We start from the raw sequence: 57,671 nt of genomic DNA, 5'->3' as shown, positions 1-57,671 counted from the left end.
ATGTTGAACAGCTACAAGATGACAAAAAACTTGTTTTAAAACATGACTGGGTACCCATTGAAGCTATTTCAAAAAATTTACAATTAGCTGTTATTTGTAGTGAAGACCAAAATTTTTTGACTCATAATGGATTTGATATGGAAGCCATTGAAAAGGCTGTCGAGCACAATAAAAAGGGTAAAAGGATTAGAGGCGCAAGCTCTATTAGCCAGCAAACGGCTAAAAATGTCTTTTTGTGGCCGCAACGAAGTTGGTTTAGAAAAGGTTTAGAAACGTATTTTACGTTTCTTATAGAATTGTTTTGGTCTAAAGAACGCATCATGGAAGTGTATTTAAATAGTATTGAAATGGGCAATGGGGTATATGGTGCCGAGTCTGCTTCCCAATTCTGGTTTAAAAAGCCTGCTATTAAATTGAATAGAAACGAAGCTGCTGCAATAGCAGCGATTCTTCCAAATCCCAGACGTTATAGAGCTAATCCAGCAACAAATTATATACAAGGCAGAAAAAACTGGATTGTACGTCAAATGAATTTCTTTGGACCATTAGACTACAATCAAAAGAATGAAAAGTAAATTTGAGCTTAAAAAGCAACTATTTAATCAATGTTCTGATTTTATAGAACACCGGTTATTGGCCATAAAAAACACCATAACTGATATTCAAGAGTCTTTAGATTCTGAAACAAAAAGCAGTGCAGGTGATAAACACGAAACTGGGCGGGCCATGCTTCAATTAGAAAGAGAAAAACTGGGTCAGCAGTTAGCAGAGATACAAAAATTAAAACAAGAGCTTCTAAAAGTTAATATTGAAACTGTTTCTAAAAAAATATTTTTAGGGAGTTTGGTCTATACCTCAAAGCATAATTATTTTATGGCCATTAGCGCTGGAGAGTTGACTTATAAAAGCGAGAAATTTTACGCTATTTCTTTTTCAACGCCTATTGCAAAAGTGTTGTTAACTAAAGAAGTTGGAGACCATATTGAATTTGGAAACAGTACTTTTGCAATAACAAAAATTGTGTAATAAATAGTTCCTTTCTCGGAGAATTTTCATGAAGCAAATAGAGCGGATTATAAAGCATATTATTAAGTATAGAATTGCTATAATTGCTACTCTGGCTGTTTTAATGAGTGTTTCAGGGTATCAAACACTTAAAAAACTCAAAATAGACAATTCATTGACTATCTGGTTTTTGGAAGATGACCCTAGTTATAAGGCCTACATTGAGTTTCAAGAAAAATTTGGTTCTGATGAAATATTTATTGCCATGTTTCCGGTTGAGAATGCTCTTGACGAAAATGAAATTAATCAGTTATCCAGACTTCATGAGGCAATAGATTCACTGTCATATGTAAAAACCTCATTTAGCCTCGCCAAAGCCAAATATCCTATTTATGCTAATCAAAAAATTATTTTTGACGATTTATATAACTCGAAGAGAAGTGAAAATGGATTAAAAAACCTATTTTCAAAATTACCGAATATAACATCTCAACTAGTATCTAAGGATTATAAAAATCTATTTTTCTATGTTCAACTTAATCCAACACCAACGATTGAACAAAAACGGCAATTAATATTAGGAGAGCTTACAAGTATTATTGAAAAGCATTTTGATAATTATCATTTAACGGGTCCACCAGTTTTAAATGAAGCATATAGTAAAGGAATTTATAAGGAAAGCCTGATTTTTGGGGTTTTAACGGTATTAGTCATTACGTTAATGTTGTTGTTTTTACTGCCAAACAGGCGTTATTTAATGGTTTCACTATTAGCCGTTGCTGTTCCAGTAACACTTTTGTTTGGGATCATTACCTCTTTAGGTTTTGCATTGAATATGATTTCAATGCTTATTCCAACCATTCTTATGGTGTATAGTGTAAGTGATGCGGTACATATTATTAATATTTATCATAAAGAAGGCGTAGTCAATAAGAAGTTCAATAAAATTGAGTTATTGACACTAACTGTTCGTAAGAGTTTCACGCCATGTTTCTATACAACCTTAACAACATTTGTGGGATATTTTGCTTTATACTTATCGCCGTTGCCAGCTTTTAAAAACATGGGGATATTTACATGTATAGGTTTAATATTGAGCTTTCTTTTGGTTTATGTTATAACCATTATAGGTTTTAGTTTTATGAGCTCCAATTTTGAAACATCTAAACCTGTTTTTTCAATTAAAAATATCGGCCAAACTAATTTTATAGTATGGCTCAATAGAGTTACATCACAGTATAAAACAAGTATTGTCGTAGTATTTACCCTTGTTTTAATTTATGGAATATATGCGGTGTTTCAGGTTAAAATAGACACAAACTCTCTTGATTTATTGGCTGAAGGAAAAGCAAAACAAGACTTAAGAGCAGTTGAAAGTCAGTTGTCCGGAAGCTCAAGACTGCAATTAAATATTACGGCACTCAAGGAAGAAACTATTTTAAATAAAGAGGCCATAACATTATTGGAAAACTTTCAGACAAAACTTGAAAATAACCCATTAATTTCTGCTCCAGTTTCAATGGTTAATATAAAATCGTTTTTAGAAAAGCGATCTAAATTAGCTTCTTTCAGTAATGTGTCGCAGGAAAAAATAGAGGGTACATTATCTGGAATTGACAATGCCGATAATAGTTTTTTTAAATTATTTTCAGAAGATTTTAAATCGGCTGGTATTACCCTAAGTTTTAAAGAGATAAATACCGCTCAGCTGGAACAACTCATCCTTGATATTCAGAATGATTTTGATGATACTTTTAATACAGAAGATTATCAACTTAAAATAAATGGTTTCGCGGTGGTTTTTGCTAAACTTAACAATTTTATTTTAGAAACACAGTTGAAGTCTTTTTTTGCGGCTTTCTTTATAGCTTTTCTATGTTTATGGTTTTTTATAAAAAGTATAAAAACAACCGTGTTAGTGTTAATTCCTAATATATTGCCATTAGCTATTTTGGCTATTTTTATGAGTCTTTTAAAGATTCCCTTGGATGTTACTACGGCCATGATTACGCCTATAATGTTAGGCATTGCGATGGATGATACCATTCATTTAGTATATAAGTACAGACGAAGTAAAACTGTTTCTGGTTCACCTGAAAAAAGAATGAATAATGCCATGCACTATACAGGAAGTGCTTTATTTTCAACGACTATAGCTTTAGTGGCAGGGTTTTTAATAATAAGTTCAAGCGCGGTGCCATCTGTTAGAGATTTTGGACTACTATGCGCTATAACCGTCGCAATAGCTTTAATTACTGACATTTTTTATTTGCCCGCCTTATTAAAATCATTTGACAAATAAACTAGTTCAATATTTTAAAAAAGACAGTGGTATTTTCTTTTAATTGAGAATGGTGTTTAATAAAAACGGTTTTAGAATGATATTCCACTTCTATTAGCCATGAGTTTCCAATAAAATAAGAGGTTTTTACGCGTCCTTCTAAATCTGATTGGTGAACAATTTTAAGTTGATGCGCATACTTAATACCTTGAAGTTCAAAATCATTAAATTCATCAAAAAAAGAAGCTATAAGAGACAGTTTTGGGTCTTTATAAAGCTTTTGAGGCGTATCATTAGCAATAATTTTAGCCTCATGCAGAACAATCATAGTGTCTGAATAAGATAATACGTCCTCTTTGTCATGAGTCGCTACAATACAGGTTATTTCTTTTTCTTTCAAGTATTTAAAAAGGCTCCTTCTTAAGGATTGCTTTTTAAAATTATCAATGTGACTGAAGGGTTCATCGAGTAATAGTAATTGAGGTTGTTTGGCTAATGCCCTGGCCAAGGCTACGCGTTGTTTTTGGCCGCCACTTAATTCTTTCACTTTTGTTTTGGCGAAGGGTTCTAATTCAACAACTTCTATAAGTTCAGCAATCCTTTTTTGTTTTTCTTCCGGAAAAAAATTAGAAAGAAATTCACCAATGTTTTCTGAAACGGTTGTAAATGGCATTAAATCAAATTCTTGGGCCACATACTTGATGAATTCCGGACCAATTATGAGGTTATATTTTGGTCCTAAAATCTTAGTATCATTCCAGAAAATTTGTCCTTCATTTAAATCATAAGTTCCATATATTAATTTCAAAAGGGTGCTTTTCCCTGAGCCACTTTCTCCTATTAAAGATAGGTGTTCGCCTTTCTTAACATTAAAACTAATGTTCTCCAGTACTAGGGCGTTTTTATAACCAAATGAGATGTTTTTGATTTGTAGCATAGTACAAAAATAGTATAAAAAAATCGCCTGGATTCCAAGCGATTTTTACTTTTTAAAAGTTTCTATTTATCCTTTTATTTTTTCTTTTATTTTGCTCGGCAGGACTTTAAAACCCATATTATATAAGGTAAAACCAAAAATATCTGCATATTGTTCAATGGTTTTACTAACCGGAGTTCCGGCACCATGCCCCGCATCAGTTTCTATTCGTATTAAGGTTGGGTTTGAACCCGTTTGTTTACGCTGTAATTCAGCCGCAAATTTAAAACTATGCGCAGGTACCACACGATCATCATGATCGCCTGTAGTCACTAAAGTTGCAGGATATTCCACCCCTTCTTTTACATTATGAACAGGAGAATAAGCTTTTAAATATTCAAACATGTCTTTACTTTCTTCAGAAGTACCATAATCATAAGCCCATCCAGCTCCAGAAGTAAAGGTGTGATAGCGCAACATATCTAAAACACCAACGGCGGGTAATGCCACTTTAGCTAGATCAGGGCGTTGTGTCATCACCGCACCAACTAATAGACCACCATTGGAGCCACCTCTAATGGCTAAATAATCATGGGAAGTATATTTGTTTGCGATTAAATAGTCTCCTGCTGCGATGAAATCATCAAACACATTTTGTTTTTTTTGAAGTATGCCGGCATCATGCCATTTCCGTCCATATTCACCACCACCACGTAAATTTGGCACTGCTAATATGCCTCCTTGTTCCATCCAAACAGCATTAGCAATACTGAATGAAGGCGTTAAACTGATATTGAATCCACCATAACCATATAAAATGGTTGGGTTATTCCCGTTTAACTCAAGTCCTTTTTTATAAGTAATCAGCATGGGAATCTTTGTGCCATCTTTTGAAGTATAAAACACCTGATTACTTTCATAATCATTACTATTAAAATCTATTGCTGGCTTCCAATATAGCGCGGTTTTACCTGTTGTTGGATTTAATTCATAAATGCTTGAGGGCGTATTATAATTAGTAAAGGAATAGTATAAAGTAGGGTCTTCCTTTTTTCCTGAAAAACCTCCTGCAGAACCAGGACCGGGCAACTCAATATCTCTGATAAACGTGCCTTTAAAATCATACTGTTTTATTTTTGAAAGCGCATCTACCATATATTCAGCAAACAAATAACCACTTCCTTTTGAAATGTTCAATACATTTTCGGTTTCAGGAATGACATCCACCCAGTTCTCAGGTGTAGGATTCGATGCATCAACACTAACTACTCGTTTGTTAGGGGCATCAAGATTAGTTACAAGGAATAATGTACTGCCTTCATTTTCTATAACATTAGTTTCGCTTTCAGTGTGGTCTAAAATGGTGATTAGTTTACTATTTGGTATTGATAAATCTTTAATATAAAGTTTGTTGCCAGAGGTGGAAATTCTTGGTGTGATCACTAAGTACCTGTCATCTTCAGTAACAGTGCCATATATGTAGCGATGTTTTTCTTCCGGTTTTCCACCAAAAATTAATAGATCTTCTTTTTGTGGAGTTCCAAGTTTATGGTAATATACTTTATGTTGGTCTGTTTTAGCAGATAGTTGACTGCCATTTGGTTTATCGTAACTTGAGTAATAAAAACCTTCGTTTTTATACCAGGAAATGCCACTAAACTTAACATCAACTAAGGTGTCTTCTACAATGTTTTTAGTTTCAGCATCCAAGACAATTACTTTGCGCCAATCACTTCCTCCTTCAGAAATAGCATATGCTAGTATTTTTCCGTTTTTCGAAAAACTCATACCTCCAAGCGACACAGTCCCATCTTTAGAAAAGGTATTTGGGTCTAAAAAAACTTCAGCTTTACCTTCGCCTTTTTTTCTGTAATATACATTTTGATTTTGAAGACCCTCATTTTTTGAAAAATAGGTATAATCGCCTTCAACAAAAGGAGCGCTTAGTTTTTCGTAATTCCATAATTTTGAAAGACGTTCTTTAAGTTTATCTCGAAAAGGAATTTTTTCTAAATAATCAAAAGTAGTTTTGTTTTGAGATTTCACCCATGCCTCAGTTTCATTACTAGTATCATCTTCCAGCCAACGAAAAGGGTCTTTTACCTCAACACCAAAATAAGTGTCAGCACTATCAACAGTTTTAGTTTCGGGATACTTCACGGTTACTACATTTTTTTCAGAAAGCTCTTTTTTACAAGCAATTAACAAAACAAGCAAAAACAAGTTTAATATTAATTTTTTCATGACAAAAGATTTATTAACAAAAATAAACAATAAATAGGCTTTTATATAGAAATGTAAAGGCTTAATAGTATTTTAAAACAAGCATGTTTTATAAAATGCCTCATTTATTTAATTTTAAAAACACTACTAGAATTAGTAAGAAAGTACTAAAGATTTTTATAGTGCTATCGAAATACCTGATACATTCAATAAAATACAATGAAAAATTATTTTATTATATTTGGTACAAATCGACCGACTCCTATGAAAAATAAAATAAAAACACTTTTTCTAATTATTGTTTTTTCAACAGTTTTCTCTTGTAGTGGTGATAAACAAGAGGATATTATCATCTTAGATTCTAGAACGCTTGAAGATGTAAACGAAGATTTTAAAAACTTAGACATTCAACCTGGAATAAATGATGTTTCACTTGAATCGTTAGTTGCTGGCGTATATTGGAATTTTAGAATAATAGTTCCATCTGATGCTTCTGAAACAAATAAAAGACCCTTGGTTATGGCGTTACACGGGGCGTCGGGAGGAAGTACCACAGCTCATCAAACAACGGGTTGCTATATAGAGCCTGGACTGGAGGCGTTAAACGCCTTTATTATTAGCCCCAATGCTGGAACAGAGCAGTGGTATAGTATATCTAACCAAATTCAAGTTATAAATTTATTAACCTTGGCTAAATCAAATTTCAATATAGATGATTCAAAAGTTTTGGTTACAGGCTATAGTAATGGAGGTAATGCAAGTTGGTTATATGCAGATTTTTTTCCTCAGTATTTTACGGCAGCAATTGCAATGGCGAGTTCATACAACCCAAGAAGAGCTGATGGGTCTATTTCTAAGATAAACATTCCTTTGTATGTTATTCATAGTAATGCAGATGAATTATTTCCCATTGGAATTACAGAAGGGTTTGTTAATGACTCTAGAGGTGCTGGAAGTGATATTGAATTTGTTATAGCTGATGGATTGTCTCACTATGCTCCGTGTGATTATGTTTCTTATTTACAAGATGCCGTTACCTGGCTTCAAAATCAAATTTGGATCTAAGTTTAAACTATAATACCAAACTAAAGTGCCCTTTATAGGTTTTAATGTTGTTACTGAGATCAATAATATCGACAAAAAACCAATAATCTGAAGCGGGTAATTTTTTGCCATTGTAAGTCCCATCCCATTTAGAATCAGGAGACAATTCTTTTAAAAGTTTTCCATATCTATTGAAGATTTTAATATTTGAAATAGAATATTTATCTAATTCTAAACCTTTAATCTCCCAAAAATCATTGTTTGAATCGTTATTAGGGGTGAAAAACTTAGGAAAACCTAAAACAAAAATTTCTCGACTTGTAATATTACATTCATTTTCATTTTTCACATAAACGTTATGTATGCCTGGAGAAACATTGTAAAAAATATTTTCTATTTGATAGAAACCATTCGGATCATCGAGCGCATATGAATTCTCTAAATTTTCGGTAGTTAGGATTGTTACTTTTCCGTTGTTAATATTAATCTCTACACCTGATATTACTGGCGAAAATGATTGTATAACTTTAAAGGTTTTTACAGCTTCACATAGTGAGTTCTTATCTGTAACCTTAACAGACACAGTTTGATCGAAATATATCATAATTGAACTACTAATTTCTCCTGAGCTCCATAAAAAATCATAGTTTAAAACTAATTCTGAGTCAATTGAAGAATCTAAAATAAGAGGAAATTGATTGTAACATACCACTAATGTTTCTTCTTCAGTATTAATTGGAGGAAGTGGATTAACAATTAAATTAAACGAGCCAGAACCGTAACATTGGCCATTATCCGTGGCATAAAAATATATTGTCTTATTTGAAGACTCAAAGTTATTGTCTAATGGACTTTCAATATTAACGGCATTTTCAATTGTTTCAAAAAATTGAATATCAATTGTGCTGGACAAACCATTTAAAATAATAATACTATTTTGTTGTTCATCTAAATCAAAGATATAGTTGGCATTGTTATTAATATCGCAACCAGCCATGGCAATGGCATTAAGAGTTATGGAAGGGCTAGTAAATAATTGTAGTTTCCCTAAACTATAACATTTAGAGTTTTTTACAAAAATTTTAGTTGAAATAATTTGGTTTTGATTAGTATTTCTATAGAATTGGGGCAAACTGTTTTGGTTGTATAAATCAGTTTCAGCGTCTACATCGTTTAAATAAAAATAAACATCATAATTATCTGGATTTCCGTACGTAATGTCAGTAAGGCTATTTTCAAGATTAAATGTTGTTAAACCATCATTAGAATTATCGTCAAATAGGTCACAACTATTAAGAGACGCAAAAGGGTTTATGACGGGGGGGGTTGTGAAACTAACATTGGCCTCTCCAGTTAATAATGAATTGCATTCATCATTTGTGATGACATGTAGAGTATATAGTCCAGAAATATTGTCCCCAATAGTATTGATGTTTAATTGATTTGCAGGGCTTGGAGTAGGTAAATCAACTGTTAGTTTTCCATTATTGAATGACCATTGATATTCAGCCCCAATAATATTTTCTGCCATTAATGTATAACTCTCACCCAAACAAAGTTCTAATTCACGACTCTCAACAGTAACGGGTTCAAAAGGGTTTACAATGTTAATTTCACCTTCATAAAAAAAGGATTGAATAAATGGAGGCAACCCTTGCATAACAACATTATCGGCTCCTAAAAAGATATAATCAGTAATAAAATTACATGCTGACCCTTTTAATTCAGGAAAAAGAATGACATCTAAATAAGGAGATCCAATAGTATAGGTTTCGGGGATAGTTGCATAAATTTTTAAGTCAGGCCCTAATTGTAATCCCCCTCTGTATGCGGGTTGCTCTTCATGTATTAAAACAGCAGAATTTTTAATATTAGAACTGGATAAATCGAATTGAAATAATTTATATTCATCATCATTTATAGTAGAAGCATAAAGTTTGGTTGATTTTGGTGAAAATTCTACACCATAGGTTTGTATAGATTTATCGAATAGAGTAATACCATCGTTTATTACTTTTCCATTGCTATTATCAAAGCTATATAAATATAATCCATGATCACTGCCATATTTACCTTGATGAGCTGAAGCCAATTTTTTACCATTGGGTGAAACCTTTAAATATCCTCGAGATAATGGACTTGAAATAAAATTAACTTGAGATATTACCGGCGTGGGATTTACCCCATTTTCATCTACTTTATAAACATAGTATAAATTACTAACTAATGAAATAACCCAGACAACATTACATTCATCTCCATTTACTGCGGTGATTTTTTCAGACCAATCATAGCCATCGCTATCACCGGACAGGTCGACTGCTGAACCAATAACATCCCCCATTCCATTATTTTTATTCATATCGATAGTGTAATAATGATATCCTGAAGGGACCTGAGTAGAGCCAACAGTGAATAAATAGTATATATTAGTCAAGGTTGGATGTGGAACAATAAGTGCAGACTGAGTACTAGATTCGTCACCGAGTAAATTAATTCCTCGAGGCATTATTTTGTGATCTCTAGACCAAACAGTAGAACCATCAGAATAAAATAAAAGATTTCCACTGCCATCTGATATAGAGGCACAACCTTCAAAGGTTCTTAAACTTCCATATTGAGGAAAAGGTTTTGATGTGCCATTAAATTTTAATCCTGAACCGCTCCCAAAAAACCAACTATCGGCTTCACTTTGTGCTTGAGAAACCGAAATAAAAATTATTAATAAAAATGAAAAATATAATTTCATGTTTTGTTAATTACATGCAGTAATTTACAAAAAAATATATATAGACAAAATCAATGTAATTTTTTGAATAAAAAACTTTTACATTTTTATGTAAAAGCTTAATAGTATTTCAAAACATGAATGTTTTATAAAAGACCTCTTTCAATTAATGCTTCACCAATCTGAATAGCATTAGTTGCAGCACCTTTTCGTAAATTATCAGCAACAATCCACATATTTAAAGTGTTTGGTTGCGTTTCATCTCTTCTTAATCGCCCTACAAAAACCTCATCTTTATCATGTGCAAAGATGGGCATAGGGTATAAGTTAGTTGCCGTATCATCTTGTAAAACTACACCAGGCGTTTCACCTAGTAGTTGACGAACTTCTAATAAATCAAAATCATTTATAAACTCAACATTGACAGATTCAGAATGACCTCCAGAAGTTGGAATTCTAACGGCTGTAGCAGTAACTGAAAAAGATTTATCATTAAATATTTTCTGAGGCTCTCTGGCTAATTTCATTTCTTCCTTAGTATAGCCATTTGCTTCAAATACGTCACAATGAGGCAGTGCATTTCTTCCTATTGGGTAAGGATAAGCCATCTCTCCTTGAATGCCGGCAATTTCATTTTCTAATTGCTTAACAGCTTTTACGCCCGTACCCGAAACGGATTGATATGTTGAAACGACGACACGTTTCATTTTATATTTTTTATGAAGTGGTGCCAAAGCCATGACCATTTGAATGGTTGAACAGTTGGGGTTTGCAATAATTTTATCGTCTTTTGTTAATTCATGGGCATTGATTTCTGGAACCACCAATTTTTTAGTAGGATCCATTCTCCAGGCAGATGAATTATCAATGACCGTGGTGCCTGCGGCGGCAAATTTTGGAGCCCATTCAAGAGACGTGCCTCCACCAGCTGAAAAAATAGCAACATGTGGTTTAGCAGCAACTGCTTCTTCTAAACCAATAACCGTATATTCTTTGTTTTTATAAATCAATTGTTTGCCAACAGAACGTTCTGAAGCTACTAAAAATAATTCTGTAATAGGGAAATTTCTTTCTGCAAGAACTTTTAACATGACTTCGCCAACCATACCTGTGGCACCAACAACAGCAACTTTCATATGTTTTATTTTAAAAAAAATTAATAAGATTTGGTGAGCAAAATTAGGTATTAATTACGTTGTAAAAATGAAAAAAAGACCTCAATTTTTTAAAAGAAGGCCTTTTTAACAACAAATAACACATTGTTATTTATTTAACATATTGTTATTTTTTAAGCAAATCTCTGATTTCTTTTAGTAAATCATTATCAGAAGGTCCTGATGGCGCTGGTGCTGGTGCCGGTTTTTTCATTTTTCCGTAGGCTTTTATAATGATAAACATCACTAAACCAACAATAACTAAATTAACTAGTGTATTTATCCAGGCACCATATCTGATAGCATTTTCTGCAATAGCAGCGGCATCGCCATTGGCAGGAACCGCTTCAGTAAGGACTATTTTTAAATTGGCAAAATCAACGCCACCAGTAAAATGTCCTACAAAAGGCATTACAATGTCATTTACAAAACCATTTACAACCAGACCAACGGCCCCGGCCATAATCACAGCAACTGCAAATTCAATGACGTTACCCGTCATTATAAAATTTTTGAATTCTTTTAACATGATTATAATTTTTAGTTAGTGAACTACTAAAATAATCAAAAAAGTGAAAACATTAACATTTGTTAATCTCCTTATTTTATGTAAACCCGTTTTACGCGTTTTGAAATAGCCGTAATAAGTTCATAAGAAATAGTATGTACCGTTTCAGCTAATAATTCTGCAGTTTGCTCAGGGCCAAACACAATCACTTCATCACCTTCTTTGCAATCAATGTGTGTAATGTTTACCATAATCATATCCATACAAACATTACCAATAATGGGCGCAGGCTTACCATGAATGTGCACAAATCCTTTACCATTGCCATATTGTCTTCCAATACCATCGGCATGACCAATGGGCAACGTAGCTGTTTTCATGAAACCGTCACTTTTATAAGCTCTATTATATCCAACAGATTTCCCTTTTTCAATAGCGTGTATTTGGGAAATAATTGTTTTTAAAGTGCTTATTGGTTTGAAGTGAACATTTTCTTTTTTAGAATTTCCAAAGCCATATAGACCAATACCGGTGCGAACCATATCAAAATGGGCTTCAGGATAATTTAATATACCAGAAGTATTACAAATATGAAGCATGGGCTTATACCCTAATTTAATAATAAAATTTTCAGAAATATTTTTAAAAGAACTTATTTGATTTAGCGTAAAATCTTTTTCATTTAAATCTTCGCTAGCGGCTAAATGAGAAAATAGTGATTTGACCTTTATACAGTTATTCTCTTTGAGCTTTGAAATCAAATAATTAACATCATTTTCGGAAAATCCAAGGCGATTTAAGCCTGTATTGAATTTGATGTGAACAGGATAATGAGTTTGATCTTCTTGAGAGGCTATCGCTATAAATTCATTAAAAATTTTGGCATTATATAGGCTCGGCTCCAAACAATGATCAATTAATAGTTTAAAGTTAATTGCTTGAGGATGCAGAACCAAAATAGGTTTGGTGACACCTGCATTTCGTAATGCAATACCTTCATGTGCATGAGCTACTGCAAAATAATCAATATTTAAATCTTGAAGAAAAAGCGAAATTTCATTAGCATCACTTCCGTAAGCAAATGCCTTAACAACACCCATCATTTGTGTGCCTTGTTGAACTCTTGATTTTAAATACTCAAAATTATGTTTGAGTGCCTGTAAATCAATTTCAAGGATGGTTTCTTGCGCTTTAGGCATCTGTGTTTTTTGGTTTTGAAGTCACTTCTTCTGCATCATTGACCTTCATGTTACGCACTTTATCTCGCATCATGGCTTTATAAAAGGCAGCCCTGCTTAAAGGCTCATATTCTTCAACTTCTCCTAAAAGTACTAAGTTGTCATTTTTAGATTTCCGGTAGCTATATTGTGCTAAATTACCTGTTCTGGTACAAACAGCATGCACTTTGGTTACATACTCAGCAGTTGCCATTAAATTAGGCATGGGGCCAAAAGGATTCCCTTTAAAATCCATATCCAGGCCAGCAACAATGACGCGTACACCTTTATTTGCTAAATCATTACAAACACGTATAATTTCGTCATCAAAAAACTGAGCTTCATCAATACCAACCACATCACAGCCATCGGCTAAAATAGGAATATTAGCGGCGGCTGGAACTGGTGTTGAACGTATTTCATTGGCATCATGAGAGACTACCATGGTTTCATTATAGCGCACATCAATAGCAGGTTTAAAAATCTCTACTTTTTGTCTTGCAAATTGGGCACGCTTAAGCCTGCGGATTAATTCTTCTGTTTTTCCAGAAAACATAGAGCCACAGATCACTTCAATCCACCCAAATTGTTCTTTCTGATTTACGGTATTTTCGAGAAACATTTTGTAATTTTAACACTAAAACAAACCAAATATTCGTTTGCATAAAGGTGGCGTAAATTTATTAAAAATAAAAGCCTAAATAATAGAAATCTAAAAAATTAAAAATAATGAAGAAGAAGCTAGAATCTGACCTAATGAGTATAGCACACAGAATTCTAAAACTAAAAGGAAAGGAAGATGTCATAAAAATGCATATAGAAGTTCAAGCTCTTTATGAAAAGCTGGCGGTATTAAAGTTTGCTCATGAAAATTTTGAAGATGACATTCCAACTCTTGGAAATGATTCCTCTTTCTTTGATATGCTGGATACCGCATTTAATAACACTATAAGTGATACCATTGAGGTTGAAGATAAAATTTATATCAATCTTGATGAAACAGACCAAGAGTCAATTATGGAACCTGGGATGAAAACCATTAAAGATATGGTAGCTCATATGCCTTTGGAAACCAAGAATGAAGATGAGGTATTAGACCAAGTTTTATCCAAAAAACGGATTGATAAAGATGATTTAGAAAGCTTAACCGCCGATTTTAAAAATATGCCTGTTTTTGACGCCATTTCTAAAAATATCAATGGATTGACTGAGGAAAAAAAATCTTTAAATGATAGGCTAAAAGCGAATACTTTAAATATCGGATTAAATGATAAATTGGCCTTTATAAAACATTTGTTTGAAGGAAAAGCTGAAGACTATGAGCGCGTATTATCTCAGGTGAATACTGCCAGCAGTTTTATAGAAGCGAGTAAACTTATCAAAAGTATTGTAAAGCCAGACTATAATAATTGGATAGGCAAAGAAGTTTATGAAGAACGTTTTATGGAAATTATAGAAAGTAAATTTAATTAATGAGTAAACTCTATATTGTTCCAACGCCTATTGGGAATTTAAAAGACATGACTTTTAGAGCCGTGGAGGTTTTAAATGAAGTCGATTTAATTCTTGCCGAAGATACCCGTACCTCAGGAAAACTATTAAAGCATTATGAGATTACAACACATATGCAATCACACCACATGCATAATGAACATAAAACCGTTGAAAATCTCATTCAAAAATTAAAAAGCGGAATGAGTGTGGCTTTAATTAGCGATGCTGGGACGCCGGCTATTTCAGACCCCGGTTTTTTAATAACAAGAGCTTGTATTGAAAATAATATAGAAGTAGATTGTTTACCAGGCGCAACTGCTTTTGTGCCCGCATTGGTGAATTCCGGGTTGCCAAATGACAAATTTGTATTTGAAGGTTTTTTGCCAGTAAAAAAAGGAAGACAAACTCGCTTATTGTTCTTAGCTGAAGAAACCAGAACCATTATTTTTTATGAAAGCCCGCATAAACTTTTAAAAACCTTAGCCAATTTTTGCGAGTATTTTGGTGAAGACCGGCAAGTCTCTGTTTCCAGAGAACTCACCAAATTATATGAAGAAACCATTCGTGGAACCGCCAAAGAGGTTTTAGTCTATTATACGAACAAACCACCAAAAGGTGAGATTGTGATTTGTGTTGGTGGGAAAACTCATAAATAAGATTTTATAAGTCAACAAAAAACTCCTTGTATTTTATAAACTCTTGAGGATTTGCTTTTATATCTATTCTTTTTATTTCCTCACCATTCCCATCAAGTTCTACTAAATAATGATTGTCTCCTTGATCTAACATGCGCAAATAGACCTTTAAACTGCCGTCTTCATTATAAAATTTTATAGCTTCAAAATTATCATAATTAGACGATATGTGTTCTGAAAACATTTTCCCATTTTTAATATTTTGAGTTATGGTTTTCCCATCTTTAATAAACATTTGAGAGAGGATGTTTCCAATGATATCATATGAAATAGATTCTACTGCTTTTTCATTTTCAATTCTTGATTCATTTTGAATTTGGCCACTTTCAAAATATGAAATGCTTTTACCATAACGATTACCATTTTTGTAGGTTTTTACATTTTTCAATGCCCCTGATAGATAAAAAGTTTTGTCATCTCCATTAAGTTTACCATTTAAATAACTTGAGCAAGAAAATTTTTCTCCGTTATCATGAAACACAATGTAATCACCATTTAATATGCCTTCATTTAATTTAAATTCCTCCCATTTCTTTAACTTATTGCCTACCAAAAAATGACCAGTCATTGGCTTTCGTGTAGTGTTATCGCGGTAAACGCTAATTCCATTATATGAATCCATGAAGTATGAATTTCTCTCAATGAGTTTAAATGTCAATTCAGTTTTTTCTTCTTTACAACTAAAAGAAAGACTTAAAGACAAAAGGACGACTATTGTGGATGCTCCTTTAAAAAAAGATTTCATTGGCTATAATTTTAAATGTGCTTCCCTTTTTCCCATCCATGCTTCCCTAAGTATTGGTTACCACTTTCAACCGCACCATCTTCAATACTGGTTCCCATACTGTCATTCCATCTATTCAGATAGCCAAACAATGCTATCACACCAAGCATTTCTACAATCTCACCTTCATCCCAAAATTTATACAATCGTTTTTTTATAGACTCATCAACTGCGTTAGGCACCTGAGAAGCCGCTAAACTAAAATCTAAAGCAGCGCGTTCTGCCTCATTAAAAGCGCGATGCGTTCTGTATTCCCAAATATTATCTAACTGTTCTTGTTCGGCACCATAGCGTTCCGCAGCTCTTATGGCATGTGCCTGACAATACCGGCAACCTGTGGCATTACTACTGACCCAGGCTATCATACGTTTTAAAGCAGAAGTCACTCTGCCTTCATTAGCCATAACCGCTTTATTCAAATTAATAAACGCTTTACTGATGGCCGGACGGCGTTGCATGGTTAATACGGAGTTAGGACAAAAGCCTAAAGTCTCATTAAAAAATTCTGCAAGGTTTTTGGTTTCTAAATCGTGGTCTGCAGAGAGCGGTGTAACTAATGGCATAGGATGTTTTTTTTAGTAATTTTATATGTATTTTTGATATATACAAGTAACAAAAAATAATACAGAAATGACGAATCATATTACAACAACCTGGAAAGGAAATATGAAGTTTGAAAGTACCAATCCATCTGGACATAATTTGTTTATTGATGCAGGTCCTGAAAATGACGGAAAAGGAGAAGGCTATAGACCTAAAGCATTGATGTTGTCTGCGTTGGCTGGTTGTTCGGGCTTGGATGTAGCCTCATTAATAAAAAAAATGAAGCTAAAGGTTACCGATTTTAAAATTGAAATAGAGGCTAATCTCACAGAAGAACATCCAAAATATTATGATAAAGTCACTGTGGAATTTCATTTTTTTGGAAATGAACTCAATGAAAGCAAACTTCAAAAGGCCGTTGATTTATCCATTGAAAAATATTGTGGTGTTATGGAAATGTTTCGTCAATTTTCAGAGTTAAAAATAGAAACTCATTTCCATAATCAATAGCCTGTAGAATCAGCCTTTAACCTTGATATAAAAATGCGGTGGACACTAAAACCTAAACCGGAATCCTCTAAAATTGAAGCATTACAAAAAGCACTTCAAGTAGATCCTATTATTGCAACTCTGCTATTAGAAAGAGAAATTGAAACCTTTGAGGAGGCAAAAAAGTTTTTCAGGCCAAGTCTGAGTGATTTACATAATCCATTCTTAATGAAAGATATGGATAAAGCCGTTACCAGAATAGAAAAAGCCATTACAAACAAGGAGAATATTTTAGTTTATGGTGATTATGATGTTGATGGGACCACGTCAGTTGCATTAATGTCTTCTTATTTAAAAACCAGACATGAGCTTGTTCTGACTTATATTCCAAACCGCTATGATGAAGGTTATGGTATTTCTTATAAGGGAATCAATTTTGCTGTAGAAAATGATTTCACACTTATTATTGCTCTAGATTGCGGAATAAAAGCGGTAGAAAAGGTAGCTTATGCCAAAGAATTAGGGATTGATTTTATTATTTGTGATCATCACAGACCCGGAGATGATATTCCAGACGCGGTGGCTGTTTTAGACCCAAAACAAGACGATTGTAATTATCCTTATAAAGAATTGTGTGGTTGTGGCGTAGGTTTTAAATTGATTCAAGCCTTAAATTCAAAAGAGGGAAAAGGCGTTAAAGATCTTGTTGAATATCTTGACTTAGTGGCCACTGCCATTGGCGCAGACATCGTTCCCATTACGGGAGAAAATAGAGTATTAGCCTATTTTGGATTGCAGGTAATAAATACTTTTCCGAGACCAGGTATAAAAGCATTGCTAGAACAAGTTAATAAGACGGAATTGACTATTACAGATGTTGTATTTGTAGTAGCACCAAGAATTAATGCTGCAGGAAGAATGAAACACGGCAATTATGCCGTGACATTATTAGTGGAAACGGAATATGAGAAAGCGCTGCAGTTTGCGGCAGAGATTGAGGAATATAATTCCGATAGAAGAGAAGAAGATAAACGTATTACCGAAGAGGCTCTTATTCAAATAGAACAGTTAGGCGAGCAAAATAATTTAACAACGGTGGTATATCAGGAAGATTGGCACAAAGGGGTTATTGGTATCGTGGCTTCCAGGTTAACAGAAACCTATTACAGACCAACCTTGGTGTTTACCAGAAGCGGGGACAAACTGGCTGCATCGGCGCGCTCAGTCAGAGATTTTGATATTTATAATGTTATTGAAGCATGCAGTGAATTTATTGAACAATTTGGTGGACATAAATATGCCGCAGGATTAACAATGAAAGAAGAAAACTATCAGGCATTTAAACAGGCTTTTGAAGATGAGGTTTCAAAAACAATCGATAGATCCTTATTGATTCCTGAAATTAAAATTGATGCGAAAATTGATTTAAAAGATATTAGCCCCAAATTTTATAGAATTATTAAACAGTTTGCTCCTTATGGACCAGAAAATATGACTCCGGTTTTTATGACAGAAGACTTAAAAGATACGGGGTATGGAAAATGCGTTGGAGCAGACAAAACACATTTAAGAATGACTGTTGTTCAACCTGGTTCTAACGCTTTGGTAGCTATTGGTTTTGGTATGGGAGATAAAGTCGATCTAATTACTGATAATAAACTTTTTAAAGTGGTTTACTCGGTTGATGAGAATGAATGGAATGGCAATGTTAGTCTGCAACTCAAATTAAGAGACGTGAAAGCGAATGATTCAGAATAAATGAATAAGAATGACCCATATGCAGCCTTGAGAATTAAGGAATTCAATATTTTTTTATTACTCAGATTGGTGTTAGTCTTTGGTTGGTCCATGCAATTTATAGTTATAGAATGGCAGGTCTACAGTCTTACAAAAGATCCGTTGTCACTTGGACTTATTGGGTTGATGGAAATCGTTCCGGCATTTACTATGGCTTTGTTTGCCGGACATATAGTAGATCAAAGAGAGAAGAGAAATCTTTTAGCTACAATTATAGCAGCCTTTTCACTCATTAGTTTAGGCCTATTTTTACTTACCTGGCCCGTAGTTGTTTCATCATGGTCTACACATACTATTTTATATTGTATTTATGCTTTAGTGTTTTTTGGAGGGTTTTTGCGCTCCTTTTTTGGCCCAACCATTTTTTCGTTAATCGCATTAATAGTGCCTAAAAAATTATATGCCAACGCAGCTACCTGGAGCAGTTCAACCTGGCAAATGGCATCTGTTTTGGGCCCTGCTTTTGCTGGCTTTTCTATTGGCTGGATTGGTGTTCATTGGTCCCTTTGCATCATTTTCGGATTGATTATTTTGTCATTGTTTATTGTTTTTAGAATTAAGAAAAAGCCTATTTTAAATCCAAAAATTGGAGAGCCAGTAATTAAAAGTTTAAAAGAAGGCGTTCAGTTTGTTTTTAAAACAAAGGCTATTTTAGGAGCCATAACTTTAGATATGGTAGCCGTTTTATTTGGTGGAGCGGTTGCCTTATTACCCATATTTGCGCAAGATATTTTAAAGGTAGGTTCAGAAGGTTTTGGGGTTTTAAGAGCGGCACCTGCTGTAGGGGCTTTTTTAACCATGTTAATTACGGCCTATTTACCTATTAGTAAAAATGCCGGTTTAAAACTATTGGGGGCTATTTTTGGATTTGGTGTATGTATCATTGTTTTTGGCCTTTCGTCAATATTTTGGGTTTCTGTTCTGGCCCTATTTTTTAGTGGTGTTACCGACGGGGTTTCTATGGTGATAAGACAAACTATTTTACAAATAAAAACACCTGATCATATGCGTGGAAGAGTAGCGTCTGTGAACTCTATGTTTGTGGGCTCTTCAAATGAGCTGGGAGCTTTTGAAAGTGGTTTAACGGCTAAACTTATGGGAACCGTAACAGCTGTTGTGTTTGGAGGCACTATGACCTTAATTACGGTTGTAACTACTGGTATTGTGTCTCCGTCATTTAGAAAATTAGACCTTAGAAAGGATATTGAAGATCACGAAAAGGATTAATATTTTTTTAATTCCATTTTGTCACCATCAAAAACACCATAGGTGTAATATCCAATCCAGTCGCCCAGATTGATATATTTTGAAGAGGGGTTAAGTTGAATTTCTAATGGCAAATGTCTGTGGCCAAATATAAAAAAGTCCCTGTGTTTTTCTTCTAATTTTTTTTGACTGTATTGCGCCAGCCATTCATTTTCCTCACCAAGAAACTGAGCATCATCATCACCAGAAATCAATTTGTTTTTTACTGATAGATATTGTGCAATGCGCATACCAACATCAGGATGAACCCATCTGAATACCCATTTAAAAAAAGGATTAGTAAACACTTTTTTCATACGTTTATAACCTTTGTCAGCAGGGCCCAACCCATCGCCATGACCAATAAAAAAGATTTTATTATTGAGCACAAACTCTTCTGCTTGGTGATAAACAGGAATGTTTAATTCAGTTTTAAAATAGTCATCCATCCATAAATCATGATTACCAACAAAGAAATAAACAGGGATTCCAGAATCACTTATTTCAGCTAGTTTTCCCAAAGTTCTGGTAAAGCCTTTGGGAATAACGGTTTTATATTCAAACCAAAAATCAAATAAATCACCTAAAAGAAAAATAGCTGCCGCATCCTGTTTAATGTCATCTAACCAAGCTACAAATTTCTTTTCTCTTGGGGCCGAAGCATCTTTAGTTGGAGCTCCAAGATGATTATCTGAAGCGAAATATATTTTTTTACCTTTCGGAAAAGTTATAAAATTATTTCCCATTATCGCTAGCGTACCACTCCGCAAAGGAAGTGTCAGTTTCTTGAAGTTTTAAAGAATGTAATTCAATATGATCTGGTAATCTGCTTTTAATTTTTTTAGAGAAATCAATAACCATCATTTCACTTGTTGGCTGGTAATCTACCAATAATACGTTATGACCACGATCGGCCAGTTCTTTGGCCAACTCCACGTGTGGTGTATTTTTATTAAAAACGGTGGCATGATCAAATACATTTACAATTTCTTCTTTAACAATGCGTTTTAAATCGCCAAAATCAATAACCATCCCAAATTTTACATGTGTATTGTCTTTAATAGGCTTACCAATAACGGTGACAGAAAGTTTGTAACTATGTCCGTGTACATTTTTACATTTACCATCATAGCCATAAAGGGCATGGCCTGTTTCAAAAGAGAATTGTTTTGTAATGCGAATATTACCCATTTATAATAAATTAAAGCACAAAGATATTCATTTTGTAAAAGCTATTGGGCTTTAAGTTTTATTTGATTGTAATATTCCAATAATTTAAAACCAAATACCTAGCTAAAATTAATGGCTAACGTTTTTTAACTCTGTTAACCACATAAACAACTATGAGCACTAGAGCCAGGATTAAAAACAATCCATTACCACTTAAAAAATTTATAAAATCCATTAGTCTTTATTTATTCTGTTTTTATTGTATCTGTAAATCATATAAGCTATGGCCACTAAAATCACAAAAGGAAGCATAGAGCCTATAAAAACACCTATTTCATAATTTGAATCAGGAGCGCTTTTTAATTTATCTTCAATATTAATGTCTTGAGCAAGAGTTATTAATAACATTTAAGGCAAAATTAGTATTCAAAGTTAGTTGTTTTATACAAGTGGCAAAAACAGTTGCCTAAATTTTATTATTAGTGGAATACCTCTTGCGATTATCCAGATGGTTAGTGCTATAAATATGGCATAAAGTTTAAAATCAAGAGAGTCTAACCAAAATAAAATGGGCACAAAAACGAGAAAAGTTGCAAAAAGTAAAACGTTTCTGAGATATTTCATTTTACCTAATCCTTTAAAAATACCATCAAAAATAAAAGCTAAAGCACAAAATGGTTGCATTAATAAAACGACCCAGAACACTTCATAAAAAACGCTTAACACATTTGGGTCTGAAGTAAAAATGCGGCCAAGCGGAAAATAAAAAAGAGCCCCGATACAAGCGGTTACAGCTCCAATAACAATTCCATACTTAATGAGTTGATTGCTCAGTTTAATTAATAGATGATAGGACTTGGCTCCATATAATTTTCCTGACAAGATATTTCCGGCGCTTGCATACCCATCAATAATAAAGGCCCCTAAAAACCATAAATTAATGGCAATAGTATAGGCTGCGATATATTCTGATCCATAACTGGTAGCAAACGCACTTGCAAAATATAAGGTAACATTTAAGGCAATCGTTCTAACAAAAAGATTAAGTATCATAAAAATAAACCGTTTTATCTCTTGGTTAAAAGGGAAGTTTATTTTTAAAGGGATTATTGTTTTTTTAAGTATAAAATAGGCCGAACACAAGGCCATCATGAATTGTGAGAACACACTGGCGTAAGCAGCCCCTTCAATATTCATGGGCTCCAACATCCCTTCAATACCATATACTAAAACAACATCTAAAACCACATTAATAACCGCGCCTAAAATAGCTATTATCATTGGGTAATAGGTGTTTTGAAGGCCTCTGAAAGCACCAAACACTCCAATAGTAAAAAGGGTAAAAGGAAAACCGAACACCCTTATTTTATAGTAAATAACACTATAGTCTAAAATTAAATCTGAGGCATTATAAAGTTTAAAAATAGATCTGGCAAAAGGATATGTAAATAGGATAATTAAAATACTAATAGATGTAATGATAAAGATAGCTTGAGCCGGAAGATTTTTTATTTGGTCTATTTTATTGGCACCCACATATTGGGAAACTATAGATGAAATAGCGCTGCGGGTTTGGCCTAAAACCCAAATAAGCATGGAAAGAAAAGTGCTTACAATACCTACGGCTGCCAAAGATTCTGTGGAGTTAATGGCCATATTACCCACAATGGCAGCATCGGTTAAGGATAGCAAAGGTTCTGAAATCCCAGAAATTAAAGCCGGAATTGCTAATTTATTTATGTGTTTAAAGCTGATGTCTAAGCTCATAAGACTAGTTCATAACAGTAAAATGGATGCTCACTTTGATTTGGAAACCTTATTTCTTCAAGGCGTTTATAGCCTCTAAGTTCGTAAAATTTTTGATTTCTTAAATTTTTTGAAAAGGTATCTAATCTGATAGAGTTAAACTCATTTGAAATGGCATAAGTTTCAGCAAAAGCCATCAATTGCTGGGCATATCCTTTTCCTTGGTGTTCAGGATGAACGGCTAAACGATGAATGTACAAGTTCTTTTTGCTTTGTGTAAGCCATGAAACGGGCATATATTCCTTGTCCATTAATGTAGATATTGTAACACATCCAATAAGTTCAGAATCAAACGCAATCACATATAATTCCTCACGTACCACATCTTTTTTAAAAGCATTTTCATTTGGATAAAAGTCATTCCATTGAAAAATGTTGTTTTTAATCATGAGCTCGGTGCATGCTTTTGTTATTTTTAGAATGCGATTAATATCTGTATGATTTCCTTTTCTAATCATTATTATGTTTAATTTTGTGTCACATTTTTATTGTAAATTTAATTTTTTAAAACTTTACTCATGAAAAATATATTAGTGCCAGTTGGAACATCAAAAAACACCCTTAGTCATCTTCAGTATGCAGTAGATTTTGCGGAAGCTTTTGGAGCTAAACTTTATGTTGTACATATATACAAAGTGTTTACTAAAGCTGGTACTATGATTAATTTGGATCATATTTTAGAACGAGAAAGCAAGGAGTATTTACATGATCTTATGTCAAAAATTAATACTAAAAATGTGGAGGTTGTGACTAAAGCATTAAAAGGAAAAGTAGTTGATGTTTTAGAATTGGTCAGCAGAGTGGCGAATATTGATCTAATATTAATACAACCCAGAACGAATTCTGTAAATGATGAAGTTTTTTTAGGGGAGACTTCAGGAAAGATAATAAAACAAATGAATGGTCCCGCTTCACTCATTGTGCCAGAAGGATACACTTTTGAACCTATAAAACATATTTTAATGGCTATGAAATCGGCTATTATAAGAAAAGAACATGTTTTAGAGCCGCTTAAATCTTTTAAAGATAAATTTAAATGTAAAATTGATTTGTTATTGGTAAAAACACCCTATCATAACGAAGGTGATTTTGATGTTAACGATGAATTAAAATCAGTAGTTGATGAGATTTCTACTACAGAAAATGCGACTACATTTCAAGGTGTGTTAAGGCATTATGAATCACATAATCCAGACATGCTTTGTGTTGTAAGACGTAAAAGAGGATTTTTTATGAAAAAGTGGGAAAAAAATGTAATTTTGAAAAAGGATTTTTCAAGTTCAATACCTGTTTTAGTTCTAAGTGAATTAAAATAAATTTATGGGGATGTAGCTCAGTTGGCTAGAGCGCTTGGCTGGCAGCCAAGAGGTCGTGGGTTCGAGCCCCATCTTCTCCACAGATTCAAAACCCTAACAATAGTTAATCAATTAGTTAGGGTTTTTTGTTTTTATATTTAGCCCACAATTAGCCCATCTTAAGATTAAAATACTCAAATACAAAATATACCTGAGTCTAGTTTATTAGAGCGAACAGAAAAAATGTCGAATCATTTATCAATTTTTTAATAGAAAAATCATTACTAAAATCTTAATTAGTCTCAAACACCTATGATTAAATTAAATATTTTAACTTTATAGTGTTAAAAGTAAGCTCAATAACATAGAGTATAGTTTTTAGACAGTCTAAATCCTTCATTATAAAAAATATGAAAATATTTCATGCGGCATTCTAAATTAAATATACCAGCACTTCCTTCAGATCTTATTAGAAGACCGCATCTTCTCAAAATATTAGAAAATAAAAGGGCCATACCATTAATTTTGATCTCTGCACCTGCAGGTTATGGAAAGAGTATACTTATCAGTCAATGGTTAAAAGAGACAGAAAGCACTAATGTATGGCTTTCAATAGATGAAACAATGAATGATACATCTATTTTTTTAACCTATATAAGTGAGGCGCTGAGCAAATTTAGTTCTGTTGAAAAACAATCATTAAAAAATTTGGATAAGGATTACAATTTTATTTCGTGGCCGTCCATTATTGAAATTATTGTTAATTCACTCAACTTATTGGACGAGCACTCCATCCTGATTTTGGATGATTACCATTTAATAAAGAACCAGGAGATTCACCAGTTAGTGCAAGTACTGATCAGCGAAGAGATAAAAAATTTACAGGTGGTTATCATAACCCGTTGGGATCCACCTTTTAAATTACAAAAACTACGGTTATATAATAGGCTATTTGAACTCAGAATGTCGGACCTCAGATTTGACAAAGATGAATTAACTCAGTTTTTGGCATTATATAGAAATATTAGACTCAAAAGTGACGTAATCGATAAGATTATAAAGCGCACAGAGGGATGGATTTTGGCTATCAGAATGATATTATTGGCCAGGTCATTTCCGATGGAGGATAATAAAATGAAGGACATCGAAAACATTTCAAGCAATCTAGATCAGTTGCTTTCTTATATAAGTCTTAATCTAGAACCTGACTTTTTTAGGCAGATGCAACTTTGTGCACTTTGCGATCGATTCAATGTTGAGCTTATCGACTCCATTTGTGACTTTGCTTATGAAAGTTCCTGTAAAGGAGAGGTTTTCCTTGCTAAACTAAAAGATCTTAATTTTTTCATTATCGCTTCCGATGAGGAAGGGGGTTGGTATAGATTTCATCATTTAGTTGGGGAAACTCTAATGCGAAATCTAAAAAAAAGTGATCCTAATAGCATTACATCACTTTATACTCACATCAGTGAATGGTTTTCTGATAATGGTCTGATTGATGAAGCCATCAACTACGCTATCAAAGCAAATAACCATGCTTTAGCATGCTATCAAATCACAAAGCATAGTGAAAGCGAATTGAATAAGGGCCAATGGTGGGTTGTGCAGCGCTGGCTTGATCTGATTCCTCGGCGAATTCGGAATATGAACATTGAGATAATGCTGACAGAATTACTGGTGTGCGAAGAAACGTGGAACATAGAGGATTTTTCGTCCATCCTGGACACACTAAAATCAATTGGCATTGAGAATTCAAATGATAAGAACATTTCCCTATATCTGTTTCATTTAGGGTACTTTCTAACGTTTGTCAAACCTGACCCAAAACAAGCGTTAGAATCAATCGAACAATCTAAAGCGCTATTCTATGATGAAACTTACATGTTTGGCGGACGCAGGGAATTGGTCTTGGCTTGTTGCAGACAGATGCTTGGTTTTGCCCCTTTGGCATTGCAGACTCTTGAAGAGATTCTAGAAAAACTCGGGCTTTCCTCAAAAATGCATTCACGCCCCATACACGGTAAAGTGCTCGTTCATATACTTTCTGGAAATTTTAATTCAGTAAATAGTGACGCAAAAAAGTTGCTGTTTCATGTTCAGGATTCTGATTTACTGCATGCAAAAGGATGGGGTTTGTATTTTATAGGTAATGCTGCCTTTCAATCTAACAATGAATATGAAGCAGTAAACGCCTTTAAGGAAGCGCTGGCATTAGAGGGTGTTTTTAATTACAGGACTTATTTTGATGCACTGGCGGGGTTAACGCTGATAAGCTCATTAAAAAAAGATGAAAAGGCAACTGCTTCATTTCTTGACCAAATGAGCCGATTGGCCACAAAACTAAAAGACACAAAGTTCCAAAATTACCACCGCTCTGTACAAGCAAGAGTCAACTGGCATTTTGGGCAAGGGGATAAAGAAATTAGTTGGGCTATTTCTGACTGGGTGAAACAGCATCCGTCCTCGTATTTATTTTTGATAGATGTACCTGAACTTACCAAGATAAGGATCTTGGTAAGTTCAGGTACTAATGCTCAGGTTAAGGAAGCGATTTCTGTGCTAGAGGAAGTGGGAGCCATTCTGAAAAGTGTAAATAATGGCTATCAGCTGGTAGATATTTTGATGCTCAAAGCGATGGCATTTTTCCGTTTCAGAAAAGAAAATCTTGCTGCCAAATGGTTAGAGGAAGCGCTTATACTGGCAGAAAAGAAAAATATGATCAGGCCTATTTTAGAAGCTAATTTGGTTATGCCTTCTTTATTTAGTGTCCTGGAAGACAATGCTCCTTATCGCATTTTAACTCGTATAAACTTCGATTATGCAGCTCAAAAAAGACCAAAAGAAGATTTGAGCCATGTCCATGTTTTAACGCTTCGGGAGCAAGAAATCATAAGACTTATCTATAAAGGTTTTAGGAATAAAGAAGTTGCGCAACAGCTTAATATCTCCATATTAACTGTTAAGACGCACTTGCGCAACATTTATAGTAAACTCGACGTCTCCAATCGTACTGCTATGATAAATAAAATATTAGAGAAGAATCTATTTAAGCTCTAGTACTCCTTTTATACCTCTTTCGGGGTATTAATTTTAAGAAACACATTCATATCTTTCCAAGTCCAATAATGACGCATGGAATTGATAAAAAAAGATTCTAATAAAGGTTCGGTTTTTCAAATTGAAGTTGCAGGAAAAATTAATACGTCTGTAATCGATTTTATGGACGATTTGGGATTTCGTATAAAAAATAAAAAAGGAGAAAACACCTTTGTAGGTTGGCTTCCAGATCAGACGGCTTTGTTGGGTTTGCTTGCAGGCTTGACCGATCTTCGCTGCGAAATTAAATGCGTTCGTGATTTGTTAAAATAAATAAATTCTATAAACAAAAAAATGAATAAAATACTTTTAACCTTATTTATTACCGCACTTATTTTTAGTAGCTGTAAAGAAACAACCACTGAAAAAGGAACAGATCCTAATCAAGAATTTGACATCGTCATTTTAAACGGTCGGGTAATGGACCCGGAAACCAACTTTGACGGTATCAGAAATGTCGGAGTTAAAGACGGTAAAATTGCGATCATTACCGAAAGTGAGATTATAGGTAAAGAAACCATTGACGCCAGTGGTCACGTTGTTGCACCAGGTTTTATTGACACCCACTATCATGCCACCGACGTATTCGCTACCAAAATGGCATTAAGAGACGGTGTCACTACAGGTATGGACCTTGAAGCCGGTTCGTTCAATGTAAAAGCGTGGTACGACGAGAAAGCAAAGACAGGGTGGCAAGTCAACTACGGTACAACAGCCAGCTTGTTATTTAATAGAATGGCTGTGCATGATCCTGATGCGGAACTTAGCGGTCCCGTCGATTTTTCTACTGTTCCAATTTATGCAGCCAAAGCTTTGACAGATGGAGTTCAAGGTTGGGCAGATACTAATTCCACTATCGAGGAAATGAATAAAGTGATGCAATTAATGGATGAAGATCTGCGACAAGGAGCCATTGGTGTTGCTGTGCCCGGCGCATATATGGCCAAGGGAATGACCAGCTACGAACTTTTTGCCGCACAACGGGCCGGCGCGAACTATGGCCGTCTAACATCCGTTCATACCAGGTATCATCTTATATCAGAAACACCCACCGAAGCTCCAATAGCCTTCGACGAGGTGTTTACCAATGCAATGTTGTTAGACGCTCCCTTATTGATGGCGCATAACAATGATTATGGGTGGTGGGAAATTGAAGAAAAATTGCAATTGGCAAGAGAAAAAGGATTGAATATGTGGTCTGAGTATTATCCTTATGCTGCCGGATCAACAGCGATAACAGCAGCATTTTTAAGCCCTTCGGAATGGGTAGAAAAGCGTGGTTATAAATACGAAGAAACCATCTACGACCCTGTTGACGATCAATACCTTACCAACGAAACGTATGCTGCGCTGATGAAAAAAGATCCAGGAAGATCGGTTGTGGTTGAATTTCCTTATCGAAAAGCGTGGATGAATCACTGGTTGGCAATTCCTCACATGACTATTGCGAGTGATGCGATGGCAGGCGTTGGCGCAGATGGTACTTTATTGCCATGGGATGCGGATTGGACTGAATACCGAGGCCACCCTCGTACCTCTGGCTCCCATGGTGCGGTATTTCGATTGGCTCGCGAACAAGGCATCCCGCTTATGTTTACTATTTCTCAGGCAAGTTATTGGCCAGCCAAACACTTAGGAGATTCTGGGCTTGAGTCCATGATGCATAGAGGCAGAATTCAAATTGGAAAAGTGGCTGATATTACCATTTTTGATCCTTTATCTATTACGGATAATTCAAGCTTCAAAGTAGGCGAACATGGAACACCAACTACCGGTATTCCTTATGTAATTGTAAATGGTGTTATCGTCGTAAAAAACAGCGAAGTATTACCTGTAAAGCCAGGCAAAGAAATTCGTTTCCCAATCGAAACCAAAGGAAGGTTTAAGCCAATTTCTAAAGAAAAATGGTTAAATGAATATACTATTGGTCTAAATCCAGAGGTTGTGGAGATGCATTTAGATGATGACTCTGGTGCGGGAAAAGCAGTAAAGAAAAATTAACTAGAAATTAAAATTCATAACATGAAAAAAACACTTTTTACTCTCTTTATTTCGGCACTTATTTTCAGCAGCTGTAAGGAGAAAACCACTGAAAAAGGGGCAGACACCAACCAGGAATTTGACGTAGTCATCCTTAAAGGACGCGTCATGGACCCGGAAACCAACTTTGACGGCATCAGAAATGTCGGAGTTAAAGACGGTAAAATTGCGATTATCACAGAAGCTGAAATCTCTGGAAAAGAAACCATTGACGCTACCGGACATGTTGTTGCTCCCGGTTTTATTGATGGGCATCAGCATTGTATAGAGCCCTATATGTATAACCTCATGCTGCGCGATGGTCGAACCACCATTATGGATTTGGAGGTGGGAGCCTACGGACCCAAACTAGGTGAGTGGTACAAACGCCATGAAGGGAATACTCCTTTAAATTATGGAGTTGCCGTAGCACATGAGTTGGCACGTGCAGCAGTACTTGATGGTTTCAATGAGTGGGAATTCTTGTATACCATGGATGCTTTAAAAACCCGTGTAAAAGATGGTTGGTCTAAAACAAGACCAAATTTGGAGCAAGGAAACGAAATTTTAGCACAAATGGATGAAGGGTTGCGTCAGGGAGGTATTGGTATAGGCTCAACGGTGGGTTATATGCGCGAGGGGGTATCCACCCGTGAAATTTATGAATTGCAAAAATTAGCAGGTGCCTATGGCCGTCAAATAGGTATGCACTTTAGAGGCACCCCAGGTAACGATGTTGCCGAGGTGAATGGTATACAGGAAATGTTAGCCAATGCGGCTGCCCTGGGCGCACCAGCTATTGCCATCCATTTCAATAATCCCGGATACAATTTGGTACACGAATTATTGGTTAAAATGCGTGAGCGTGGCCACAATGTATGGGGTGAAATATATCCTTATGCAGCAGGATCCACCGCTTTAAATGCCGTTTTTCTTGAGCCCGATGTTTGGGTAAAATCTTTAGGCAACAAATACGAAGAAACCGTGCAAGATGTAGCAACTGGCGAATTCTATACTCAGAAAAGTCGAGAGGAAATGTTGAAAAAAGAACCCACAAGAGCTGTTATCGTTTACAAAATGCCTGTGGAAGCCATTGTTGACTGGCTAAAAATGCCAGGGGTGGCCATTGGTAGCGATGGTATGCCATTAATTCCATATACGGGTCTGACCAGAAATACACCTTTTGAAGACTTACCGAATGTCCATCCTCGTACTTCTGGCGCGTTTGCTAAAACATTGCGTTTAGGCCAGGACAATAACATTCCATTAATGCAATTGGTATCCATGACCTCTTACAATTATGCCAAGCCATTAGGCGAGATGGGTTTAAAAGCCATGCAGGTGCGTGGTCGTATGCAGGAAGGTATGGTGGCAGACATCACCATCTTCAGTCCTGAAAATGTGAAAGACAATGCAACTTATGCGAATGGCACAACCCCATCGACAGGGATTCCTTATGTTTTAGTTAATGGAGTTGTTGTTGTAAAAGATTCCAAAGTCATGCCTGATACTGTTAATCCGGGTCAAGCGATCCGTTTTGAACCTGTAGAAGAGAGTAAATTGGTACCTCTGGATATTGAGAGTTGGCAAAAAGAATTTTATGCTGTACCACATGATTTTGGTGGAGCTGGCTTAAAGTGATACAACTTTAATAATTGAGGGGGGCATAATATCTCAAAAAAACTAACTAATTAATAAACTTAAAGACTCTTTAAAAATGAAAAAATTGCTACTTGCATGTATCCTTTGTGTCCTCAGTTTAGGACTGTTTGCTCAGGAACAAGCCAAGCAAATCACCCTGTTTACCAATGTACAAGTCTTTGATGGACTATCCGATAGACGGTTAAAGGCAGATGTTTTGGTAGAGGGCAACCTCATCAAGCAAATATCAAAAGAACCATTGATGGTTGTGCAAACCGATAATGTTAGCATTATTGATGGGCAAGGCATGACCCTTATGCCCGGTCTCATCGACAACCATTGGCATACTGTATTTAATTTCTGGTCGATAAGCAAACTTTTAAATACAGATTTAGCTCACCTCGGCATCAATGCAGGCCACCATTCGGGAAAAACCCTGTTAAGAGGATTTACTACGGTGAGAGATATTGGCGGCAATTCTTTTGGTGTAAAAAAGGCTATAGATGAGGGTACTATTTTTGGTCCTAGGATATACCCTTCAGGACCCACGATTAGCCAAACTTCGGGGCATGGCGATTTTCTGGCACCCAATGCAGTTCCTTCTAACCCGGATCAAGCATTAGATTACATTCAGAGAACAGGCCATACAATCATTGCGGATGGAGTGCCGGAAGTGACAAAAAGAACCCGTGAGGCACTTAGAATGGGTGCTACCCAAATCAAAGTGATGGCTGGCGGTGGAGTATCTTCTTTGTATGACCCGCTCGATGTTACCCAATATACCAAGGCTGAGGCCGAGGCTATGGTTGAGGTCGCCGCAAGCTGGAACACTTATGTCGCCATCCATGCCAATACCGATGATGCCATTCAAATGTGGGTAAGAGCTGGTGCAAAATCCGTCGAACATGCTTTTCTCATCACCGAAGAAACCGCTAAACTCATGGCCGAGAAAGGTGCATGGTTTAGCATGCAGCCCATCATAAACGATGAAGATGCCATTCGATTTGAAGACCCGATAAGCACAGCAAAATTTGTTGAAGTAACGGATGGTCTCGACAATGCGATTGCTTTAGCTAAAAAATATAAAGTGAAAACCGCATTCGGTACGGATATTCTCTTCGATGCAGAGTTAGGCGAAAAGCAAGGAAAATTGCTTACTAAACTGAAAAGATGGTACACCCCCTACGAAATCCTGAAAATGGCCACTTTCGACAATGCCGAATTGGTGAAACTCTGTGGCCCTCGAGACCCCTATCCACACCCCATAGGCGTTATCAAAGAGGGTGCTTATGCGGATCTGATATTGGTGGACGGCAATCCATTAGAGAACATCGATTTAGTTGCCGATCCCGAAAATAAATTTAAGGTGATCATGAAAGACGGTGTTCTATATAAAAACAATTTAAAGTAAATCATTATTTTAATAGAAATCGAAAGAAATGAAAAGAAGAAAATTTGTTACACTATCTACAGCTGCCAGTGCTGCTATAGCATCAGCACCTCTGTTTTCATTCTCTTTAAACAATGAAAACAAATTAAAAAAAAATAAAAAATTAAGAGTCTCTTATGTTGGCTTTTTCCATGAAACCAACACCTATTTAACTGAAGGTATGGGTGAAACCACGCTCGACAGAATGCGCACGTTCCGGGGCGATCAGATTAAGAATATGTTGAAAGGGACTGCTATTGGAGGAGCGGTAGATGTTTGTGAAGAAAAGGGATGGGAGCTACTGCCGGGTCTCATGTACTATATAGACTGGTGCTTTAGCACAGTGAGCGATCAGGCTTGGAAAGATGCGAAAAAGGAGATTATGGACACGCTAAAATTACAGATGCCCATGGACATTGTTTACCTTGGTGTTCACGGTGCCGGTATGGTGAACAGCACGCACGACCTTGAAGGAGACTTAGCGGAGTCGGTCAGAGAACTGGTCGGAAAGGACACCATGATTATTTGGTCGGGCGACCTGCATGGCAAGATTACCGATAAAATGAAGGACAATATGAATTTCTTCAGTGCCTGCAAAGAATATCCTCATATGGATATGAATGCCTGCGCACGTGATGCGATGTATCGTGGCGCTGCCATCCTTGCAGGAGAATCACATCCTACCCCAGCCTATCGCAAAGTGCCCCTGATGATGGGGATGAGTAATACCGAAGAGGTGGGTACTTTTGCCAATCAACTTAAAGAAAAGTGTATTGAAATAGAAAAACGGCCAGGGGTTCTCAACTGCTCTGTGATGCATGGTTTCCCATATCAGGACAGCAATTTTTGTGGTGTGTACCCAATGGTCACTACCGAAAATAACCTCAAACTAGCAGAAGAATTGGTGAACGAACTAGCGCAGTGGATATGGGACCATAGGAAAGAGTCCATCATCCCATTAGAAAATTTGGATAAAACGATGAGCACTGTGCTGGCCATGCTCGAGAAGGACGGCCACTATGTGCGTAGATTGCCAACGAAAAACGATATCATCGACCATACTCCCATAGTTATTGGAGACGCTGCGGATAATCCGGGTGGCGGAGCTGGGGGTGGTGGAACCCATCTGCTGAAGGCTCTGATGGAGACAAAAGGCTTGGGGAAAGTCGCTTTCATGTCCATACACGATCCGGAAACCGCAAAGGCAGCAGTCGCAGCCGGTGTAGGAGCGACAATCGATGTGAACCTCGGGGGAAAATATGAGACATTGGCGGGCGAACCAATCAAAACAAAAGCCTATGTCAAGTCCATTTCTGATGGGAATGAGACCGTTCGTGGGGGGACCGCTTTCAATGGCCCATTCCAGCTTGGCCCTACCGCCAGGTTGGTCATCGAAGCGGAGAATACGGTGGATGTCATTGTTATTTCCGGCCTATGCCAGACCTATGATGATACACAGGGACGGCCACATGGCATCATCATTCAGGAATATGACGTTATAGGGGTCAAAAGCGGGATGCACTTTAGAGCATTCTATGAAAATTTCACCGACAAGTTACTGCTCGCTGATGTCCCTGGAACCACTAGTCGCGATATTACACTTTTTGAGCATACCCAGCTAAAGTATCCTATCTACCCGCTCGACGAAAACGCAACTTTTAATTTAAAATATTAATGTAAATTGAGATAAACACAAGTATTAATTATAAAAAAAAGACAACAAGAAGCTAAAGAGGAAATTGACAAAATGTTTAAATTCGTAAAAAAGTATAATGCTAAAATTATAATAGTTAGTGATTATGTTGATAATGGAGAACAGAAAAAAGGACAATCTTATGAGTTAAGAAATCGATTAAAATGGTGGACAGTTCCTGAAATTCTGAAACAAGCCACTTCTGGAAATGCAGACATCCTAATAGTTAACGGTAACCCAGTAGAAAATTTAAATAAGTAGGTATGAAAAAAACACTATTAACACTTTTAGGAATAGTATTATTAATGTCCTCTTGTAAAGATAACGATAAAAGCAATAAAGAAACGCTTTCATCCACTTCTGAAACAACCCTCTATTTTGGTGGAGACATCATTACCATGGAAGGGGAAGAAGCACAGTATGCAGAAGCCGTTGTTAGAAAAGGAGATCATATTGTTTTTGTAGGTTCTTTAGAGGCTGCAAAAAGCCAATTTCAAAATGCAGCACCATACGATTTAAAGGGAGCAACAATGCTTCCAGCTTTTTTAGATGGACATGGTCATCTTTATTTGGTTGGAATAACATCTATGTTTGCCAATATTCTACCCCCACCAGACGGTCCAGGTGCTGATTTCAATAGCATAGTAGAAACATTAAATGAATTTAAAGACCTAGAAGAAGGAAAATGGGTATTAAATAAATTCGGATGGATTATTGGAAACGGCTATGACGATTCACAACTAACGGAAAAAGATCACCCTAAAGCTTCAGATTTAGATAAGGTGAGCAAAGAATATCCCGTAATCATCATGCACCAATCTGGGCATTTAGCCTCCATAAATACTATAGGATTAGAACTTATGGGGTGGACATCAAAGGATACGCCAAATCCTAAAGAAGGAAAGCTAAGACGAAATATGGATGGAACGCCTAATGGTGTGTTAGAAGAAAATGCAGTATTCACAACTCTAGGTAAAGTGCTAGGCAATACAGACGATGAAGTAAATGCCAAAGCCGTTCACCTTGGTCAACTTCAATATGCACAAAATGGTTACCTAACCGCTCAAGAAGGAAGATCGGCCCCTTCTCAAGTCAATGGCATTATCAAAGAAGCAAATGCAGGAAATCTATACATCGATGTGGTTTCCTATCCAGATATGCGTATGAAAGGCGCTTATGATTTATTTAAGGGCGACTATTATAATCATGAACATACCTATAAGAACAATTTTAGACTGGGTGGCGTTAAATTAACGTTAGACGGTTCACCACAAGGCAAAACAGCCTGGTTAACCCAGCATTACCATACACCTCCTCAAGGAGAGAATTCCGATTATTTAGGTTTTCCTATTTTGGATGATGAAGCGGCAAACCAATCTGTTGCCGATGCATTTGAAAACAAATGGCAACTATTATGTCATACCAATGGGGATGCAGCTATAGACCAATATTTAAATGCCGTTGAAAAAGCCCAAGTTAAATACAATTACGATAACCATAGAACGGTTATTATTCACGGACAAACCATTAGAAAAGACCAAATAGAAAGAGCAGCCAAACTAAATATTGATGCCTCTTTATTCCCTATGCATACTTTTTATTGGGGGGATTGGCATGTAGAGTCTGTTTTAGGACATCCAAGAGCTGATTATATCTCGCCTACTAAAGATGCGATAACGGCAGGACTAAATATTACTTCACACCACGACGCCCCTGTTACTTTTCCTAATGCTATGCGTGTGCTAGATGCCACTGTAAATAGAGTAACTAGAAGTGGCAAGATATTAGGACCAGAACAAAGACTATCCCCTTTTGATGGATTAAAAACCCTCACAATTTGGGCTGCCTATCAATATTTTGAAGAAGATAAAAAGGGAACCATTACAACTAACAAATATGCAGATTTTGTGATTTTAGATAAAAATCCAATTAAAATAGATCCATTGGAAATTCACAACATTAAAATAATAGAAGCTATTCGACGTGGAAAATCAGTATACAAACACAATAATTAACATTTAAATAACAAGAAAGATGAAAATAAATTTGAAACTATTATTTACTGTAATAATCTCGGCATTATTTGCAGTTCAACCGGCATTTGCTCAAAAACAAAATGTTGAAGCTCTTTCTAAAAAGATTGAGAAACTCACAGAGAAGTTAGCGGGTCGCATTGGAGTGGCCGCACAGGAAATTGGCTCTCAGGAGACGATCACCATAAACGGCGATGAACTGTTTGTGATGGCGAGTACCTACAAGGTTGCGATTGCCGCTGCCGTGCTGGATCGCGTGGACAGGGGGGAGCTGCGGCTCGACCAGATGGTCGATGTCACACTCGATATGATGATGATCGGGGACGCTGCGCTTAATGGCAGATTCGTTCACCCTGGGCTCCAGTTGTCGATCGCGAACCTGATCGAGGTGATGATCACGGAGAGCGACAACACGGCGACCGACATCTCAATGGGGCTGGCCGGTGGCCCCGCGGCAGTGACCAAATATCTGCGCAGGATTGGGATCAGCGATTTCAGGGTCGATCGGCCGACAGGCGAGATCATCGGGGAGTTCTATGGTTTGCCGGGACCGGCCACACATAAACTCGCCACAGAGGTCTTCAAGGCCCGGCCGGAGCTCTTGAAGATCCAGGGTGACCGCAATCTGGACTTCGAGGCAGATCCACGTGACCAAGCAACGCCCCTTGCGATGCTGCAGCTCCTGCTTGCCATTGACGGTGGCAAAGCAACGAGCTCCGAGAGCCGCGACTTCCTGATTAATGTCATGTCGCGCACGCGCACGGGCTCTGGCCGGCTCAAGGGGCTGCTGCCCAAGGGAACGCCCGTAGCGAACAAGACCGGAACCATAGGGGGAGTGGCCAACGACGTCGGCTATATCACGCTACCCGATGGCCGACGTTTTGCAATTGTGGTGTTCACCAAAAGCAGTACAACATCCGAAGCCGATCGTGATCGGGCCATTGCAGAAGTTACCCGGACTTTGTACGATTTTTATTATTTAAAGCAATAAGACAAACTCAACTAATAATATTTAAAAACAAGAACCATGAAACAAAAAATGAAACTATTATTTACTTTAATAATTTCGCTATTATTTACAGTTCAATCTGCAACTGCTCAGAAACAAAAAAAGATGAGTGAAAAAAAAGGCCAAGCAGTCTTCGATGCAGTCATGAAGGAAACTGCTGAACTGATAAAGGAAATGCGTATACCGGGACTTGCTGTCGGTGTCATCTACGGAGACAACTCCTACAGCGCCGGACTCGGTGTCACCAAGGTAGGCACCGACGAAGCCGTTACCCCTGATACCCAATTTCAAATTGGCTCTGTGACAAAAACCTTCCTTTCTACGGTGGCCATGCAGTTGTCCGAAGAGGGCAAACTGGATTTGAACGCGCGTGTGGTGGACATCCTGCCGTGGTGGAGGGTTGCTGATCCCGATGCTACTTCCAAAGCGCGGGTCGTTGACCTGTTCCACCATCGCGCTGGCTGGTACGGCGACCATGGGTTCCTTCGTGTTCCTTCGGGTGGATCGATCAGCGAGAAGGTCATGCTCCAGGGGGCTTACATCCCACAGATCTATCCGTTCGATCAAACCTGGATGTACAACAACACCAGTATCACCTTCGCGACCCATGTGGTGTCGCATGTCGGCGGAAAGCCGATCGAGACCCTGATCGAAGAACACCTGCTGACCCCGCTTGGCATGAATGCATCATCCTTTAATTACGACGACACCCCTCCGGCTAAAAATTATGCATGGGGTCATCCGCCGATCTACGGGGAAGGCAGCATCAGTGATCTAAAGCCGTACTACATTCCGTTGATTAGAGAGTCCGCAGCCTCCGGCGCACTCCGATCTACGGTTACCGACATGCTGAAATACGCCCGCTTTCAGTTAGATGGAAAGGATGCTTCAGGGAACCAACTAATGTCCAAGAAAGCGCTGGACTATGTCCACGCTCCGGCAGTCGAGGCTGAGGCCGGCGACTTTACCGGGCTGACATGGTTCGTCCACGACTACAACGGGGTCACCAGCCCCAGCCACGGGGGAAATTGGCCCGGCACACGTTCTTTTCTGCAGCTGATCCCTGATCGCGACTTTGCCGTGGTGGTTTTGGTCCACAGCGATCGCGGAGCCGAGGCCTACAAAAAAGTTGCGAACGCAATGGTCAAAGCCTTCACAAAAATCGAGGCCAAGTCTCCGGTCGCAGCAGGCGTTGATCCGTCTGTGCTCGACCCATTCGTTGGCGTCTTCAAGGGCAATTCCCAAAACATCGAGATCAAGAAAGAGGGTGACAAATATGTGTTTGTCCAGTCCTCCTTATTAACCAAGGGATCAGATCCCGCGCCTGCCAATGTGGCCAACACGGCCGATGGCTATTTCATCATCACCGAAGGCCCAAATGAGGGATCCCTTGGCGAATTACTCAAAGATCCGTCTGGCGAACTCAACTACGTGCGATTCAACCACCGAATTTTTATTCGAGGCGAAGGGGCGGTCGACGAATTCCCGGTCTCCGGATCGGTATTCGACAAATAAAATGCTCGGTAGCGGATATTAGGTCTGAAAGAAAAGATGGGAAAACCTTTATTAAAAAGATAAAAGATTATGAGAACCAAAACAATACTCATTTACTTGCTCCTATGTTCTAGCATTTTATATGCACAAGAAACAGAAGAAGGTGAGAAAAGCGCAGCAGATATTGCCAAAGAATTGGCAAATCCCAACACCGTTTTGGGTAGTATGAACTTTAATTTCGATTATATCAATTATCAGGGAGATTTGCCCGATGCAGGTAGCCAAAATAGCTTAACCCTAGGTTTTCAACCTGTCCTTCCCGTGCCATTGAATAAGACAACGAATCTTTTTGTAAGACCCAATATCCCCCTATATATTACGCAACCTACCTATGGAGCGAATGGGTTTGAAAATCAGGGATTCGGTCTAGGGAATATCAGCGCCGATATTGCGGTAGGAAAAACATTTCCATCAAAAACTGTTGGGGTACTTGGTGTATTTGGTAGTTTTCGTACGGCAAGCGATGAGGCCTTACGATCTCCTTATACCTTAATAGGTCCTGAAATTGCCGTTGGACAAATCTTTAATTGGGGAGTACTTGGACTATTGGTAACCCAAGGATGGAGTGTAAATAAAATAGACGCAACTTCTGCTGATAGTTTTTCTATATTGGGCAACGATGTATTTCTTGCTTCAGAAGGAGGTGAATCCGCCAGTATTACTTCCGGCCAATATTTTTATAACATTAATTTAAAAAATGGCTGGCAGATTGCTGGTTCGCCAACCTATTCCTATAACCACAAAGCGGCAAAAGGAAATAAATTAACACTACCTATTGGTGGTGGTGTAAACAAAGTGATGTTTTTTGGCAAAATGCCTGTAAAATTTAATTTACAATATTGGTATTATGTGGTATCTCCAGATGCCTTTGGTCCACAACATCAAATACGTTTTACTATTTCGCCTGTTGTTCCATTACCTTGGTAAAAATTTAAAAGTACAAAGTATGAAATAAATTAAATAAATATGAAGTACACTATTTTCTTTTTTGTTTGTTTGTTGGGAATAGCACAGTTATCTGCACAAGATCAAGATAGCCTGAAAACTAAAAACCAGCAAGTACTGTCTGATAGAGCAGAATTAAGAGATAATCTAACGATCCTTACCGGACAGGATTTGATTGATGATAGTTTTCCTAGATCGTTTCCAATTTTTGGCACAGGGGTGCGCATGTCTTTTTATGGTTATTTAAAATTAGATTACCTACAAGATTTTAATGGCATTCGCAATGATCGCTTCCAAACACAAATACAGAATGTGCCGGTAGAGGGCGATGGTTTACCTGTAGAATCAGGATACAATAATTTAAGTACCCGTGAATCTCGTTTCGGGTTTGATGTACGCACCAAAAGCCCAAAAGGAAAACCCATAAGAGTGCTTCTGGAAATGGATTTTTACAATACTTCGGATGGGCCATTTAATCAGAAACCAAGATTACGGCATTTCTATGTAACCTATGGTAAATGGTTGGCTGGAAGAACTTGGGACATCCTTACCGAACTAAAATCTGTACCTGCAACGTTGGATTTTGGTGCCGGTGATGCCTTGGCAGGTGGTCGAAGAGCACAAATTCGTTATCAAGACAAAATTTCCGAAAACTACAGTTTTGCTGCTGGATTGGAAATGAATGAATTTATGGATTTAGATGGAAATGGTTTTGCGGGAAAGGGGTCGAGCAGTTTGCCCATGTTGTCTGCGCGTATTTCCAGAAACTTAGCCAGAGGTGGAATCATCACTTTTGGAGGCAGGATTTACCAAGTCCGTTGGGATGGACAAGATCAAATACCCAACGATGCCAAAGCGGCTTACGGAGTCGTTTTGGCAGGAAGATATTATGTTACTAAAAACAGTTATGTCATCTTAAATGGGTCTTATGGCGATGGTTGGGGAAGCTCTATTGTTTCCCAGATAGGTACCAATTCCACCGGTGTTTTAAATCCCAACGGAAAAATCGAAACCCTTGCCTCAACCAATCTTATCGGGGGTTTTGGTATAAGTTTGACAGAAAAACTAATAACCAACGGCTTAATAGGCTATTCCAATTTAGAAAAATCGCAATGGAAAGATGATAATGCCTTCAAGGGAGGTCTCACCAGTAATTGGAATTTCACCTATTTTATTGAACCTAATCTCATGTTAGGAACCGAAGTAATTTATGCTCAACGAGAAAACCAAAATGGAAACACAGGAGATGCTTGGCGTTGGCTGACTTCTATAAAATATTCATTTTAATTCATAAATCTAGATGAAAAAAAATAAGAACCAAACACTTTATCTTGATTTTGCTGAATGAGTTTTTAATCTTTACCAATAGGATAGAGTATTAATTTCATTCAAATAATAAAAGGAGTAGATATGCAAAATAGAGACAAAATTTATTTACAAATTAAAAAGACTTGTAGTTATCACTATCGGGACAGACTTTGCTTGGGGAAATGGTAAAGATTTTGCTTTTTACATCGTTTTTGGAGCATCCTGGCAATTAAAGAACAAAAAATACGTATTAAATTTAATACTAATAAAACGTTGAGAATTAGTCAATATGAAACACACACTTTTTTTTATCTTATTTATTATTTTTGCTCCCTTAGTTTTTTGTCAAGAAAACAGAGAAGTCAAAAATGAAGTGGGCTTATTTATAAGCGACCTTATCAATGGAACTTATTCATTTACCTATGAACGTGCAATGGGCAAACATATTTCCGTTGGTTTAGGATTTGGAATTAAAGCTGATGATGGATTTATAAAATTTTCTGGACTTGATACCGACAATATTAAGACCGCTGATATCTCATATACCGGTTTCAAAATCACTCCCGAAGTTCGATATTATATACATCAAAAGGGCAATGCTATGTTTACTGGATTTTATTTTGGCGCTTATACCAGGTTAGTAAATTATAAAACGGATTTATCAGGCATTTATATTGATAGTCAAGACGTTTCGCATTATTTTTTGTACAAAGGTGATATCGATGTAAATTCGGTTGGCTTTATGATTGGTTATAAATTGCCTGTCACAAATCACTTAAAAATTGATTTCTTAATTGCCGGTCCAGGAGCAGGATATTTCACTTTTAAATTAAAAGATGTTATTCCACCACCAGATGAATTTTATGATGACCTTAATTCGGCACTTGAAAAATATAGTTTTCTAGATTTCCTTAATGCTGATTTTCAATTTAAAAAAACTAATCTGAAAGAAAAGCTAACTTTACCATCATTTAGATACGGTTTGTCAGTTACTTATTCATTTTAAGGATGTTTAACCAATTAATTAAAATAAAATGACAAAAAAAATATCGTTTTTAGTAATACTTATACTTTTCAGTGTTAATACATGTTTTTCACAGGAAAAAAGTAAAAGGGAATTAAAAAAAGAAGCAAAAGAGAATGAAAGACTTGTTAAAGAACAGCAAATTGCAAAGCTTATCGACAGTAAAATCTTTGTCTTTAATGCCAGAACTGCTATGCCCTCAGGTGGGAGATCAATAAACTTGACCAGCTCATATAGTGTGAAATTTCAACCAAACTTAATTGATAGCCATTTACCGTTTTTTGGCAGGGCTTTTAGCGCCCCATACGGCGCAGAATATGGTGGTTTGATTTTTAAAGGAGAACCTCTGCAGTTTATTATAAAAAAGGGAAAAAAAAATTACATAATTAATATAGAAGTTAAAGATAAGAATGAAACATATAGCCTTACGCTTACTGTAGGTTTGAGAGGAAGTGCATTACTAAGAGTTAACTCTAATAATCGCAGTCCTATGTCTTTTAATGGTGATATTGTTGAATTATAAAAAAGGATTCACAAGGATATAATTATAGATAGCATTTATATTTAACAAATGAAATTTTTATAAAACAATACAACTTGTTTTTTAAAAGCGTTGAAAAGAAATTTATTATATAAAAATGAAAGCAACATTAATATTTATACGCAATACAATTAAGAAAGTATTGTATTTTTAATTATCATTATAACTAAAAACAAAATTAAAATGAAAAAAACAATTTATTCTATAATGGGTTTAACTACTCTACTTGTATTCAACAGTTGTTCTAGTGTTAAAGTTCTGGATTCTTGGAAGGCAGAAAATGTCAGTTCTATTAATGACAAAAATATAATTGTAATTGCCAGAACAGAAAATAATCAAGCTCGAATTGCTTTCGAAAATGAAATAGTAAATCAATTAACAGCAAAAGGACTAAAAGCGACTGCAAGTTTTACAAAATTCCCCAAACTTAACCCCGACGAAAAAGTTAGTGAAGATAAACAGGAACAAATAAAAAACTTGTTAATAAACGAAGGTTTTAACGCTGTGGTACTGACCGTTATTAAAGATATTAAAGAAGCTACCAGAACAGTCACTGAAGGTGGGTATTATGCTGGAGCAACCCTTTATCCAAGATACTATCGCGGTTTTTATGGGTATTATTACAACCCAATGTCTTATTCTTCTTTTGGAAATTACGTGCCAGAGACCTCCACAACCTTTACCTCTAAAACTTTTGTTTTAGAATCTGTTGCCTACAATTTAGCAGAACCAGAGGACAAACAATTAATTGCTGTAGTTACAACACAGATTGAGAACCCTTCAAATATTACTAAAGTTGCCCAGGAATACGTCAAAGCAATAACAAAAAGTCTTGTTAAATAAAGGGGGATTATCCATAAATTTTAAATTCTAAAAAATCAAAGCTTATGAAAAACAAAGAAAAAAGTTTTATGATGTTATTAGTTGTATTACTACTAAGTAGTTATACATCTTCTTTTTCTAATCTATCTCCTAATCAAAAATCATTTGAAGGATTGTTTCAGGAAGTACCTGTTTTACCAGTAGGTACAATTTTATTCATTAAGTCTACGAAAGGAATATCAGCAAAAAATTTTAATGCTGGTGACAATTTCTTTGTGGAGCTTGATAAAGATGTTACTTCAAAAGGGAAAATAGTTATACCGAAAGGTACAATTGTTCAAATGAATGTTCTTGTTTCAGATAATACAAATCGTAGAGGAAGTACTTTTGGGGTTACTGTCGGAGGGTTTATTATAGACAATTATCTTCAAGGTGTGCAAACTGAAACTAAAGTAGTAACTACTGAAGCACAAACAGGTAATACTGTTAGAAAAGCAGCAATTGGAGCTGGTATTGGAGCTGTATTTGGCGGTGGCAAAGGTGCGGGCAAAGGTGCTGCCATTGGAGGTGCCATGGGATTACTTACTCCTGGAGAGTCTATTTATTTTCCTCCAGGGACAGAAGCCACATTTCAATTAACAAAGCCATTAAAAGTAAATTGGCTTTGATACTTATTTAAATTATGATTTTTAATTCAATTCACTCTTTTAACAATAATTATGATAGATGAAAGTCCAAAACAAAAAATAGCCTCAAAACTTGAAAAAATGTTTCAAGTAAGATATTTGGCTTTAATAGTTTCCTTCTTTCTTATGCTTAACGGTATTTTGGCTATAGCATTAGGAGTTAAACATTTGTGGGAGACAGTATTAATCCTTTTTGGTAATCATGATAAAGGTGCTGGTAGTTCTATTATAACATCTATAGATACGTTCCTTTTTGCTCTGGTAATATTGATTTTGGCTGGTGGTATTTTTAAGTTATTTGTAGGAAACCAAAATACATTTAAGGAAAGTGCGGTGTTTTCTAAACTAAACAATTTTAAGGATTTAAAGGTCTTGCTCTGGGAAACTATCTTGTTGACTTTAACCGTTTGGTGTGCTTTAGGCTTTTTTATAGATTCTGATAAATTACTTTATGAACAATTAATTTTACCTTTTACAATCCTTTTATTGGCTTTAGCGTTAAATTTTATAAAAAAAGGAGAACATTAGCAATTGAGTCCTATATCATATTTAAAATAGGAAGTGATAATCAATTCAAATTAATGGTTTAACATATGAGGGTTTATAAATTTATAGTGTGTTTTTTTCTCTTTGCTCATGTATCGTGGTCGCAGACTAATGAAACACAAAAGGATAGTGCGTTTACACCGTATGAGTTGCTGACAAGTTATTACAATAACAATTTTAAACCTTTTAAAAAGAAAAGTATTTATATAGGTTTAGGACTTTCATTAGAAGACCGTCAATTAGAAAACACGGATATTTTGGTCGAAACCATTTTAGATGGCGACCGCACAAAGTTTGATTTAGACTTTAAAGGAGGCTATTTCATTCATGATTATGCCATGGTTGGATTGAATATTAATTATTTTCAAAATAAATTTACAGGCCGCACCATAAAAGATGGTGATTCCATACAATCCAATGCTATTTCTAGAGGTTTTGCAATTACTCCTACGTTTCGTTCTGTAGTACCGCTAACAGCAAATGAACGGTTGAGTTTTTTTACTGATATTGGACTAACTTTTGGTGGTAGTAGCACGGTATCTAGAGATGTTAAAAATATTGATGAAATCGACAAGACCTATGCCAAAAACTTTAATTTCAGGGCAGGTATAAGTCCTGGGGTTATATTTTTTGCTATGGAAAATTTTGCTTTAGAAATACAATTAGATGTTCTAGGATATGAATTAAACACGTCTACTAAGACTACGAATGGTGGCGATGAATCTAAGACAATACGGCAGAACATTGATTTTAATATTGAACTATTATCACTAAAATTAGGGTTGTCTTATTACCTTTAGTTTAGACAGTATTTAAGAGAGAGTGTTTTAAAAACAACAACAATGAGAAAAATATATTTTTTATTGGCCTTAGCAGCATTATTTTCATGTGTTGATGAAGACTATTATGGGGCGTCACAATACGGCAATATAAAGGAAATTCTTGTTAGTAATCAATCAGGTAATGCTATTATAATGACAGACAGCTTACTGGTAACTGTTGAAATCCCTGGAGGTGTTGACTTATCTGCAATAACTATTGAAAACATAAAAGTGTCGTCATTTGCACGAGCTAACAAACAAGAAGGGGATATGCTTAATTTGGAAAATGATGATACCATCGATATTACGGCTGAAGATGGTTCAATTTTTACTTGGACCATTAGAGCATTTGTAGCCTCATCTACCCCCCAACTTGATAATGGGAATTTAAATTCTTGGTATTTAGCTAGAGGTAATTATTACGAGCCTGGTACTGATGCCAATAGCACCATTTGGGGTACGGGCAATCCAGGGACTCAGATTTTAAATAACCTTGCAACAATTCCTGAAGACCTTGGTGCTGATAATTTAGCTGCCAAGATGATTACATTAGACAATGGAACTTTAGCAGGTACATTTGGTGCACCAATTTCAGCGGGTTCAATATTTACGGGTTTTTTTAACTCAGATAATATTGAATTGAGCAACCCTCAGGCTGCAATAGAATTTGGCACACCCTTCTCAGGAAGACCTGTAAAAGTTCGTTTTAAATATAGTTATGTGCCTGGTCCAGTAAATAAAAATGGAGATGGTGAAGTGCTAGACTATAGCGATGCTTGTGATATCTATGCCATATTAGAAATAAGACAAGGTGGAGGCATACAACGCCTTGGTACGGCCTGGTTTAGAAGTGAGGTGATACAAGAAGCGTTAGTTGCTCAAGAGATAGTCTTTACATATGGTGAATTAGATGCTAGTTTTCCGGAATATATGTATCCTGTAGACAATTCTTATGTCAGTAACCAATTAGCACAATTCGCCTTGCCAACACATATTACGTTTGTAGCCTCTTCAAGTTTTGATGGTGCTAATTTTGCGGGAGCGATTGATAGTACACTTATAATTGATGATATTGAGCTTGTATACGAGTAGTTAAGTGATTAAGTATGACTTAAAGTAATTACACCAAATTCAAATGTATTGCTTTGTAATGTGAAATGAAAAAAAGTTTCTAAAGAAATACCTTGCCAAAACCGAAAGTAGCATGTTATGAATATTATAAATAGAATGATAACAGATGAAATTACAATAGATGCAGGTTATAAAAATAAAAAAAATTAAGGGCACATTAAACCGACAAAATATTGTTTACGGAAAGTATGTTTCATATGGAAGTGAAATCAATAGTTTAAAGGCATTCTCTCTCCTTTCTTTCGTCTCTGACTTTGTTGATCGTTTTAAATAAAAATAGCCTCCAACGTTTATAGTTCAAAACTTTTGATTTTTATAAAAAACAAGATTTATTAAAATAAACCAACATACAAAACCTACCCTTGAATGTTATAATGTATAACTTAAAAAGTAATGTGTCATAACAAAATAAATTAAAAGGTTAGGTTTTAATGTTATTGATGGTCTCCAGCCCCATCTTCTCCACCAATGACAGAAAGACTTTCAAGCAATTTAAGGTCTTTTTTTGTTTTCATTTGCACAAAATTTGCATGATGAAGTCTATAATTTAGTTCTAGTTCTATTTCTTGTATTTCTTCATCTGTGATACCCAAATACAACAGTCATTATTGAAAGTCTGCCAAAGATCTGGATTGATTCACATAATTTCCTTGCATACAACTGTTGATTTTGTAACAAATGATTCCAATTTTGTAACATATTGATAAGGATTTTAAAAAATGTTACAAACTTGAATAATCATGTTACAATCGTTTTACGTTACGAATTAACAATATTTTAACTTTACAAAAGGCATTAAACGCTTTAAGTTCAATTCTGCTTTAAAATTTCATATATGAAAAAAACATTATTTGTAACCATATTATTTATTGCTATAGCAAGTATTTTTCTTTTGGGGAATGTATCAAATTCAAATAAAGGAAAACAAAATACATCCTTGAAATACTATGACCTTAGCGATTCTGGGATTGCTGAGGCTAAAGATGTTACGCCTATAGTTGTTGAAGCTTTAGAAAAATGCAAAAAAGAAGGTTATCAAGGTATTAGGTTTCCTAAAGGAACGTATCACTTTTATCCTACCTACGCCCCAGACTTTTATACTGCTATAACAAATAATGATAATGGTTTGAAAAGAACTCCTTTCCCAATTTTCAATTTTAAGAATTTTCATATTGATGGTGGTGGTTCGGATTTTATATTTCATGGAAAAATGTTACCATTTATTATTGAAGAAAGTAATAACATAACGGTTTCAGATTTAAGTATTGACTGGGAAGTTCCATTTTTTGCCCAGGGTACAGTAGTTAGAAATGATTCCAATGCTAAGACTTTTGATCTGCAGATGGAAACACCCTATTTGGTTGATGATAACCGTATTTATTTAACCATTGAAAGAGAAGATTCGCCATATGAACAAAATTTTGGGTACAGGTACGCAAAACAGGAAAAGTATCATCAAAGGCTGGGTCAGAATATTATATGGGACAGTTCTACGAAAGCCCCTATTTACAAACATGGTTTGTACAGCGGATTTGACAATAGCTTTTTCTTTGAGGCAAAAGCATTAAAGGATAGTACTGTCCGCCTTAGTTCAAAATATAAGTTGGTTCCTCCAGTAGGATCAGTTTTTATTTCAAAAGGAGAGTATCTTAATAACAGAGAAAATCCAGGATTTCGAGTATTCAAATCAAAAGACTTATTGTTTAAAAATATCAATGTTTATCACGCAGGGGCTATGGGCTTAATAGCCGAAAGATCTACAGATATTACACTTGATAGTTTCAATGTTGTTTTAAGAGAAGGCAGTAAGCGTTTGGTAACTACAAATGCAGATGCTACACATTTTTGCAACTGTAAAGGCATGATAACAATTAAGAATTGCACATTCGAAAATATGTTGGACGATGCTATCAATATTCATGGAACATACGCCAGAGTTAAAAAAATCATAGGTGATAACCAAATCGCATATGAAACGTATCATCCTCATCAAAAAGATTATTTCTTTGGGGCAAAAGGAGATACTGTTCGAATTGTAGATCAGCATACTCTTCTTTCTAAATCTGAAATTTTGATCATAGAGGACGTCAAGCGAATTAATGAAAAAGTATCGATTTTGAGCTTTAACAAGTCTATAAAGGAGATCGCTCAGGAGTATGATGGTATTGATAACGTTTCCTGGCATGCTTCTGCAAAAATTGAAAACAATACAGTAAGAAATAACAGGGCAAGAGGGTTTCTAATTTCTACCTCACGGAAAGTTGAGGTTCGAAACAATTTCATCTCTTCCCAAATGGCAGCTATGCGCATGTCTGGAGATCTTAAATTATGGAACGAATCTGGACCATGTGACAGCCTCATTATAGAGAATAACCAGTTCGTAAATAATTTACATGGAGGAAATAAACAGGCAATCTTACTTATAGATCCAGAACAGGAATTAAGTGAAAATAAAGGTCAAGGTTATTATCACAAGGATATCATCATTAGAAACAATGATTTTTACACTTTCGATTCGCCTGTTTTGAATGCTGAGTCAGTTGATGGTTTAACCTTCCAGTCAAATAGAGTAATACAAACGGATGCTTATGACCCCATCTTTCCGAATGAGCCAAACCTGAAAATTAACCATTGTAAAAACGTGACTATAAAAGACAATACCTATAAATTATTAACGGGAGAGTATGTGAATCTTTCGTTAGACACAGATACAGGTACAGAAATAGAATAACATGACTATCTAAATAAACTAATTTAAACTGAAATTATGAGAACTAAACTATTATTATTTTTTTTACTTTTTACCCTGGCTGGGGCAAATGATGTCATGGCTCAGGTGGAAGTTAGTGGAGTTGTGAGGGACAATGAAACAGGTGATCCCTTATTAGGCGCAACGGTGCTGGTTAAAGGAACCACTAATGGAACCATTTCTGACATAGATGGTTTATTTAAACTATCTGTGAATAGCCAGGATGTTATGCTTTTGATTTCATACACTGGATATCAAACAATGGAAGTTAAAGCGGGATCCAACCTGCAGATCAATTTACAAGTAGATATTGCGAAGTTGGACGAAGTTGTGCTAATTGGGTACGGAACACAAAAGAGAAGCGATTTAACTGGTTCTTTGGCTGGTGTGAAATCAAAGACGCTGATGGAATCTCAAACTGCCGATGTTTTTTCGGCAATGCAAGGTAGAATGTCTGGTGTTCAGATATCTTCGGATTCGGGTGAGCCTGGAGGCGGAACTAATATAGTCGTTAGAGGGCAGACTTCCATAAACGGTACATCATCTCCACTTTTTGTGATAGACGGTGTTCAAATTGACGTGAATTATGATGAGGTCGCAAGTACAGGCTCTTCACAGTCAAGAATCAATCCTTTATCAGGGATCAACCCGGCTGATATAGAGTCAATTGAAGTATTGAAAGATGCCTCTGCTACTGCTATTTATGGGTCAAGAGGTGCAAATGGGGTTGTTATTGTAACTACAAAGTCAGGATCAGATGGACGTATGAATGTGGATTACACATACAATATAGGAGTTTCAAATGCTATAAAGAAGATGCCGGTATTATCAGCATCTCAGTATTTGTTATACCAGGAAGAGAGGGGGAATACTCAATTCTTGAATCAGGATACAAATAACGATGGGATATTCGATACACCTAGAAATTTTGATGAATTGAGATCATATGATTGGCAGGATGAGGCCTTAAGAACAGGTATAACACAGCAGCATCAGCTGTCCATGAACGGAGGTACAAAAACAACGAGTTATTCTGCAGGACTAGGTTACCTTAACCAGGAAGGACTTATCGTTAATAACGATTTCGACCAGTATAATTTAAGATTAAGGATTAAAAGTGATGTAAACAAAAGGCTGACCCTTGGTTTTACTTCCAATGGTTCCTATTCGGTTCTAAGTGGAATAGCCAACAGTGGTGGCCCCAACAGCTTTACAGGTATTACTCAGCAACTTTTGATTGCAAACCCCTGGGATATTACAACTAATGACGTAGACTTGACAGATGATGCATTTATTAGTCCACTGACATTGATCAAAGAATCTGATAAAACAACCAGTGTGCTAAGATTAATATCCAGCTTCAATTTGGACTTTAAGATTACAGATAATTTAATATACACAGGCCTCTTAGGGGGAAACATTAGCCATTCTAAAGTAAAGGAGTTTTACAGCTCGGAAACTTCATGGGGTAGGCTTCAGAATGGCCGTGCAAGGGTGAAGGAAGTAAATACTTACTCGATAAATCATTCTTCACAGTTACACTACAAAAAATCTTTTGGCTCGGATCACAAAATTGATGCCATGGGTGCTTTTGAGATTTATCATTATAATTTTGAAGACTTCGAAAACGAGGTTGTAGGTTTCGAAAATCAGACTACTGGTGTTAATAATATAAGTGTAGGAACCGGAGTTAGTCTATATTCTACACAAAGATGGAGTACTAACAGACTATCATATCTGGGAAGGGTTAATTACACACTCTTCAATCGATACCTTTTAACAGGAAGTATTAGAGCAGATGGGTCTGATAAATTTGGTGAGGGAAACAGATGGGGGTATTTCCCCTCTGCGGCCTTAGGTTGGAAAGTGTCTGATGAGGCTTTTATGCAAGGGGTAGAATCTATTTCTAATTTAAAACTGAGATTGAGTTACGGCGCTACAGGTAATGAGCGTATTCCTCCATACACATACCTGGCCCAGCTGGATCCGGCTTTCTATGCAAGCAATGATAATCTTATTTTTGGTCTTGCACCGTCCTCACTTCCCAACCCAGATTTGAAGTGGGAGGTGACGAACCAGTTTAATGCAGGTATTGACCTGGGACTTTTTGGAGGTAGTTTAACCTTAAGCGCAGACATTTATAAAAAAATAACCACAGACCTATTGTTAAATGCGCCAATTCCGGCACAAAGCGGATTTAACTCACAATGGCAAAACATAGGTAGAATTGATAATAATGGTGTTGAGTTACAAATATCATCATTTAATATTAATAAAAATGATTTTTCATGGAGAACAGATTTTAACATCTCTTTCAACAAAAATGAGGTGAAAGATCTTGGAGGGGCTGAATTTATTCCTGTCAACACTGGAGGAGGCTGGCAAGACAATGTAGGTAGAGTAATAGTGGGGCAGCCAATAGGAACCATGTTCGGTTATGTTTTTGATGGGATCTACCAAATCGATGATTTTACATGGGATAACAATAGTGACCCCAGTATCCCTCACGAAAGCAGAAATTATATATTAAAGGATGGACTCCCTGTTTATTCTGGAACAGCGCTTCCTGGTAGAATGAAGTATGAAGACACTAATGGTGACGGCTTTATTAATGATGAAGACAGGGAAGTTATTGGTAAAAGCAACCCGGTACATTTCGGAGGTATAAACAATGCCTTCACCTACAAGAACTGGGATTTGTCTGTATTTTTTCAGTGGTCCTATGGTAATGATCTCTACAACGCCTCCAAAGTTAGACTTAATGGAGTTGCAGAATGGATGAACATTGATCAAAACTATTTTGATAATCACTGGACCCCAGAGAACCTTAGTAATGAAGCTCCCGCTTACGGTTCACTCGATCCACAAATCGCCTCTTCTTATTATGTGGAGGATGGGTCTTATCTTAGATTAAGGACTGTTTCTTTAGGTTACAAACTTCCAAAGAGCATCACTGATAAAATGGGTATAGATTCCCTAAAGTTTAATCTTATTGGGAATAATTTAGTGACCTGGACTAAATACACCGGATGGGATCCTGAAGTTAATTTTAATAACCCATTGCTTACAGGTTTCGATCGAATAGCCTATCCAAGGTCCAGGAATTTTACTTTTAGTCTTAAAGCAACATTTTAATAATAATAACTATGAAAAATTATATTAAATATCTAACAATTTTTGGATTGTTTCTAGCAGTCACATCTTGTCAAGATGTATTGGAACCAACCCCATATTCTTTTACAGCACCTGAAAATTTCTATCAATCTGCGCAAGATGCAGAAATAGCCTTAGTGGGTGTTTATAATACGCTGACTGCAGGTGATATTCAGGGAGCAGGTAATGCTTCCTCATTCAGAAGAGACCTGTATGAGATGTTGGTTGGCGGAACAGGTGAAGGCGTTGTTCCATCCAATTTAGCCAACAGAAGAGCGGCAAATTTTGGAACAGGCGCTTTCACCAGTCAGGACCCTGAGATCAATAATGCCTGGTTTTTTCTATACGCAGGTATTGGACGCGCAAACAGTCTTCTTGAAAACTTACCAAATATACCGGATGGAGATTTTTCGGCGACTCGGAAAGTTGAAATTGAAGCTGAAGCTAAACTTTTAAGGGGCTTCTATCATATGATGCTCTCCATGATGCATGGGGCCATACCGGTTTATACGAAAACGGATGATGACCCTCTTATGGCAAGGAAACCTGTACAGGAGGTTTATGCCCAGATCATTTCAGACTATGAATTCGCTTATGAAAATCTTCTGGACAGAGGACCATTAGCAGCAAGTGTTAATAAATGGACAGCAGGTGGATTGTTGGTAAAGACTCATACCTACCTGGCAAGTATGAAAACCAATGGGCTTAGTGATTTTGGTTATGCGCCCAATAGTTTTGCCTGGGTTGATGCAGCGGCCAGTTATACCAAAGCGGTAACTATATCAGCAGATATTGTAGCTAACAGCGGATATACTCTGACAGCAAACTATGATCGTCTTTTCAGGGAATCAACCAAAACTGCGCAAGCTGAGGAGGTAATGATGTCTGCTGAAGGGTCATCAGATGCTACGCAACAAGTAATTACTATAGTAGTAAATAACTTTATTCCGCAGGGAAATTCTCCTAATCTCGGTGGTGGCTCGGGTTGGACTCGCCCAACAGGAGAACTATATGATCTTTATAATACAGGTGATTTTCGCTTCAGTCATAATGTGTCCGGAAATATAGGAGGGAATGCCAATGTACTTGAAGTGCTAGAAATTGACGGGATTAGGTATTACCAGCCACGTCCCCTACCAGGGAAAAATAATGGCACAATGAGTGTAGGTAAGTACCGGGTGAAAGATCCATCGCAGAAATCATATGCGCCATGGGCATCAGGAATTTCTTTCCCTTTATTAAGGTATGGAGATATTCTCTTACTCCGTGCAGAGGCACTGTATTTTACGGGAGATGAGCCTGGAGCGAGAGCCGTTTTGACAGAACTGCGTCAACGGTCTGTAATTGCCCCGGCAATAGTTGATGATTTGAACACAGCGTATTTTAATTCAGATTTTGTTAAAGAATTACAGGAAGAACGTTCAAGAGAGCTTTGCTTTGAGATCTGGCGCAGAATAGACCTGGCACGATTCAATATATACGATGAGACTGTAAATTCACTGGATCCAAACAATGGAGCATATAATGGAAGTGTAACTTTGTTGCAACAAAACTGGAAAAAAGAGAAGGTATGGTTTCCAATACCATTGCAGCAAATTGATTTAAATTCAAATCTTGACCCAAATCCAGGGTACTAGAAAAATAATTTGAGTTAGTAGCAATAAAAGCTATGCAGAGTTTATTTATTTGACTTAGCATAGCTTTTTAGTAATTTTATGAAATTGAGATGAAGAATAATATTGTAATCCTTATCATACTTTTTAATATACTTTTGATGCCCAGGCTAATGGGACAGTCAAGTCCTAATATTGTATTGCTATTTGTTGATGATTGGGGCTGGTCAGATGTCGGTTTCAGAAATGATAAATTTTACACTCCCAATATTGACCAATTGAAAATTGATGGAATGGAGTTTACGAGGGCTTATATACCCACCCCTACATGCAGTCCAAGCAGAGCCAGCCTTCTGACAGGAAAAGAAGCAATTCGTTTGGAAATGCCCCGCCATATCGAACCGGAAAACCGTGATGGGACTAGTGATAAGAAATATAATTACTGGAAAAATGATCCTGCCAATATGCCTTCCATAAATTGGCTTCCACTGGAAGAAGTAACCTATGCGGAGGTTTTAAAAGAACAGGGGTACTTCAATATGTTTATCGGGAAATGGCATTTGGGTCATGAACCTTATTATCCTATTTATCAGGGCTTTGATGAGATGTACGGGACGGGTAATTGGGGTCATCCAAAAAGTTACTATCCAGACTTTTTTAAGGATAATTTACTGGAAGATTATACCGACGAATACCTTACCGATGTATTGACGGACAAAGCCGTAAATTTTATTGCCGGATACGATCGGGAAGAGCCATTTATGATGTCGCTTTGGTACTATAACGTGCATTCACCGCATGTTGGCAGAAAAGACCTGGTTGAGAAGTACCTGAAAAAAGGCTATAATGAAAAGGAGGCGATATACGCGGCAATGGTTACCAGCATGGATGAATCGGTTGGTAGGGTCAGAGAGGCTTTGAAGGGTAAAGGAATTGATAAAAATACAGTAGTATTTGTAATCTCCGATCAGGGAGGATTCTTTAGCAATGCTCCCTTATCTGGAGGTAAAATCGGTGGAAATACGCTGGGAGAAGGAGGTTCCAGAGTCCCGTTTTTGGTTTATTATCCTGGTGTAACAACACCTGGGTCGGTTTCGGATACCCCCATTCAAACCATAGATGTTTTCCCGACACTCGCAGAAATAGCCTCCAATAAAACTTACAAGTATCAGGAGATCCAAGGCATAAGCCTCTTACCCGAAATGAAAGGGGAAAAGCTGAGATCCCGGGACCTGTATTTTTACAGAAGTTATGAGGACCAGTATGCAGCTATAATGTCCGGTAACTGGAAGCTTATTAAATATAGAAGCGGTAAATATGAATTGTTCAATGTGGTTCAGGATGTTTCTGAAAATAATAATCTAATAGGAAAAGATCTTTCGATTGAAAAGAAATTGAAAAGAAAGCTTAAAAAATGGGAAAAGCGAGCGGTTCCGGTTTATGACTGATAAATGTTCTGATCTGTAAAATATTATAAATTAAAAATGAAAGGGTTTATTGTTTTCTTAACTTTTTTTTCCACTTTACTGAATTTGGAAATTGCCATAGCGCAAGATTCCATCGCTACAAAATCCCTCATTGGAAAACAAGTATTTGATGCCGGGTATCCCAAAACACTTTCCTTTCGAAATGACAGACTGCTGCTGAAATCTACCTATGCTAATTGGGAAAAAGGACATATTCAATTTAATGGGATCACAAAGAAGTATCTGAATGAGGAAATAAGCATGCCTCCGGTTGCGGCCCAATGGGCAAATGAATTTGCTACCAAACACCCTGAGAAGTTGATGCTTGTTCACTTGAACGGTGAAGCCAGATCAGTCAATGATGAGGCAACTTTTAATCTGTATTTCCCGGGACACTGGGTTTATGAAGTGGGGACTTCCCCAGTACAGGCAATCAAAAAAAATCAGAATAAAATTCGTGTAAAAGATGTAAAGCGATTTTCAATGAAAGCCTATACGGTTCACGGGCAGGATATTGGTGTCGATTTTAAACCTCATGATATTTTATTAGTCAAACTGGATGAAAGTGGAAACCGAATCTGGAATGAATTTGAATATGCCACAATCATTAATGTTGATTATAAAAGCAATGAAATTGAAGTGAAAAGAGGTCAATATGGCTCCAACGCAAGAGATTATGATCAGGAGGACACGTACATTGCCCCAATTGCGGGTGATATATGGGGTGGAAATCTGATGTATTATTATAATTTATCCTCTACTTGTCCACTGGATCAAAATGGTCATTCTGCTGCCGATGTTTTTATTGGCGAGATGAAAGGGTGGTTTAGTAAAGGCGGTGTATTGGAAAATTTTGATGGGATTGGATTCGATGTCAACTATTTCGAAGTAAAACATTCAAAATGGGATTGTAATAATGATGGACAAATTGATAATGGATTCATAGAAGGCAGGAATATCTGGAGGGAAGGTGATATTGAATTCCTTCAAAAAATCCGAAATGTCTTTGGTCCCGAATTTATTATTACGGCGGATGGATGGAAAGACGATATGCAAAGAGCTGTCGGAATTTTGAACGGCATGGAATCGGAAGGGCTTTGCAGATGGAATGACGGATTCAGACAAATATCCAGTACCATCAACCAGCACACATACTGGAACATGCATAATACCGCGGCGTACAAGTTTAGTTATGTGACGTCAAAGCTCAGAAACCCTGCCGATGAAAAAATTGCAGAACAGCTCAGGAGAATGGGCCTAGGGATGGCCAGTTGTCTGGGAGTGGCTTACTCGCCAGGTCCGGACTTAACCATACCTGAAATGTTTGGAGGAAGTCTGAATCAAGCGAATTGGTTAGGCTTGCCGGTGGGTCCGATGCGCTATGTGTTGGGTGATAAAAGAGATGTTCTTAATGGGGAAGGGTTGAAATTTGGTACGGATCTGATTAAACGATTTGAACTTGAAAATATGCACTACGCGGTGGAAGACAATGCATTGATCCTCGAAGGCTCAGACAAAAATAGGAGAGGGAAAATGCAAGTTAAGGGTCCGGAATTTAAAGTTGATTCCGGAGATTTGCTGATATTTTTTGAAGCAAAAGCGATTGACGGTTTTGTTGATCTTATAGAAGGAAGTCTGGTGCCAAGAAAAATAAATGTCAGGATGGAAGGTCTACCTGAATATCCTATAGAACCTATGAATAGCCAAAAACTGTACAATGAACTGGCTGGATTTATAGGTACCAGTGGTTACACGCCCCAAATGTTTTACTTCAGAAATGTAGGTGAAACGGACCTAAGAATGATTTTTGAGGTTGAGGAACAGGGTAAAATTGCCATACGAAACCTGCAAGTCTACAATACTCCTTGTGTTATTGTCAGGGAATTTGAAAAGGGTGTGGTTTTGGTAAATCCTTCATTCGAGTCAATTAGCATCGACTTGGATAATGCATTTGAAAAGAAAATGAAATTTGCTCGATTAAAGGCAGATGCCAAACAT

The 57,671-nt window shown here is 36.5% G+C and carries 49 protein-coding genes and 1 tRNA gene (2 of these 50 cut by a window edge); 35 read left to right on the top strand and 15 right to left on the bottom strand.

Annotated elements, in window-relative coordinates; all coding sequences use genetic code 11:
- The 3 genes in view from mtgA to V8G56_RS00705 are tightly spaced (at most 28 nt apart) and all read left to right on the top strand, a layout consistent with a single transcriptional unit that may run on beyond the window.
- Nucleotides 1-575, top strand: the 3' portion of a protein-coding gene (gene mtgA / locus V8G56_RS00715; RefSeq protein WP_395436521.1) for a monofunctional biosynthetic peptidoglycan transglycosylase. The gene continues 124 nt to the left of window position 1, outside the view; only the last 575 of its 699 coding nucleotides appear in the window; the start codon falls outside the window, past its left edge; the stop codon is at nucleotides 573-575.
- A complete protein-coding gene (locus V8G56_RS00710; protein ID WP_395436519.1) occupies nucleotides 565-1,026 on the top strand; it encodes a 3-oxoacyl-ACP synthase in 462 nt (153 codons plus the stop codon). Before mtgA ends, V8G56_RS00710 begins: the two co-directional genes overlap by 11 nt.
- 28 nt (nucleotides 1,027-1,054) lie before the next feature.
- Nucleotides 1,055-3,307: an efflux RND transporter permease subunit gene (locus V8G56_RS00705; RefSeq protein WP_395436518.1), complete on the top strand. Its 2,253-nt coding sequence runs from the start codon at nucleotides 1,055-1,057 to the stop codon at nucleotides 3,305-3,307.
- Between the two features lies 1 nt (nucleotide 3,308).
- On the opposite strand, the gene V8G56_RS00700 is transcribed toward V8G56_RS00705, so the two are convergent.
- A complete protein-coding gene (locus tag V8G56_RS00700; RefSeq protein ID WP_395436517.1) occupies nucleotides 3,309-4,223 on the bottom strand; it encodes an ABC transporter ATP-binding protein in 915 nt (304 codons plus the stop codon).
- 66 nt (nucleotides 4,224-4,289) lie between these two features.
- Nucleotides 4,290-6,446: a prolyl oligopeptidase family serine peptidase gene (locus V8G56_RS00695; RefSeq protein WP_395436516.1), complete on the bottom strand. Its 2,157-nt coding sequence runs from the start codon at nucleotides 6,444-6,446 to the stop codon at nucleotides 4,290-4,292.
- 243 nt (nucleotides 6,447-6,689) lie between these two features.
- On the opposite strand from V8G56_RS00695, the gene V8G56_RS00690 reads away from it, so the two are divergent.
- Nucleotides 6,690-7,490 (top strand): carboxylesterase family protein, encoded by an 801-nt coding sequence (locus tag V8G56_RS00690; protein ID WP_395436515.1) that lies wholly within the window; start codon nucleotides 6,690-6,692, stop codon nucleotides 7,488-7,490.
- A gap of 7 nt (nucleotides 7,491-7,497) precedes the next feature.
- On the opposite strand, the gene V8G56_RS00685 is transcribed toward V8G56_RS00690, so the two are convergent.
- The 5 genes from V8G56_RS00685 to V8G56_RS00665 all read right to left on the bottom strand — a co-directional run bounded on the left by V8G56_RS00685 (nucleotide 7,498) and on the right by V8G56_RS00665 (nucleotide 13,698).
- Nucleotides 7,498-10,218, bottom strand: a complete 2,721-nt coding sequence (locus V8G56_RS00685; protein ID WP_395436514.1) for a T9SS type B sorting domain-containing protein — start codon at nucleotides 10,216-10,218, stop codon at nucleotides 7,498-7,500.
- 125 nt (nucleotides 10,219-10,343) lie between these two features.
- Entirely contained in the window at nucleotides 10,344-11,333 is a 990-nt protein-coding gene (locus V8G56_RS00680) for an aspartate-semialdehyde dehydrogenase (protein WP_395436513.1), read from the bottom strand.
- Nucleotides 11,334-11,478: 145 nt separating this feature from the next.
- A complete protein-coding gene (gene mscL, locus V8G56_RS00675) occupies nucleotides 11,479-11,880 on the bottom strand; it encodes a large conductance mechanosensitive channel protein MscL (RefSeq protein WP_395436512.1) in 402 nt (133 codons plus the stop codon).
- Between the two features lie 71 nt (nucleotides 11,881-11,951).
- Entirely contained in the window at nucleotides 11,952-13,058 is a 1,107-nt protein-coding gene (alr, locus tag V8G56_RS00670) for an alanine racemase (RefSeq protein ID WP_395436511.1), read from the bottom strand.
- Nucleotides 13,051-13,698 (bottom strand): thymidine kinase, encoded by a 648-nt coding sequence (locus V8G56_RS00665; protein ID WP_331629878.1) that lies wholly within the window; start codon nucleotides 13,696-13,698, stop codon nucleotides 13,051-13,053. The genes alr and V8G56_RS00665 overlap by 8 nt, the downstream gene beginning before the upstream one ends.
- Nucleotides 13,699-13,805: 107 nt before the next feature.
- Here V8G56_RS00665 and V8G56_RS00660 point away from each other — a divergent pair, with 107 nt between their 5' ends.
- Together V8G56_RS00660 and rsmI are read left to right on the top strand one after the other, a co-directional pair.
- Nucleotides 13,806-14,549: a hypothetical protein gene (locus tag V8G56_RS00660; RefSeq protein ID WP_395436510.1), complete on the top strand. Its 744-nt coding sequence runs from the start codon at nucleotides 13,806-13,808 to the stop codon at nucleotides 14,547-14,549.
- The gene (rsmI, locus tag V8G56_RS00655; protein WP_395436508.1) at nucleotides 14,549-15,226 is read left to right on the top strand and encodes a 16S rRNA (cytidine(1402)-2'-O)-methyltransferase; all 678 of its coding nucleotides are present in this window, start codon (nucleotides 14,549-14,551) and stop codon (nucleotides 15,224-15,226) included. The genes V8G56_RS00660 and rsmI overlap by 1 nt, the downstream gene beginning before the upstream one ends.
- Before the next feature lie 4 nt (nucleotides 15,227-15,230).
- Here the strand turns inward: rsmI and V8G56_RS00650 are convergent, their stop codons facing one another.
- Nucleotides 15,231-16,010 carry a toxin-antitoxin system YwqK family antitoxin gene (locus V8G56_RS00650; RefSeq protein WP_395436507.1) on the bottom strand — a complete coding sequence of 260 codons (780 nt, stop codon included), beginning with the start codon at nucleotides 16,008-16,010 and terminating at the stop codon, nucleotides 15,231-15,233.
- Nucleotides 16,011-16,021: 11 nt separating this feature from the next.
- Complete coding sequence (locus V8G56_RS00645; RefSeq protein WP_395436506.1) at nucleotides 16,022-16,612, bottom strand: carboxymuconolactone decarboxylase family protein; 591 nt, start codon at nucleotides 16,610-16,612, stop codon at nucleotides 16,022-16,024.
- 67 nt (nucleotides 16,613-16,679) lie between these two features.
- Between V8G56_RS00645 and V8G56_RS00640 the strand changes: the two genes are divergently transcribed.
- Genes V8G56_RS00640 through V8G56_RS00630 form a run of 3 tightly spaced genes read left to right on the top strand, consistent with a single transcriptional unit; the run spans nucleotide 16,680 to nucleotide 20,105 of the window.
- Nucleotides 16,680-17,102: an OsmC family protein gene (locus V8G56_RS00640; RefSeq protein ID WP_395436505.1), complete on the top strand. Its 423-nt coding sequence runs from the start codon at nucleotides 16,680-16,682 to the stop codon at nucleotides 17,100-17,102.
- A gap of 33 nt (nucleotides 17,103-17,135) precedes the next feature.
- Entirely contained in the window at nucleotides 17,136-18,839 is a 1,704-nt protein-coding gene (gene recJ / locus V8G56_RS00635) for a single-stranded-DNA-specific exonuclease RecJ (protein WP_395436504.1), read from the top strand.
- Nucleotides 18,840-20,105: an MFS transporter gene (locus V8G56_RS00630; protein ID WP_395436503.1), complete on the top strand. Its 1,266-nt coding sequence runs from the start codon at nucleotides 18,840-18,842 to the stop codon at nucleotides 20,103-20,105.
- On the opposite strand, the gene V8G56_RS00625 is transcribed toward V8G56_RS00630, so the two are convergent.
- From V8G56_RS00625 to V8G56_RS00605, 5 genes are all read right to left on the bottom strand, one after another.
- A complete protein-coding gene (locus V8G56_RS00625; protein WP_395437591.1) occupies nucleotides 20,102-20,854 on the bottom strand; it encodes a UDP-2,3-diacylglucosamine diphosphatase in 753 nt (250 codons plus the stop codon). The two genes, V8G56_RS00630 and V8G56_RS00625, sit on opposite strands and share 4 nt — an antisense overlap.
- A gap of 4 nt (nucleotides 20,855-20,858) precedes the next feature.
- Nucleotides 20,859-21,314 (bottom strand): 6-pyruvoyl trahydropterin synthase family protein, encoded by a 456-nt coding sequence (locus tag V8G56_RS00620; RefSeq protein ID WP_395436502.1) that lies wholly within the window; start codon nucleotides 21,312-21,314, stop codon nucleotides 20,859-20,861.
- A 213-nt stretch (nucleotides 21,315-21,527) separates the two neighbouring features.
- Nucleotides 21,528-21,701, bottom strand: coding sequence for a hypothetical protein (locus tag V8G56_RS00615; RefSeq protein WP_395436501.1), 174 nt, complete (start codon nucleotides 21,699-21,701; stop codon nucleotides 21,528-21,530).
- A 33-nt stretch (nucleotides 21,702-21,734) separates the two neighbouring features.
- The gene (locus V8G56_RS00610; RefSeq protein ID WP_395436499.1) at nucleotides 21,735-23,060 is read right to left on the bottom strand and encodes an MATE family efflux transporter; all 1,326 of its coding nucleotides are present in this window, start codon (nucleotides 23,058-23,060) and stop codon (nucleotides 21,735-21,737) included.
- Nucleotides 23,057-23,557, bottom strand: a complete 501-nt coding sequence (locus V8G56_RS00605) for a GNAT family N-acetyltransferase (protein WP_395436498.1) — start codon at nucleotides 23,555-23,557, stop codon at nucleotides 23,057-23,059. The genes V8G56_RS00610 and V8G56_RS00605 overlap by 4 nt, the downstream gene beginning before the upstream one ends.
- Nucleotides 23,558-23,617: 60 nt before the next feature.
- Between V8G56_RS00605 and V8G56_RS00600 the strand changes: the two genes are divergently transcribed.
- From V8G56_RS00600 to V8G56_RS00500, 21 genes are all read left to right on the top strand, one after another.
- Complete coding sequence (locus tag V8G56_RS00600; RefSeq protein ID WP_395436497.1) at nucleotides 23,618-24,415, top strand: universal stress protein; 798 nt, start codon at nucleotides 23,618-23,620, stop codon at nucleotides 24,413-24,415.
- Nucleotides 24,416-24,421: 6 nt separating this feature from the next.
- Nucleotides 24,422-24,495 (top strand) — tRNA-Ala (locus V8G56_RS00595).
- Nucleotides 24,496-24,817: 322 nt separating this feature from the next.
- Nucleotides 24,818-27,451 carry a LuxR C-terminal-related transcriptional regulator gene (locus tag V8G56_RS00590; RefSeq protein WP_395436496.1) on the top strand — a complete coding sequence of 878 codons (2,634 nt, stop codon included), beginning with the start codon at nucleotides 24,818-24,820 and terminating at the stop codon, nucleotides 27,449-27,451.
- Nucleotides 27,452-27,526: 75 nt separating this feature from the next.
- Nucleotides 27,527-27,763 carry a hypothetical protein gene (locus tag V8G56_RS00585; protein WP_395436495.1) on the top strand — a complete coding sequence of 79 codons (237 nt, stop codon included), beginning with the start codon at nucleotides 27,527-27,529 and terminating at the stop codon, nucleotides 27,761-27,763.
- A gap of 21 nt (nucleotides 27,764-27,784) precedes the next feature.
- Nucleotides 27,785-29,491, top strand: a complete 1,707-nt coding sequence (locus V8G56_RS00580; RefSeq protein WP_395436494.1) for an amidohydrolase family protein — start codon at nucleotides 27,785-27,787, stop codon at nucleotides 29,489-29,491.
- A 21-nt stretch (nucleotides 29,492-29,512) separates the two neighbouring features.
- Nucleotides 29,513-31,150 carry an amidohydrolase family protein gene (locus V8G56_RS00575; RefSeq protein ID WP_395436493.1) on the top strand — a complete coding sequence of 546 codons (1,638 nt, stop codon included), beginning with the start codon at nucleotides 29,513-29,515 and terminating at the stop codon, nucleotides 31,148-31,150.
- Between the two features lie 76 nt (nucleotides 31,151-31,226).
- A complete protein-coding gene (locus V8G56_RS00570; protein ID WP_395436492.1) occupies nucleotides 31,227-32,561 on the top strand; it encodes a metal-dependent hydrolase family protein in 1,335 nt (444 codons plus the stop codon).
- Nucleotides 32,562-32,589: 28 nt separating this feature from the next.
- Nucleotides 32,590-34,254: a M81 family metallopeptidase gene (locus V8G56_RS00565; RefSeq protein ID WP_395436491.1), complete on the top strand. Its 1,665-nt coding sequence runs from the start codon at nucleotides 32,590-32,592 to the stop codon at nucleotides 34,252-34,254.
- 72 nt (nucleotides 34,255-34,326) lie between these two features.
- On the top strand, nucleotides 34,327-34,533 hold the full coding sequence (locus V8G56_RS00560) for a hypothetical protein (RefSeq protein WP_395436490.1): 207 nt from the start codon (nucleotides 34,327-34,329) through the stop codon (nucleotides 34,531-34,533).
- 2 nt (nucleotides 34,534-34,535) lie between these two features.
- Entirely contained in the window at nucleotides 34,536-36,287 is a 1,752-nt protein-coding gene (locus tag V8G56_RS00555; RefSeq protein ID WP_395436489.1) for an amidohydrolase, read from the top strand.
- A gap of 19 nt (nucleotides 36,288-36,306) precedes the next feature.
- Nucleotides 36,307-37,296: a class A beta-lactamase gene (gene bla / locus V8G56_RS00550; RefSeq protein ID WP_395436488.1), complete on the top strand. Its 990-nt coding sequence runs from the start codon at nucleotides 36,307-36,309 to the stop codon at nucleotides 37,294-37,296.
- 36 nt (nucleotides 37,297-37,332) lie between these two features.
- Entirely contained in the window at nucleotides 37,333-38,829 is a 1,497-nt protein-coding gene (locus V8G56_RS00545; protein ID WP_395436486.1) for a serine hydrolase domain-containing protein, read from the top strand.
- Nucleotides 38,830-38,898: 69 nt separating this feature from the next.
- The gene (locus V8G56_RS00540) at nucleotides 38,899-39,795 is read left to right on the top strand and encodes a hypothetical protein (RefSeq protein WP_395436485.1); all 897 of its coding nucleotides are present in this window, start codon (nucleotides 38,899-38,901) and stop codon (nucleotides 39,793-39,795) included.
- Nucleotides 39,796-39,834: 39 nt separating this feature from the next.
- The gene (locus V8G56_RS00535) at nucleotides 39,835-41,100 is read left to right on the top strand and encodes a DcaP family trimeric outer membrane transporter (RefSeq protein ID WP_395436484.1); all 1,266 of its coding nucleotides are present in this window, start codon (nucleotides 39,835-39,837) and stop codon (nucleotides 41,098-41,100) included.
- Nucleotides 41,101-41,410: 310 nt separating this feature from the next.
- Entirely contained in the window at nucleotides 41,411-42,127 is a 717-nt protein-coding gene (locus V8G56_RS00530; RefSeq protein ID WP_395436483.1) for a DUF3575 domain-containing protein, read from the top strand.
- A gap of 28 nt (nucleotides 42,128-42,155) precedes the next feature.
- Entirely contained in the window at nucleotides 42,156-42,668 is a 513-nt protein-coding gene (locus tag V8G56_RS00525; RefSeq protein ID WP_395436482.1) for a DUF4251 domain-containing protein, read from the top strand.
- Nucleotides 42,669-42,869: 201 nt separating this feature from the next.
- Nucleotides 42,870-43,529 (top strand): hypothetical protein, encoded by a 660-nt coding sequence (locus V8G56_RS00520; RefSeq protein WP_395436481.1) that lies wholly within the window; start codon nucleotides 42,870-42,872, stop codon nucleotides 43,527-43,529.
- A gap of 44 nt (nucleotides 43,530-43,573) precedes the next feature.
- On the top strand, nucleotides 43,574-44,176 hold the full coding sequence (locus V8G56_RS00515) for a hypothetical protein (RefSeq protein ID WP_395436480.1): 603 nt from the start codon (nucleotides 43,574-43,576) through the stop codon (nucleotides 44,174-44,176).
- A gap of 51 nt (nucleotides 44,177-44,227) precedes the next feature.
- On the top strand, nucleotides 44,228-44,722 hold the full coding sequence (locus tag V8G56_RS00510) for a YqhA family protein (protein ID WP_395436479.1): 495 nt from the start codon (nucleotides 44,228-44,230) through the stop codon (nucleotides 44,720-44,722).
- A 65-nt stretch (nucleotides 44,723-44,787) separates the two neighbouring features.
- Nucleotides 44,788-45,540, top strand: coding sequence for a hypothetical protein (locus V8G56_RS00505; RefSeq protein ID WP_395436478.1), 753 nt, complete (start codon nucleotides 44,788-44,790; stop codon nucleotides 45,538-45,540).
- 42 nt (nucleotides 45,541-45,582) lie between these two features.
- Complete coding sequence (locus tag V8G56_RS00500; protein ID WP_395436477.1) at nucleotides 45,583-46,653, top strand: PCMD domain-containing protein; 1,071 nt, start codon at nucleotides 45,583-45,585, stop codon at nucleotides 46,651-46,653.
- 473 nt (nucleotides 46,654-47,126) lie between these two features.
- On the opposite strand, the gene V8G56_RS00495 is transcribed toward V8G56_RS00500, so the two are convergent.
- A complete protein-coding gene (locus V8G56_RS00495; RefSeq protein WP_395436476.1) occupies nucleotides 47,127-47,285 on the bottom strand; it encodes a hypothetical protein in 159 nt (52 codons plus the stop codon).
- Nucleotides 47,286-47,527: 242 nt separating this feature from the next.
- Here V8G56_RS00495 and V8G56_RS00490 point away from each other — a divergent pair, with 242 nt between their 5' ends.
- The 5 genes from V8G56_RS00490 to V8G56_RS00470 all read left to right on the top strand — a co-directional run.
- A complete protein-coding gene (locus V8G56_RS00490) occupies nucleotides 47,528-49,423 on the top strand; it encodes a right-handed parallel beta-helix repeat-containing protein (RefSeq protein WP_395436475.1) in 1,896 nt (631 codons plus the stop codon).
- 36 nt (nucleotides 49,424-49,459) lie between these two features.
- Nucleotides 49,460-52,576 carry a SusC/RagA family TonB-linked outer membrane protein gene (locus V8G56_RS00485; RefSeq protein WP_395436473.1) on the top strand — a complete coding sequence of 1,039 codons (3,117 nt, stop codon included), beginning with the start codon at nucleotides 49,460-49,462 and terminating at the stop codon, nucleotides 52,574-52,576.
- An 11-nt stretch (nucleotides 52,577-52,587) separates the two neighbouring features.
- Nucleotides 52,588-54,231, top strand: a complete 1,644-nt coding sequence (locus tag V8G56_RS00480) for a RagB/SusD family nutrient uptake outer membrane protein (RefSeq protein WP_395436472.1) — start codon at nucleotides 52,588-52,590, stop codon at nucleotides 54,229-54,231.
- Nucleotides 54,232-54,320: 89 nt separating this feature from the next.
- Complete coding sequence (locus V8G56_RS00475; RefSeq protein ID WP_395436471.1) at nucleotides 54,321-55,655, top strand: sulfatase; 1,335 nt, start codon at nucleotides 54,321-54,323, stop codon at nucleotides 55,653-55,655.
- Nucleotides 55,656-55,691: 36 nt separating this feature from the next.
- Nucleotides 55,692-57,671, top strand: the 5' portion of a protein-coding gene (locus tag V8G56_RS00470) for a hypothetical protein (protein WP_395436470.1). Its footprint extends 78 nt past the window's final position; only the first 1,980 of its 2,058 coding nucleotides appear in the window; the start codon lies at nucleotides 55,692-55,694; its stop codon lies off the right edge, out of view.

Origin of the sequence: Gaetbulibacter aquiaggeris (assembly GCF_044003965.1) — a bacterium.
GTDB classification, from domain to species: Bacteria; Bacteroidota; Bacteroidia; order Flavobacteriales; family Flavobacteriaceae; genus Yeosuana; species Yeosuana aquiaggeris.
This window is presented reverse-complemented; position numbering and strand designations above follow the sequence as displayed.

What these genes read in the sequence shown, in the direction of transcription:
- V8G56_RS00565 (WP_395436491.1), top strand. Translation starts at nt 32,590, where the DNA reads ATGAAAAGAAGAAAATTTGTTACACTATCTACAGCTGCCAGTGCTGCT.
- V8G56_RS00545 (WP_395436486.1), top strand. Translation starts at nt 37,333, where the DNA reads ATGAAACAAAAAATGAAACTATTATTTACTTTAATAATTTCGCTATTA.
- V8G56_RS00620 (WP_395436502.1), bottom strand. Translation starts at nt 21,314, where the DNA reads ATGGGTAATATTCGCATTACAAAACAATTCTCTTTTGAAACAGGCCAT.
- V8G56_RS00605 (WP_395436498.1), bottom strand. Translation starts at nt 23,557, where the DNA reads ATGATTAGAAAAGGAAATCATACAGATATTAATCGCATTCTAAAAATA.
- V8G56_RS00695 (WP_395436516.1), bottom strand. Translation starts at nt 6,446, where the DNA reads ATGAAAAAATTAATATTAAACTTGTTTTTGCTTGTTTTGTTAATTGCT.
- V8G56_RS00560 (WP_395436490.1), top strand. Translation starts at nt 34,327, where the DNA reads ATGTTTAAATTCGTAAAAAAGTATAATGCTAAAATTATAATAGTTAGT.
- V8G56_RS00700 (WP_395436517.1), bottom strand. Translation starts at nt 4,223, where the DNA reads ATGCTACAAATCAAAAACATCTCATTTGGTTATAAAAACGCCCTAGTA.
- V8G56_RS00575 (WP_395436493.1), top strand. Translation starts at nt 29,513, where the DNA reads ATGAAAAAAACACTTTTTACTCTCTTTATTTCGGCACTTATTTTCAGC.
- bla (WP_395436488.1), top strand. Translation starts at nt 36,307, where the DNA reads ATGAAAATAAATTTGAAACTATTATTTACTGTAATAATCTCGGCATTA.
- V8G56_RS00690 (WP_395436515.1), top strand. Translation starts at nt 6,690, where the DNA reads ATGAAAAATAAAATAAAAACACTTTTTCTAATTATTGTTTTTTCAACA.
- V8G56_RS00645 (WP_395436506.1), bottom strand. Translation starts at nt 16,612, where the DNA reads ATGCCATTAGTTACACCGCTCTCTGCAGACCACGATTTAGAAACCAAA.
- V8G56_RS00530 (WP_395436483.1), top strand. Translation starts at nt 41,411, where the DNA reads ATGAAACACACACTTTTTTTTATCTTATTTATTATTTTTGCTCCCTTA.
- V8G56_RS00555 (WP_395436489.1), top strand. Translation starts at nt 34,536, where the DNA reads ATGAAAAAAACACTATTAACACTTTTAGGAATAGTATTATTAATGTCC.
- V8G56_RS00610 (WP_395436499.1), bottom strand. Translation starts at nt 23,060, where the DNA reads ATGAGCTTAGACATCAGCTTTAAACACATAAATAAATTAGCAATTCCG.
- V8G56_RS00480 (WP_395436472.1), top strand. Translation starts at nt 52,588, where the DNA reads ATGAAAAATTATATTAAATATCTAACAATTTTTGGATTGTTTCTAGCA.
- V8G56_RS00570 (WP_395436492.1), top strand. Translation starts at nt 31,227, where the DNA reads ATGAAAAAATTGCTACTTGCATGTATCCTTTGTGTCCTCAGTTTAGGA.
- V8G56_RS00490 (WP_395436475.1), top strand. Translation starts at nt 47,528, where the DNA reads ATGAAAAAAACATTATTTGTAACCATATTATTTATTGCTATAGCAAGT.
- V8G56_RS00650 (WP_395436507.1), bottom strand. Translation starts at nt 16,010, where the DNA reads ATGAAATCTTTTTTTAAAGGAGCATCCACAATAGTCGTCCTTTTGTCT.
- V8G56_RS00710 (WP_395436519.1), top strand. Translation starts at nt 565, where the DNA reads ATGAAAAGTAAATTTGAGCTTAAAAAGCAACTATTTAATCAATGTTCT.
- V8G56_RS00615 (WP_395436501.1), bottom strand. Translation starts at nt 21,701, where the DNA reads ATGTTATTAATAACTCTTGCTCAAGACATTAATATTGAAGATAAATTA.
- V8G56_RS00660 (WP_395436510.1), top strand. Translation starts at nt 13,806, where the DNA reads ATGAAGAAGAAGCTAGAATCTGACCTAATGAGTATAGCACACAGAATT.
- rsmI (WP_395436508.1), top strand. Translation starts at nt 14,549, where the DNA reads ATGAGTAAACTCTATATTGTTCCAACGCCTATTGGGAATTTAAAAGAC.
- recJ (WP_395436504.1), top strand. Translation starts at nt 17,136, where the DNA reads ATGCGGTGGACACTAAAACCTAAACCGGAATCCTCTAAAATTGAAGCA.
- V8G56_RS00515 (WP_395436480.1), top strand. Translation starts at nt 43,574, where the DNA reads ATGAAAAACAAAGAAAAAAGTTTTATGATGTTATTAGTTGTATTACTA.
- V8G56_RS00640 (WP_395436505.1), top strand. Translation starts at nt 16,680, where the DNA reads ATGACGAATCATATTACAACAACCTGGAAAGGAAATATGAAGTTTGAA.
- V8G56_RS00685 (WP_395436514.1), bottom strand. Translation starts at nt 10,218, where the DNA reads ATGAAATTATATTTTTCATTTTTATTAATAATTTTTATTTCGGTTTCT.
- alr (WP_395436511.1), bottom strand. Translation starts at nt 13,058, where the DNA reads ATGCCTAAAGCGCAAGAAACCATCCTTGAAATTGATTTACAGGCACTC.
- V8G56_RS00540 (WP_395436485.1), top strand. Translation starts at nt 38,899, where the DNA reads ATGAGAACCAAAACAATACTCATTTACTTGCTCCTATGTTCTAGCATT.
- V8G56_RS00705 (WP_395436518.1), top strand. Translation starts at nt 1,055, where the DNA reads ATGAAGCAAATAGAGCGGATTATAAAGCATATTATTAAGTATAGAATT.
- V8G56_RS00585 (WP_395436495.1), top strand. Translation starts at nt 27,527, where the DNA reads ATGGAATTGATAAAAAAAGATTCTAATAAAGGTTCGGTTTTTCAAATT.
- V8G56_RS00680 (WP_395436513.1), bottom strand. Translation starts at nt 11,333, where the DNA reads ATGAAAGTTGCTGTTGTTGGTGCCACAGGTATGGTTGGCGAAGTCATG.
- V8G56_RS00590 (WP_395436496.1), top strand. Translation starts at nt 24,818, where the DNA reads ATGCGGCATTCTAAATTAAATATACCAGCACTTCCTTCAGATCTTATT.
- V8G56_RS00520 (WP_395436481.1), top strand. Translation starts at nt 42,870, where the DNA reads ATGAAAAAAACAATTTATTCTATAATGGGTTTAACTACTCTACTTGTA.
- V8G56_RS00510 (WP_395436479.1), top strand. Translation starts at nt 44,228, where the DNA reads ATGATAGATGAAAGTCCAAAACAAAAAATAGCCTCAAAACTTGAAAAA.
- V8G56_RS00630 (WP_395436503.1), top strand. Translation starts at nt 18,840, where the DNA reads ATGAATAAGAATGACCCATATGCAGCCTTGAGAATTAAGGAATTCAAT.
- V8G56_RS00505 (WP_395436478.1), top strand. Translation starts at nt 44,788, where the DNA reads ATGAGGGTTTATAAATTTATAGTGTGTTTTTTTCTCTTTGCTCATGTA.
- V8G56_RS00600 (WP_395436497.1), top strand. Translation starts at nt 23,618, where the DNA reads ATGAAAAATATATTAGTGCCAGTTGGAACATCAAAAAACACCCTTAGT.
- V8G56_RS00475 (WP_395436471.1), top strand. Translation starts at nt 54,321, where the DNA reads ATGAAGAATAATATTGTAATCCTTATCATACTTTTTAATATACTTTTG.
- V8G56_RS00525 (WP_395436482.1), top strand. Translation starts at nt 42,156, where the DNA reads ATGACAAAAAAAATATCGTTTTTAGTAATACTTATACTTTTCAGTGTT.
- V8G56_RS00665 (WP_331629878.1), bottom strand. Translation starts at nt 13,698, where the DNA reads ATGTTTCTCGAAAATACCGTAAATCAGAAAGAACAATTTGGGTGGATT.
- V8G56_RS00500 (WP_395436477.1), top strand. Translation starts at nt 45,583, where the DNA reads ATGAGAAAAATATATTTTTTATTGGCCTTAGCAGCATTATTTTCATGT.
- V8G56_RS00580 (WP_395436494.1), top strand. Translation starts at nt 27,785, where the DNA reads ATGAATAAAATACTTTTAACCTTATTTATTACCGCACTTATTTTTAGT.
- mscL (WP_395436512.1), bottom strand. Translation starts at nt 11,880, where the DNA reads ATGTTAAAAGAATTCAAAAATTTTATAATGACGGGTAACGTCATTGAA.
- V8G56_RS00485 (WP_395436473.1), top strand. Translation starts at nt 49,460, where the DNA reads ATGAGAACTAAACTATTATTATTTTTTTTACTTTTTACCCTGGCTGGG.
- V8G56_RS00535 (WP_395436484.1), top strand. Translation starts at nt 39,835, where the DNA reads ATGAAGTACACTATTTTCTTTTTTGTTTGTTTGTTGGGAATAGCACAG.